Origin of the sequence: Gulosibacter sp. (assembly GCF_052090685.1) — a bacterium.
In the GTDB taxonomy this organism is placed as follows: Bacteria; Actinomycetota; Actinomycetes; order Actinomycetales; family Microbacteriaceae; genus Gulosibacter.
Window position 1 is genome coordinate 1 of record NZ_JBQDBE010000026.1, and the last position, 43,360, is coordinate 43,360.

Below are 43,360 nucleotides of genomic sequence, written 5' to 3' on the forward strand. Positions count from 1 at the left end.
CTCCGGCTTATGCGGGACGCCACATTCGTATGTAATGCGCCCACCACCTTAAATTTAAAGCCCCGTGGCGGTTACTGCTTTTACGCATAACCCGCCACGGTCTTCTTAGCGCCTGGATTCAGAGTGCTTCGACCTCCACGAAGACAATGCTGCCCTCGCTATTGCGATTTTCGACCCGGTGTTCGGTACCCTCCGCACGGGCGTAGCTCGATCCCTCGGCAAGGTCGGCAACAATTTCCGTGCCGTCAGCGTTCACGGCATGCATGGTGGCGGTCACGAGCGGCACCACGGTGTATGGATGCTCGTGACGGTGCAGTGGAATATGCCCGCCGGGCTCAATCGTCCACTTGGTGACGCGGAAGTGTTCATTCTCGAGCTGGATCTCGCTCGATGAGCCCTCGTGATCGAAAGCGTTGGTAAGCAATGAAGCTCCTTCCTCGCGAATGGGCACCCTCATTGATTGGGCGCAGCGTGAGCTTACAGTCTGCCCTTGCGCAGAATGACGATGAGGAAAACGGTGCCGCCCACGAGCTCGATGATGATGGAGACGACGCCCTGGGCGTAGAAGACGTGGTTCATGATGAAGTACGCCATCGTGAGCACGAGAAACCCGATACCAACGGCCATGGGGAAGATGTAGCGGTGGTCATAGGTGCTCGCGAACTGGTATGCGAGCGTCGCGGTGAGGAACCCGAGGAAGGTCATTGGCCCCACCAGGGCGGTGGATGTTGCCATGAGGACGGTGATTAGCAGCAGGCTGCGGAACACGGTTGCCTTGTGGTTTACCCCGAGCCCTGTCGCAATATCGTGTCCGAGGGACATGATGTTGAGGCGACGAGAGTCGAAATAAAGCAGGATGCCTGCCGCCAAAACGAGCGGAATCGCGAGCGGGAAGTAGTCGGGATCGGCATTATTGACCGAACCGAATAACCTGGCCGTGAGCAAATCGAATTCGCTGGGCGTGAGCAACCGCTGCATAAATGTCGAAATCGAACCGAGGCCACCACCAATAATGATGCCCACGAGCAACATGATTTGCATGTTCCCGAAGCGTCCGGAAAGCAGCCAGCCATAGAGCAGTGTTGCCAAAGCGATCATCAAAATCAGTTGAATGACGAATTGGTTGAGACCGCTGAACGCAATGAGACCTGCCGCGCCGAAGAAGTAAATGGATCCGGTTTGAATGGCGGTGTAGAGCGACTCAAAACCGAGGAGCGACGGCGTAATAATGCGGTTGTTGGTGATGGTTTGGAAGGCAACCGTGGCGGTGGCGTGACAGAACGCGACAATCGCCATGGTGATCACGCTATTGGCTCGCCGCTCCGCAATGAGCCAAAACTCTCGCGTGCCGACGGGCATCGGGTTACCCCAAGCAAGCAGCAGGAATCCGAATGTAAGTCCGGCGATGACAATCGAGGTGAGGAGGATCCAATAGCGACGTTTGGTCGCAACATTGAGGAAGGGTCCGCGGACTGAAGGAATGAAATTCTGGTTCGGCGCGGTCACTGCAGAAGTAGTTTTAGCCATATCGACGCTGCCTCAGAAGAATGATTACAAATACCGCGGCGCCGACAATTCCGAGCACGAGGGATACTGGAATCTCGAATGGCATGATGATGACCCGGCCAATGAGGTCACAGATCGTGACGATTGCGATTCCCAGAAGGCACACCCACGGCAGGTTGCTGCGAAGGTTGTCGCCGCGGAACATAGAGATGATATTGGGAACGATGAGCCCGAGGAATGGCAAATTACCCACGATTACCGTAACGACACCCGTCGCGATAGCAACCAATCCGGTGCCGACGAGAATGATGCGGTTGTAGTTGACACCAATGTTGGTGGCCACGTCCTCACCGAGACCCGCGACCGTGAGTCGGTCCGCAAGAATGAAAACGGCAATGACGACAATTGCCACGATGTAGAGAGCTTCGTACTGTCCGCGCAGCACCGAGGTGAAGCTGCCCGCAAACCAAATGCCGAGGTTTTGCAGGAGGTCGGTTTGGAGCGCAAAGAACGTTGAGATCGAACTCACGACCGCACCGAGCATGATGCCAACGATTGGCACAATCAATGAAGATCGCAGCGTGACCTGACGAAGGAACGCAAAGAAGATCATGGTGCCGACGAAGGCAAAAACGATTGCCCCGGTTGTCCGGGCGAACAGGCTTGGATCCGGCAGGAGAATCATCACGGTGAGGAGCCCAAGCCCGGCCCACTCGGTGGTTCCCGTGGTGGTTGGCTCGACAAACTTATTCTGCGTGAGCAGCTGCATCACGAGGCCGCACATCGCCATGGCGGCCCCGGCCAGTACGAGCGCCACGGTGCGAGGGATTCGAGTGATTGCGAACATGGCCGCGCCGTCCTCACCGTCGGTCACGTCGTAGACGCCGGTGAAGAGTGAAAGCACGAGGAGGGCGAGTACGGCGAGGGCTCCAAGCAGGAGCTTCCAGTCAAAGAGCCGATTTTTTGGCGGCTTCTTCGTGGGCTTTGTTGCGAGGACTGAAGTCATGACACCAGTTGAGGTTGAGTAAGGCCAACGACAAGTGGTGGGTACTGGCTATAAGCCGGTACCCACCACTGAGGAGAACCGAGGTCGAGAATTAGTTCGCAGCCTCGAATGCGTCTGCCATACCGTTGTAGATTTCGGTGTAGGTCTGGATGCCTTCGTTCGTGTAGGTGTCCGCGGGAACGTAGTACACGTTGCCTTCCTGAATTGCGGTCACGTTTGCGAGTGCCTCGGAACCTTCAAGGATCTCTTCGGCTGGCTGGTAGCCCTCTTCTTCAGCGCCGGTACCAGCATCGCGGTCCATTACGAAGAGCCAGTCTGGGTTGGAGTCGGCAATGGCTTCCACGGAGATGTCGTCACCCTGGTGGTCGGTCGAGCTGTCTTCAACTTCGAGCGAAGGGGTGAAACCGAAGATCTCGTAGAGCGGACCGAAGGTACGGCCTTCACCGGGAGCGGAGTAACCGATTTCGCCACCCGAGACGATTACCGACATCACGGTCTGCTCAGGGTCGTAGGCGGCGGTGACGCGTTCCTTTGCGGCCTGGAAATCAGCAACGAGCTGTTCCGCTTCGGTCTGCTTGCCGAAGATTTCGCCGAGTGCGAGCGTCTGACGCTCGAGTTCGGTGTCGAAGGGTTCACCCTCGCGTGGGTCGAGGTTGATGATGGTCGCATCTGGAACCAATGCGGCAATTTCCTCGTCGTACTGGCTGAAGCGCTGACCACTGATTACGACGTCAGGCTGTGCCGCAACAATGAGCTCGAGGTTCGGCTCGCGGTGGTTACCGATGTTCTCGATGCTTTCATCGCTCGAGTACGGGATCGTCTCTGGGATGAGGTCGACCGGCGCTGCTGCGAGTTCGACGCCCCAGTCGCTCAGGGTTTCAAATGTACGGTTGTCGAGCGCCACTACCGATTCGAGGGGGAGCTGAATTTCCTTGGAACCCGTGTTGTCTTCAATCGTGACGGTGCCGGATGCCTGTTCGCTGCCGCCGTTGCTGGCCGAGGTTTCCGCAGCGGTGTCGGTAGCTCCGGGTTCGCCCGAGGTGGCGCAACCCGCCAGCGCAAGAGCGGAAACTGCGGCGATTGCGAGAAGCCGAAAACGTGGAGACTTCATGGTGCCCTTCTGTAGAAACTGTGGCCGTGAAAAGGCCTTTAACCCGTTTAGGTAACCCTTACCTTAGAGCATCCTTTAGGCTTGGGCACAATCTACCTTGCATTTTTGGCGCGTGAAACGTGACCTTGGGATCATGTTCCGGCGCTAATTTGGGTAAGTTTTGCGGCACAAAATTCACCGGCTTTGACTCGCCAAAAAGAACCACTGGAGGCACAAAAACTCGTGATCACGCTCGATTCGGTCGCCAAGCGATACGGGGACACCGTTGTCGTAGACGATGTGACCCTGCAGATCCCTGCCGGCGGAATTACGTCGATTATTGGGCCAAACGGTGCCGGAAAATCCACTTTGCTGTCCCTGGTGAGTCGGCTGGAACCGATGAGCGCCGGTGTCGTCACGGTTGATGGGCTGAACGTTTCGGAGACGAAGTCGCCTACCCTGGCGAAGCGGCTTGCGATCCTGCGTCAGGAGAATCACCTCACGGTGAGGTTGAGCGTTCGCGACCTTGTTGCCTTCGGTCGTTTCCCACACTCTCAGGGTCGGCTAACCAAAGAAGATCACGCCCATGTTGATACCGCGTTGGAATACATGGGAATGACCGAATTAGCGGATCGATATATCGACGAGCTTTCCGGTGGCCAGCGGCAGCGGGCGTATGTCGCCATGGTGATTTGCCAAGACACCGACTATGTCCTGCTTGATGAACCGCTCAATAACCTGGACATGAAGCACTCGGTCCACATGATGCAGCACCTGCGTCGGATCGCGACAGAACTGGGAAAGACGATCGTGTTCGTCGTCCACGACATCAATTTCGCTTCGGTGTATTCCGACCGAATGATTGCGATGCGTGATGGTCGAGTGATCGTCCAAGGTGATTCCCGCGAAGTCATGGATTCGCGCAAGCTCGCGGAAATCTACGACCTGTACATCCCCATCCACGAAATAGAAGGACAACGGCTCGGAATCTATTTCTGGTCGCCACAGCTGCCACCGGCGACACCACTTCCGGACACCTATTCCAACCGGGTGCAAGTGCACCTTCCGCCGCCTGACACGGCGACCGAACCGGATGCTCAAGCCTCGGATAACTAGGAAAGGCAATGCCCCGTCTCCCCAGAGTTCACAGGGGAGACGGGGTTTTTCAGAGTGCCGGCTGTGGGACTCGAACCCACACACCCTTTCGGACAACGCATTTTGAGTGCGTCGCGTCTACCATTCCGCCAAGCCGGCCAGCACAATGAGATTACAGTACAGTAATCTCTTACCGTGACTGAAAACGAATCATCTACTGCACCCCGTCGGGTAGTCGTCGCTGAAGACGAGTCCCTGATCCGCATCGACATTGTCGAAACTTTGCGTGACAACGGCTTTGAAGTCGTTGGCGAGGCGGGCGACGGCGAAACCGCTGTTGCGCTCGCACGCGAGTTGCGACCGGATTTGGTGGTGATGGACGTCAAGATGCCAAAGCTCGACGGCATCTCCGCTGCCGCAAAGCTGACCGAGGAAAACATCGCACCGGTGGTGCTGTTGACCGCGTTTAGCCAGAAGGAACTCGTTGAGCGAGCTACCGAGGCCGGTGCGTTGGCCTATGTGGTCAAGCCTTTCAACCAAAATGACTTGCTGCCTGCAATCGAGATTGCGCTTGCACGCCACCAGCAAATCATTGCGCTCGAGAACGAGGTCGCCGACCTCAGCGAACGTTTTGAGACACGCAAGCTCGTGGACCGTGCCAAGGGGCTACTCACCGACAAGATGGGACTGAGCGAGCCGGAGGCCTTCCGCTGGATCCAGAAGGCATCGATGAACCGCCGTCTGACCATGCACGAAGTCGCACAGGCAGTGATTGATCAGCTTGCGCCGGCGAAGAAAAAGCCGGCCAAGGAAGAAAGCGAGTAGCGAGCCTTGGCACGCTGCGCTGGCTGCTAGCGACGGGTGCGGATCATGTTCGTGATCCGCACCGTCGAGCAGCGGTGCCCTCGCGCATCCGTGACGATGATCTCGTGCACGGTAGTGCTTGACCCGAGGTGAATCGCCTCGCAGACTCCGGTCACCCATCCCTCGGTCGCCGAACCGGTGTGTGTGGCATTGATATCAACTCCCACGGCATATTTGCCCTCACCCGCGTGAACATTCGCGGCGATCGAGCCCATGCTCTCGCCCAGCACGCAGTGCGCACCGCCGTGGAGCAGACCGTACGGCTGTTCATTACCCGACACCGGCATGACCGCTACGGAGCGTTTCGCCGAAACCTCTACGAAGAGAATGCCCATTTTTTCGGCCAGATTCCCTCGGCCGGCGCCAAAGGTAATCGTGTCCTGGTCGGGGATGCTTAGACCATTGATTTCGGTGGGCACTTCGGTGATCGACATTGAGACTCCTTAGTCACTCAGCAGCACCGCGACAAGCCGATGCTCACGTATCGCACGATCACCCGGCGTAGGCTGTCGGGGTGACTGCGAATCAGCCAAAGCCTACCCTCATGGTCATTGATGGCCACTCCCTTGCGTTCCGTGCATTCTTCGCACTGCCGACGGACAGTTTTGTGAACTCCGAAGGCCAGCACACCAACGCCATTCACGGATTCATCTCCATGCTGTTGAGCCTGCTGCGCGACCACAACCCGAGCCACATCGCCGTGGCGTTCGATGCCGGGTCAAAGTCATTCCGTAACCGTGAGTTCGAAGAGTACAAGGGCGGACGCGATGAGACTCCGCCCGAGTTCAAGGGACAGATTGGGCTCCTGCAAGAGTCGCTCGATGCGATGGGCATCACTTGGATGCAGAAAGAGGACTTCGAGGCAGACGATATTCTTGCCACGCTCGCGCACGAGGGTGAACGGGACGGATATGACGTGCTTGTCGTTTCGGGGGACCGGGATGCGATCCAACTCGTCAATGAGGAGACCACGCTGCTCTATCCATCCGTGCAGGGAGTATCGAAACTCACTCGCTACACACCCGAAGCCGTCTTTGAAAAATACGGTGTCTATCCGCAGCAGTATCCGGAACTTGCTGCCATGGTGGGGGAGAAGGCCGATAACCTTCCCGGCATTCCGAAGGTTGGACCGAAGACGGCAGCCAAATGGATTGCGCAGTTTGGTTCTCTTGACGAGATTCTCGAGCGGCAGGATGAACTCACCGGGAAGGTGGGTGAGTCTTTCCGCGAACACCGCGAGAACGCGATTCGAAACCGGAAACTCAATCGCCTCCTCACCGATGTTGAGCTGGAACACGAGCCCAATGACCTCACCATTCGGCCAATCAATGTGGACGATGTGCGGGAGGTATTTACCCGCCTCCAGTTCCGCACGCTGCAGGACCGCGTGCTGAAGCTCGCGACGGAGCGCGACGGTGCGGTGGTGACCGCCGACACCACGAGTGTCCTCGACTCACTCTCCATCCATGACGGTCTTGAAGGTAAAGAACTCGAATCCTGGCTGAGTAAAGCGACCGGCGATGCTCCCGAAGGACTCGGGCTCGTCCTTGAATTCACGGAAGGACAGCTCTCCGAGGCTGGCGTGGCTAGCAAGACCGAGGCGGTTCGAATCCTTGCGAGCGGGGATATCGCATCCTTCACCGAATGGCTCGCGAGCGACTCACCGAAAATCATGTTTGACGGCAAAGCTGTGTTTCGCACGGCGCTGACTGCCGGACTCACGCTCGGTGGTCCGATCATCGACGCGAAGCTGGCGGCATTTCTCGTCAACCCCACCGGGGTGCCGAAGCGGCTCGCAGAAATTGCGCAGCAGTACTTGGGGGAGACGCTGCCGGAAGCGGACCCCAATCAGCTGGTCTCCCTCGAAGGCGAAGAAACTAACTTCATCGCTTCGGATGCGTGGTTCGTGAAGCGCTCGGCACAGGCGGCCATTGATCGCCTTCCCGAGGTGACGAAGCCCGTGCTGTTCGATATCGAGATTCCGCTGCTTTCTATTCTCGGTGACATGGAGCACGCGGGCATCGCGATGGATCGTGCGCTCCTGCAAGAGCTTTCTGCGGCGCAGGGCGAACTCATCGCGAAGTATGAAAAGGAAGCCTTTGACGCCGTTGGCGGCGAGAAGTTCAATCTTGGTTCGCCAAAACAATTGCAGACCGTACTGTTCGAACAGCTCGACATGCCGAAAACGCGACGGACCAAGACGGGTTACTCCACTGACGCGCAGGCGCTCGAAGACCTCGAACTCAAGAATCCCCACCCCTTCCTCGGTGCGCTGCGGCACCACCGCGATGCCACGAAGCTCAAGCAAATGATGGAGTCGCTCCTCAAAGCAATCACCGAGGACGAGCGCATCCACACCACCTATCAACAGACTGCGGCAGCCACCGGTCGGCTCGCATCCACAGACCCGAACCTGCAGAACATCCCAATTCGTTCCCCCGAGGGGCAGCGCATTCGCGAGGCGTTCATTACCCGTGGCGAATACGTTGAGCTGCTTACCGCTGACTATTCGCAGATTGAAATGCGCATTATGGCGCACCTCTCGGGTGACGATTCGCTGATTGATGCCTTCAACCGCGGCGAAGACACGCACCGCTATGTCGGCTCGCAAGTGTTCGGCGTCGACCCCGAGGATGTCAGTCCAGAAATGCGAACCAAGGTCAAGGCGATGTCCTACGGCCTCGTGTACGGCTTGTCGGCGTTCGGGCTCTCGAAGCAGCTCGGTATTTCGCAGGGTGAAGCGAAAGATCTCATGACGGGCTACTTCGAGCGATTCGGTAAAGTGCGCGACTACCTTCGCGATTCCGTCGCGAAGGCCAAAGAAGACGGGTACACCGAAACCATTTTCGGGCGTCGTCGGCCCTTCCCGGACCTCAACTCCACGAACCGTGTTGCGCGCCAGAATGCCGAACGCGCTGCGCTCAACGCGCCAATTCAAGGTTCGGCAGCGGACATCATCAAGATCGCAATGATCAAGGTTGACGAACGGATGCGCGAAGCGGCAATGCAATCGCGGATGCTCTTGCAGGTACACGATGAGCTTGTGTTCGAGGTGGTCGACGGGGAGTTCGACGATCTCGAGTCACTCGTTCGTGCGGAAATGGCGAATGCCGCCGACCTGCGAGTCCCACTCGATGTCTCGGTCGGCCGGGGTGGGAACTGGCAGACGGCCGGTCATTAGACCCGGTTAATATCCGAGCAGGCGAGAGGAAAGCCATGCCAGCGCAGTCAATACTCGACACCGAGGTGGCGTTCCTGGCGGCGGGCGAGGCATTTGTTGAACTTGTCGACCGAATCCCTGTGACCTCGTTCGGTGACCCGGGCCTCGGGGAATGGGATCTTCGCGGACTGACCGGACATACCTGCCGGTCACTGCTGACGGTTCCGATCTATCTCGGCCGCCCTTCGACGGAAGCCAGATGTGAATCTGCGGCTGAGTACTTCGCGGCAATGCGTGACAGGAGCGACCACACCGCGATCGCCCAGCGCGGCGTGGAGACGGGACAGACACTTGGCTCCGACCCGGCCGTAGCGGTGCAAAAGGCGCTTGGGCAGGCCCGTGCGGCACTGGCAGAAGTCCGTGGGACCGACCCGATCATAGACACGGCTGCCGGTGGCATGCGGCTCCACGCGTACCTGCCGACACGCACTTTCGAGCTTGTGGTGCACTCGAGTGACCTCGCGGTCGCGAGCGGTCAGCCATACACGGCTCCGGCCAATGCGCTGTCGCAGACACTTTCGATCGTGACGAGCCTCGCGAGCATTAGGGGAGTTGGGCTCGATCTCGTCCGTCAACTCACCGGTCGCGTACCCATGCAGGGGCTGCCGAGCACGCTCCTTTGAATCGCAGCCCATTTGGAAGGTTTTGGCGTTAGATGTGTGACACGCGTTAATTCGCGTCGTCGAGTCGCCAGGAATACCGTTCCGGCCGACCACACCGAACATGACAACGAAGTCAAGGGGAGCAGAATGACTGTCTACGCCAATCCCGGTACCGAAGGTGCCGTCATGAACTACCGCAGCCGCTACGACCACTACATCGGTGGCGAGTGGGTGGCTCCGGTCAAGGGCGAATACTTTGAGAATGTGACGCCGATTACCGGGCAGGTTTATTGCGAGGTCGGTCGCGGTACCGAAGAGGATATCGAAGCCGCACTCGACGCAGCGCATGCGGCAAAGGGTGCTTGGGGCAAGACGTCGGTTGCCGAGCGTGCTGTGATTCTGAACAAGATCGCAGACCGGATGGAAGAAAACCTCGAGAAGATCGCAGTTGCGGAGACCTGGGAAAACGGAAAGGCGGTCCGCGAGACTCTCGCCGCCGACATCCCACTCGCCATCGATCACTTCCGCTACTTCGCCGGCGTGATTCGTGCCCAGGAAGGCACACTCTCGCAGTTGGATGACAACACGACGGCCTACCACTTCCACGAGCCACTCGGCGTCGTCGGTCAGATCATTCCGTGGAACTTCCCGATCCTGATGGCCACGTGGAAGATCGCCCCCGCGCTTGCTGCGGGAAACTGCATTGTCTTGAAGCCTGCGGAACAGACACCCGCATCCATCCTCTATCTCATGGAAGTCATTGGCGATTTGCTCCCGGCAGGCGTGCTGAATATCGTCAACGGCTTTGGTGTGGAGTGCGGCAAGCCACTTGCATCGAATCCACGCATCTCAAAGGTGGCATTCACGGGTGAGACGACCACCGGCCGACTCATCATGCAGTACGCCTCGCAGAACATCATCCCGGTGACGCTTGAGCTGGGCGGAAAATCGCCGAACATTTTCTTTGAGGACGTCATGATGCACGATGACGCCTATTGGAATAAAACCCAGGAAGGGTTCACAATGTTCGCCCTCAACCAGGGCGAAGTTTGCACTTGTCCTTCCCGCGCGCTCGTACAGGAGTCGATCTACGACGATTTTATGGATGCAGTGACCGAACGCACCAAGCGAGTCACCCAGGGCAACCCACTGGACACGAACACGATGATCGGTGCGCAAGCATCCAACGACCAGCTCGAGAAGATCCTGAGCTACATCGACATCGGAAAACAGGAGGGCGCCAATGTTCGTCTCGGTGGCTCGCGCGCAGAACTCGGCGGCGACCTCGAGGGCGGCTACTACGTGAATCCCACGATCTTCGAGGGTCAGAACAAGATGCGCATCTTCCAGGAGGAGATCTTCGGACCGGTTGTTTCGGTCGGTAAATTCTCGGACTTCGACGATGCGATCGGGCAAGCAAACGACACGCTATACGGGCTCGGCGCTGGCGTCTGGTCGCGCCTGCAGAACACCGCCTACCGCGCAGGTCGGGCCATTCAGACCGGTCGCGTGTGGGTGAATCAATACCACACGTACCCCGCGCACTCGGCGTTTGGTGGCTATAAGTCCTCCGGTATCGGTCGTGAAAACCACCTCATGATGCTCGAGCACTACCAGAACACAAAGAACCTGCTCGTCAGCTACGACGAGAACCCCGCAGGTTTCTACCTCTAGCAAGATGGCTGCGCTGGGTTGCGGCGGGCTGTACCTCGCCGCGACCCAGCGTACTCGGGTGGTGTGATCGAGCACCACCGCATATAGGAAAGGGAATGATCATGGCTGATGTTGAGGAAGTGATCCCCGAGGCAGCCTTGCAATCTCGCCCCGAAATTGCGGGCGAAACCGAGCCGCGAGTCGCGATGACCGCAGCGGCAGTAGAACTCCTGCAGGACCTCGCCGACCGCAATGGTCCGCTCATGTTTCACCAGTCTGGCGGCTGCTGCGACGGATCATCGCCAATGTGTTATCCGGCTGGAGAATTCATGACTGGTGGCGCCGATGTTCTGCTGGGCACATTTGAGTTGCCGGCAAGAGGCGAGACGGCCGCAAGCGAACTAGAATTCTGGATGTCGAAGGAACAGTTTGAATATTGGCGCCATACTCGACTCCTCGTTGACGTGGTCAAAGGACGCGGATCGGGCTTTTCGCTCGAGGGCCCAACGGGTAAGCGATTCTTGATTCGTTCGACGCTGATGTCGGACTAAGCAGCACCGTCGGCCCGCGTGGGGCCTCGGTGGAGATTAGGGAATTCTTCAGGTAGGCTAAACGAGCACTTTTGTGCGCTATACCTATCCGTATTCCCGGACGGTGTGCTCTGTCGTTATTCGCTTCGAGCCTCTGGCCGGGCCGATATCCCAATCCAGCTGGAGCACTACCTACATGACGAACACCACGACCGAATCGGCAACAAAGCAGATCGCCGTCAACGACATTGGCACTGCAGAGGACTTCCTCGCCGCGGTCGAAGAGACGATGAAGTACTTCAACGACGGTGACCTGATCACCGGTACCGTCGTTCGCATCGACCGCGACGAGGTACTCCTCGACGTTGGTTACAAGACTGAGGGTGTTGTACCCTCTCGCGAACTTTCCATTAAGCACGACGTCGACCCCAACGAGGTGGTTGAGCTCGGCGACGAGGTTGAGGCACTTGTCATCCAGAAGGAAGACAAAGAGGGTCGACTGCTCCTTTCGAAGAAGCGCGCTCAGTACGAGCGTGCCTGGGGCGATGTGGAGAAGGTCAAGGAAGAAGACGGCGTGGTTACCGGTACGGTGATCGAGGTCGTCAAGGGCGGTCTGATCGTCGACATCGGACTGCGCGGATTCCTTCCTGCTTCGCTTATTGAGCTTCGTCGCGTCCGCGACCTCACCCCGTACCTCGGTCAGGAGATCGAGGCGAAGATTCTCGAACTCGACAAGAACCGCAACAACGTGGTGCTTTCGCGTCGTGCACTCCTCGAGCAGACGCAGTCCGAGACTCGCGCCAACTTCCTCGCAGACCTCCAGAAGGGACAGGTCCGCAAGGGTGTCGTTTCCTCGATCGTCAACTTCGGTGCGTTCGTTGATCTCGGCGGCGTTGACGGCCTCGTCCACGTTTCGGAGCTCAGCTGGAAGCACATCGACCACGCCTCCGAGGTTGTCGAAGTTGGCCAGGAAGTCACCGTTGAGGTACTCGAGGTAGACCTCGACCGCGAGCGGGTTTCGCTCTCGCTCAAGGCAACGCAGGAAGACCCCTGGCAGGTGCTTGCTCGTACCCACGCGATCGGTCAGATCGTTCTCGGCAAGGTCACCAAGCTCGTTCCGTTCGGTGCCTTTGTTCGCGTCGTCGATGGCATCGAAGGTCTCGTGCACATCTCGGAGCTCTCGCACCAGCACATCGAGACCGCCGACCAGGTCGTTTCGGTCGGCCAGGAGCTCTTCGTCAAGATCATCGACATCGACCTCGAGCGTCGCCGCATCTCGCTTTCGCTCAAGCAGGGTAACGAGGGCGTCGACCCCGACGGTACCGAGTTCGATCCCGCAACCTATGGGATGCTCGCCGAGTACGACGAGCAGGGCAATTACAAGTACCCCGAGGGCTTCAACCCAGACACCAACGAGTGGATGGAAGGCTTCGAAGCACAGCGCGAGGCATGGGAGCAGGAGTACGCCCAGGCTCAGACGCGTTGGGAAGCACACAAGGAACAGGTCCGCACCATCCTCGAAGCCGAAGCAAACGCTCCGGTCGAGGAAGCTCAGGCTCCTTCCGCATCCTCGAGCTTCTCGAGCGAATCGACCGACGGTGGCGGTACTCTCGCCGACGACGAGTGGCTTGCAGCACTGCGCGCAAAGCTCTCCGGCAACTAAGCCACAGGGTAGTTAGACGCACTCAAGGCGATGGCTGCTCCGGGATCTTCCCGGAGCAGCCATCGCCTTTTGCTGCCATTTCACGAATTACCGGGACTTGCAGCAAATTGTGCCTCGGACCTGGGTAGTCTTGGGTGATAGGCACACGCACTTCCGCACTGCTGCGGGAGTCCCGGATTGGAGGTACCGAAAGTGATCACGATCGCTTTGACCGGAGGTATTGCTTCGGGAAAAACCACCATTTCAAACCGACTGCGCGAACTTGGCGCGGTCATTATCGATGCGGATGAGCTCGCGCGAAAAGTGGTCGAACCGGGACAGCAGGCGCTGCTCCAGATTGCGCAGCGATTCGGTGACGGGGTCATGAACGAAGATGGCACTCTGAATCGGAAAGCGCTCGCCGAGATTGTCTTCAATGATGACGACGAACTGCACGCGCTCAACGACATTACGCACCCGGCGATCCGAGAGATGACTCAACAGATCATCGCCGAAGTGAGCGCGGAAGAGCCGAACACGATTTTTGTGCACGATATTCCACTGCTGGCCGAGAACCGTTCAAACTACGATTACGACTTCATCTGGGTTGCCGATTCACCCGCGGAGACTCGCAAGGAACGACTCATGGAGGATCGAGGCATGAGCGCTGAGGAAGCTCAGGCTCGCATCGATGCACAGGTGAGTGATGAAGAGCGTCGAATGATTGCCGATGTGGTGATTGACACCACCAGAGCGATCCCAGAAACGCTGGATGAAGTCGACCAACTGTTCATGCGGCTTGACCTCAGCGAAGTGGACTCGGGGGAGCAGGTTCGGTACGACACGGCTCCCGTAACAATTCCGGTTGAAGAGCGCAGCACTGAAACATAGGTGGCGCGAACTACTGCAGGTCGACCCATGACACCCCGGCATCAGTCGCTTGCGCTGCTCCCTGCGTGAGTGCCGCGATACGCCGCTGTGCTCCAGTTACCGTTTCTGGACGGTCCTGAACGGCGAGCCGAATGGCCGCGTGGTCCGTTTCATACGCGGTTCCGAGCACTTCAATGCCCGCGGCACGAATCTCGTTCTCCCAACGTCCCGCAGCGGCATGCGGTGCTGGCAAGGTGAGCAACCGCATCCGCTGACGCGTATAGAACCGCGCTTGCGTGAGTGCCTGGGAAACTGAATCTGAATATGCGCGCACGAGCCCACCGGCGCCGAGGAGGACCCCACCAAAATAGCGAACAACGACGGCAATCGTGTCCGACAAATCCGCGGTAGATCCGGCGGGGCGGGTGAAGAGCGTCAACGCTTCCAGCATCGGTAAGCCAGCGGTACCCGAGGGCTCACCATCGTCATTCGAACGGCGGACCATCCGATCAGCACCCAGCACAAACGCCGTGCAGTGGTGACGCGCAAGGCGGTGCTCGGCACGAATTAGATCGACGAACTCGCGCGCCTGAGTCTCGGTCTCCACGCGTGACAGATAGCAAATGAATCGTGAGCGTTTGATCTCGATTTCATGCTCAATGTCTCGTTGCAAGACCCCGTATCGCGTGGCTTGCGTGAGATCTGACATGGTGTCGAGTCTATGCAAAATTTTGAGAAAGCCGTTACGAACGGGCATAAAACGGCGGCGAACTGTGTTGCCTTAATTGATGACCGGTTAGGGTGCGGATTTTTTTCCATCAGCAGATCTACAAGCTAACCAGTCAGAGTGGTAAGCAAACCGACGAGAGGACAATCGCAATGACCGTTACTCACAATGTTGATTTTCGTGCAGGCCAGAACGCCAAGGACTACACCGTCCCCGGCCTCGAAGTGTCGACTGGGCACAAGATTGCTGAGCAGCTTCAGAAGCAGCTGCATGACCTCAACGAGCTGCACCTGACACTGAAGCACGCTCACTGGAATGTTGAAGGCCCCAACTTCATCGGCGTACACGAGATGCTTGACCCGCAGATCGAGCTCGTTCGCGGGTACGCAGACGAGATCGCTGAGCGAATTGTTGCGCTCGGTGTTGCGGCAGTCGGTGTTCCCGGTGCAATCGTGAAGAACCGCAACCACGAGGACTACGCACTTGGTTTCGCCTCCACGATCGACCACCTTTCCGCACTCGACGACGTGTATACGCGAGTCATTGAGAGCTACCGCGAGTCGATTGCAATGACGGGCGAGGTAGACCCGATTAGTGAAGACATCCTGATTGGCCACACCGCGGAACTCGAGAAGTTCCAGTGGTTCATGCGCGCACACCTCGAACGCTAAACGCTTCACCGGAATACGGGGCGATAGGCCGGGAACGGTCTGCCGCCCCGTTTTCGCGTCTACATTGTTTTTGCGTCCGTGTTAGTTTCTTTTGCGTTCACACGCATTACAAAGGAGGCCAGTACGCAATGACTCGGACACTGTCGTCGAAGTTGAAACTTGTCGTATCAGCTGCCGCACTGGCATCGGTTGTAGCGCTCTCCGGCTGCAGCGTCGTTGAAGATCTGACTGGGAATGGCAGCGAAGTAGATTCCTGCGACACCAGCCAGGATGGCTGCATCGAAGTGTTCGGTCACGCAGATACTTGGCTGCAACCCGAGTATGCGAACGGCATCGCTGCCGCTTGGAGCCCAGGTTCGGAGGATAGCGATATTTGCGGCATCTCCGGATCAATCGCGGTGGTCGGCTTCATGCAGGGCAACAAGGTCTATGAAATCTCCGGCATTGATATGCGGACAGATGAGACGCTGTGGACTATCGACGAAGGCTCTTGCAGTTATTTTGCTGGTATCGGTGGCTCGGTGTTTATCGAGGTCGAAGGCGAGGATTCGGAATATACGCTGACCCAAGTCGATATCGAATCGGGTGAACAACAGGACGTGCACACGGCCGACGAGAATCTTCACGTCGAAGAGGCGTTCGGTGAGCTGGATGACACCTTCTTCCTCACGGTGAACGAAGGCGACGGTAGCGAGGTGTTCGCCATTCACGATGGCGAAGTGCTTTGGCAGGAACCGGTCGGCAGCGATGGCGCGACCCCGACCGTATGCGAATTGCTCGGTGAGCAAATCGGTTGCAACACCACCAGCACCGAGGGTGCAGTCGTTACGGTTCTTGACGCAGAAACCGGCGAGCCCACGCTTGAGTCAATGATGCTTCCGGACAGCGCACTCCAGGTGGCCTGGGCGACTGACGGATTTGTCGCACTCACGAACTTTACGGAACCTCTGCCTGCCTTCGACTTTGACGGGAACGAACTCGACCCCATCGAATTCGGTGGCGTGCCGAACTCGTCCCAACTGTTGCCAACCTCGTTCGTGTCGCTTTCGCAACTTGATGGCAATTCAGTGTTCGCGACGGATGCCGCAGGAAACACCGTGGCGACCGTGGATGAGGATGGCACGGTGGTGCTTGCTGGTGCAGATGACTCAAGGACCCTTGATATCCGAGCATCTTTTGACGCGACAAGCGCCGCAACTGCTGATGGCACGGCCGTACTCGTCAAGGGAACCACCACCACCGCGCAACTTTTCGATCAGGAGGGAAACGAACTCGCTATCGGTGGTCTGTCGACGAGCAACTCCCCGTTCGTAGTGGGCGGAATGCTCGTAGCAGCAACCAGCAGCAAATCGCCCGCTGTTGTTTACCCACCCGTCTGGGAGGAATAAGCAGTCTCGGATGCGCGGCCGGAGCATCCGTGCCTAGGCTAGTGGAATGGAACCAACACGAATCGTCCGACCGTTTGAGGTCGTCAGTGAGTATCAGCCCGCCGGTGATCAGCCGAAGGCGATTGCCGAACTCACACAGCGAATCAACGCCGGTGAAACGGACGTCGTGTTGCTGGGTGCGACCGGTACCGGTAAGTCCGCAACCACCGCGTGGTTGATCGAACAGGTGCAACGGCCCACGCTGGTGATGGCACACAATAAGACGCTTGCAGCGCAACTGGCCAACGAGTTCCGGCAACTGCTGCCAAATAATGCCGTCGAGTACTTCGTCTCCTATTACGACTACTACCAGCCCGAAGCGTATGTCCCGCAGACCGATACGTTCATTGAGAAAGACTCCTCGATCAACGATGAGGTGGAGCGACTGCGGTATTCCACGACGAATTCCCTGCTGTCGCGTCGGGACGTAGTGGTGGTTTCGACAGTGTCCTGCATTTACGGCCTGGGTAAGCCCGAGGAATACTACGACTCCATGCTGGGCCTGCATGTCGGCGACATTATTTCGCGGCAGGATCTGATTCGAAAATTTGTAGCCATGCAATATAAACGCAATGACGTGGCATTTGAGCGCGGCACCTTTCGCGTCAAAGGGGACACGATTGAGATTATCCCCGTATACGAAGAACTCTCGGTCCGAATCGAACTCTTCGGTGATGAGGTGGATGCGATCAGCATGCTCAACCCACTCACGGGTGATGTGGTGCGGGAAGCGGACGCCGTGAGTGTGTTTCCCGCGTCCCACTACGTCGCGAGCGATGATGTGATGCAACGTTCAATGCGCGATATCCGCGATGAGCTGCAGTGGCGGCTGCAACAACTCAAGAGCGAGAACAAGCTGCTTGAGGCGCAGCGTCTCGAAATGCGTACGACCTTCGACCTAGAAATGATGGAACAGCTCGGCTTCTGCTCGGGGATCGAAAACTATTCCCGGCACATGGATGGTCGAAAGCAGGGGGAGCCACCGCACTGCCTATTGGATTACTTCCCCGATGACTTTCTCCTGGTCATTGACGAGTCGCACGTGACGGTGCCCCAGATCGGTGCGATGTACGAAGGGGATGCGTCGAGGAAGCGCACGCTGGTGGACTTCGGCTTCCGCCTTCCCTCGGCATTGGACAACCGGCCACTGACTTGGGACGAGTTCCGCGAACGAATAGGTCAGACCGTGTATCTCTCGGCGACTCCGGCGAAATATGAGTTGTCGCAAGCTGACGGTGTCGTGGAACAGATCATTCGTCCGACGGGACTTGTCGATCCAAGAGTGATCGTCAAACCGTCGAAGGGACAGATCGACGACCTCCTCGAAGAGGTACGCACGCGCGTGGACAAGAATGAGCGCATCCTGGTCACGACGCTGACGAAGCGGATGGCCGAGGACCTTACTGACTTCCTTGGGGAGCACGGCGTGCGCGTACGCTATCTCCATTCGGACGTGGACACGCTCAAACGGGTGGAGCTGCTCAGCGAACTTCGTGCTGGCGCTTACGATGTGCTGGTCGGTATCAACTTGCTTCGCGAGGGACTCGACTTGCCAGAGGTATCGCTCGTGGCGATATTGGATGCGGACAAGGAGGGTTTCCTGCGCTCCTCAACTTCGCTGATTCAGACCATCGGTCGAGCCGCGCGAAATGTATCGGGTGAGGTGCACATGTACGCCGATAAGGTGACAGCGGCAATGAAGCAGGCGATCGACGAAACGGATCGGCGTCGCGAAAAGCAAATCGCGTACAACACGGAGCACGGCATTGATCCGCAACCGCTGCGGAAGAAAATCAACGACATCACGGCAGTGCTCATCCGCGAAGGCCAGGACACCGAAGCACTCTTGTCCGACTCGGGCAATAAGCGGACACCCACACCACGCCTTCAGCGTGAAGGTATCGGCGCGGAAGGTGCTGAAACGCTTGAAGCGCTCATCGCGGACCTTAACGAGCAAATGCTTGCCGCGGCTGGAGAACTCAAATTCGAGCTCGCAGCGCGTCTTCGCGATGAACTGGGGGACCTCAAGAAAGACCTCCGTGCCATCACAACCGCCGGTCACGCAGGGAAGTAGGGATGCAGGACCAATTATTCGGACGAATCAATATCGAATCGCTGCACGGTGGCGGGAATGTTTTCCGCGCAATTCGTGACGAGCCGGGGAGCGCACTCTTTCGAAGCGTTATCGGAGGACTGCTGCTGCTGATCGGCGGTGCTCTTCTATTCGGTTCGGTGTACAACTGGATTACTTTTTTCGGTGGCTCAACCTCGGGAAATGCTGCTGCTTCGGTTCAGGTGCTGGGGAATTTGGTCGCCGGGATTGGCCTCGGCATCATGGGCGCGATCGTATTCAGTCTCGGAATATACATCTTTGTGTCGTACTTTCGCGGTCAATTCGAGACTCAGCGGATGCAAGAGTTTGCCAAGAAGAATGGCTTTCGTTTTATTGGTGCGAGCAGTGGTGCGCGTTATCAAGCGCGGGTATTTCTCCCGAGCGCCGATTCTCGCCGACACTTGAATGTGGTGACCGGATCTATCGGCGACCATAAAGTTGAATTTGGTGACTTCAAGGCCACAGTGGAGAGCCGGGGACGCAATCGCCGCAAGAGCCAGCACACGGTATCGGAATTCGCCTATGTGGCAATCAACCTGGGCGCGAGAGCCCCGAAGCTCGTTCTTGATGCTCAGCGTGACGGCCGCCGAATAAATATCAACGGGATGGTGCGGTATGAACTCGAGGGTGATTTTCCTTCGCATTTCACCACCTGGGTACCGGCAGATACTGAGCGGGACATGCTGGAATTCATGACCCCCGACGTCATGCAGGTGTTCTCCGATTATGGGCAAGACCATGACTTTGAGCTTCTTGGTACGCTCTTGGTCATTATCGCGAATAAGAATCGCATCGGTCGGGTACCGACGATGGCCGGCCTCTTGCAAACCGCGGATCACCTCATTCCGGTGCTCAGACACAAGGCAACTCAGGGGAGCTGGTGATCGGCGAACGGACCCGATCATGGCTGTTCGCTGCTTGAGAGATTGGGCGAACCTGTCGGTGGCTCGGAGTACCCTAGCGGAGTGAACCCACAAGCTTCGAACCAAGATATCGCCAAGTCCATGCTGCGTGTGCAACATGCGCGCGTCCACAATCTCAAGAACGTTGATCTTGAGATTCCGCGAGACAAGTTAGTGGTGTTTACGGGGCTTTCCGGGTCGGGCAAATCATCCTTGGCGTTCGACACAATTTTCGCCGAAGGCCAGCGCCGCTACGTTGAGTCACTTTCCTCATACGCACGGCAGTTCCTCGGCCAGGTCGACCGGCCCGACGTTGATTTCATTGAGGGCCTGAGCCCGGCGGTTTCAATCGATCAGAAATCCACGAACCGCAACCCGCGCTCCACGGTCGGCACCATCACCGAGATCTACGACTACATGCGTTTGCTGTGGGCTCGCATCGGTATTGCACATTGCCCGACCTGTGGTGAGCGAATCACAGCATCGACTGTGCAACAGATTGCTGATGAGCTCATGGAGCTTCCAGAAGGCACTCGCTATCAGCTGCTGGCTCCGGTGGTGCAGCAGAAGAAGGGTGAGTTTGTTGACCTCTTCTCCTCACTGTCACAGCAGGGCTTTTCGCGTGCACTCGTCGATGGCGAACGCATCCAGCTGAGCAATCCGCCGAAACTCAAGAAGTCCTATAAGCACGATATTTCCGTAATCGTCGACCGTCTTGTCGCGAGTGAGGATCTGCTCGGTCGGCTCACCGACTCGGCAGAGACAGCGCTCGGCCTCGCAAACGGTCGGATGCTGGTCCAGTTTGTGGATCGCGAAGGCGATGACGAGTATCGCGGGTTCTCAGAGCAGCTGTCCTGCCCCAACGGTCACCAGCTTGAACTGAGCGAAATTGAACCGCGCACCTTCTCCTTTAACGCGCCTTTCGGAGCCTGCCCCACTTGCGATGGTCTCGGCATCCGGATGGCGGTTGACGAGGACCTCATGATTGGCGACCCCGACGCGTCGATCGCGGAAGGGGCCATTCTGCCGTGGTCGACCCAGGGCAAATCGCTTTACCAGTATTACGAACGCTTGCTCTCGGGTCTCGCAGACGAACTCGGCTTTGACCTCAATACACCCTGGCGAAAACTCCCGAAGCAAGTCCAGCAAACGCTGCTCCACGGCAAGGACTACAAGGTTCGCGTCCGGTATCGGAACCGTTTTGGTCGTCAGGTTACCTACGCATCGGGTTTTGAAGGCGTCGTTCCCTATATCGAACGCCAGCACGCGGAAGCGGAGAGTGATGCGAAGCGCGAACGCTGGGTGCAGTATCTTCGCGAGATTCCGTGTAAGAGCTGTGGTGGGGCGCGGTTGCGCCCCGAAGTGCTCTCCGTCACGGTGAAGGGCAAGTCCATCGCGGACGTCACCTTCATGTCACTGCAGGACAGCCAGACCTTCTTTGAAGACATCGACCTCACCGAGCGTGAAGCCACAGTGGCGGCACAGGTACTTCGCGAGCTTCGCTCGCGACTCAGCTTCCTTACCCAGGTCGGTTTGAGCTACCTCACCCTTGCCCGTGCCGCGGGAAGTCTCTCCGGCGGCGAGGCGCAGCGCATTCGGCTCGCCACACAGATCGGTGCCGGGCTCACGGGAGTGCTCTACGTGCTGGATGAGCCGTCGATTGGACTCCATCAGCGTGATAACCGACGACTTATCGCCACCCTCGAAAACCTTCGGGATCTTGGCAACACACTCATCGTGGTGGAACACGACGAGGACACCATTCGTACGGCGGACTGGATCGTCGACATTGGTCCGGGAGCGGGGGAGCACGGCGGCGAAGTCGTCCATTCAGGAAGCTATGAAGGGCTGCTTGACAACGAGCGCTCAATCACGGGCGACTACCTCGCTGGCCGGCGGACAATTCCAATGCCGAGCAAGCGGCGGAAGATCGATAAGAAACGCAAGCTCACTGTGGTCGGTGCCCGTGAAAACAACCTGCAGAACGTGACCGTTGATTTCCCCCTCGGTGTCCTCACCGTCGTCACCGGAATCTCAGGGTCGGGGAAATCATCGCTCGTCAACGACGTGCTCGAGCGAACGCTCGCTAACCAACTCAACGGGGCACGGGGAGTAGCGGGCAAGCACACGCGGATTACCGGCATCGATCAGCTCGACAAGGTGGTCCACGTCGACCAGGCTCCGATTGGTCGAACGCCGCGGTCAAACCCGGCCACATATACCGGCGTCTTTGACCGCATCCGTAATCTCTTTGCCGAAACACCGGAAGCGAAAGTTCGCGGATATCAGGCTGGACGATTTTCCTTCAACGTCAAGGGCGGACGGTGCGAGGAATGCCGCGGTGATGGCACGATCAAGATTGAGATGAACTTCCTTCCCGACGTGTATGTGAAGTGTGAAACCTGTGACGGCCAGCGGTACAACCGCGACACTCTGCAGGTGCACTACAAGGGCAAGACCATTGCGGATGTGCTGAATATGCCGATTTCCGAGGCGGCAGAGTTTTTTGAGCCGATCACCGCAATTCACCGATACCTCGCAACACTCGTGGATGTTGGGCTCGGGTATGTTCGATTGGGCCAGTCTGCAACGACGCTCTCGGGTGGTGAGGCGCAACGCGTGAAGCTTGCCACCGAGCTGCAACGGCGAACGAATGGGCGGACAGTTTATGTTCTTGATGAGCCCACCACGGGGCTGCACTTTGAAGACGTGCGCAAGCTCATGCTCGTGCTGGATGGCCTGGTTGACAAGGGCAATACCGTGATCGTCATCGAGCACAACCTCGAGGTAATCAAGAACGCAGACTGGATCATTGACATGGGCCCGGAGGGCGGTTCTGGCGGCGGCACGGTAGTGGCCACCGGTAGGCCGGAAGACGTCGCGAAGGTTGTGGAGAGCGCCACCGGTGAATTTCTTGCGGAAGCCCTACTGCCGAAGGAGCTTGCGAGCACATCGTGAGGACCTATCTGGAATGGCGGCCGAAAGCGAGCGACATTCCAACCAGCCCCGGAGTGTATCGGTGGCTCGGTGAGAACGGTCGACTCCTCTACGTAGGTAAAGCGAAAAACCTTCGCGCTCGGCTCACGAATTATTTCGCACCGCTCGAGACCCTGAACGAGCGAACGCGTCGAATGGTCACGAGCGCCGTCGACGTGACGTGGACGGTTGTCAATACGGAGCGCGAGGCGCTGCAACTGGAATACACCTGGATTCAGGAGTATTCACCCCCGTATAACGTGCGCCTCAAGGACGATAAGTCCTATCCATACATGGTGGTCACGCTTGGCGATGAATCACCAAGAGTGATGATGACTCGGAATCGGAAAATCAAGGGTGCGCGTTATTTCGGTCCGTTTCCGAAGGTGTATGCCGTCACCGAAGCCATGAATCTCATGCTGCAGATTTTCCCAATCCGCACGTGCAACAACACAAACTATCGACGTGCCATGCAAACGGGTAAGCCCTGCTTCGCGGGGCAAATCGGGAAGTGTGGTGGGCCCTGTTCGCAAAAAGTCACGATTGCTGAACATCGAAAAGTCGTCGATAAGTTTGTCCATTTTATGGAGACATACGACCGCTCGGTTGCCGATCAACTCACCCGTGAAATGAATGAGGCCGCAGCCGAGTTTCGATATGAAGATGCGGCCAATCTTCGCGACCGTGTGCAAGCGCTCGATACCCTGCTGGAGAAATCCGTTGTCGTCCTCCCTGACTCCGCAGATGCGGATGTCTACGGAATCATTCAGGACGAACTCTCCGCCGCGGTGCAGTTATTCGCGGTTCGACACGGTCGAGTTCGCGGGGTTCGCGGCTGGGTACTCGATAAAGAAATTGATGTCGCCAAGGGAACACTGGTACAGCAAATTCTGCAGGATGTGTACGGCGAACAGAATCAGCGACCCGCGCGCGAGATTATCGTGCCCACGCTGCCCGAAGATGCCGAGGCACTTGCAGAAGTTCTCTCGGAAATCCGCGGGAGCAAGGTGCAACTCCGCACGGCACAGCGTGGCCCGAAAGCGGAGCTGCTCCGTACCGCCGGTATCAACGCAATGGAGGCGCTCAAACAGTACAAGTTACGACGCACGGCTGACTTTGTGGCTCGTACCGATGCCCTCAATGATCTTCGGGATGCGCTCGGAATGACTGAGGCACCGCTTCGGATCGAGTGCTATGACGTCTCCCACCTGCAGGGCACGGGCATCGTCGCATCCATGGTGGTTTTTGACGATGGCCTGCCGAAGAAGCGTGATTATCGGCGTTTCAATATTGCGGACTCGAGGGATGACACCGACTCCATTTATCAAACACTTATGCGGCGCCTCGCGCGCCTCGATGAGGAGGAGGAAGTCCTCGAGGACACACAAGAGGCCATTGAGACGGCCGACACTCCGGTGGTGCAAACGCGTAAATTTGCCTATCGACCGCAACTGCTGCTGATCGATGGCGGGCAGCCGCAGGTGGCGGCAGCAGCGAGAGCTCTTCGCGATAGCGGGGTGCGGGATCAGATTTCGATCGTGGGTATTGCGAAGCGACTTGAAGAGCTGTGGCTCCCGGATGACCCGTACCCGGTGATTTTGCCGCGCTCTTCGGAAGCGCTTTTCCTCGTACAACGCATCCGTGATGAAGCACACCGGTTTGCGATTCAAGCGCAACGAAAGTCACGAAAGACCGACATTCGTACGCAATTGGGCGAGATCCCTGGCATCGGACCTTCGCGAACCAAAGCACTCCTGCGTCATTTCGGCTCGGTGAAGCGGTTGCGTGAGGCCACCGCCGAGGAAATAATGGCGGTACCTGGCATTGGGCTGGAGACTGCGAAAGTCATAGTGCGTACCATCGAAAAGAAGAGTGACTAGGCTATGGTCGTTGCGCGAAGTCAGGGGTGGGGATGTACTCAACGGATGAAACAACTCCGACACTGGAAGAAGGAGAGCGTCAGCAACTCGTCATCGTGACGGGGATGTCAGGCGCTGGGCGATCGACCGCATGTAAGGCTTTTGAGGATCTGGACTGGTTTGTTGTCGATAACCTGCCACCGCAAATGATCCGACCGCTCATTGACGTTGCGAGTAAGGCTCGGGATTCGCTGCCCAAGCTCGCAGTGGCGATCGACATCCGCGGCGGCAGGCTCCTCGAACACTTCAACGCCCTCATCGAAGAACTGCGACACACCTACGACGTGCAAGTGCTGTTCCTCGACGCGAGTGACGAATCACTCGTCCGCCGGTACGAACAGTCCCGCCGACCGCACCCGCTCCAACAAGATGGCACCGTGGTGGACGCCATCGCTACCGAGAGAAATCGCGTGCGTGAACTGCGCAGCCTTGCGGACGTCGTATTCGACACCTCGGAATTGAACGTTCACCAACTCAGTCAGCGAGTGACTGAACGATTCGGCGAACCCGACCACCAGCGAGTCCAAATCACGGTGATGAGCTTCGGATTCAAATACGGCACTCCGACGGACGCTGACATGGTGCTGGACATGCGATTCTTGCCGAACCCGTTTTGGAACCCCGAGCTGCGTCCCTTCAACGGCCGCGATAAGCGCGTGAGTGAATATGTGCTTGAGCAAGAGGGCGCTGACGAGTTTATTAAGCACTTCGACGGACTGATTGCGCCGGTCGTGGAAGGGTATCTCCGCGAAAACAAGCGCCATGCGCTGATTGCGATTGGTTGCACGGGCGGAAAACACCGTTCGGTAGCAATGACCGAGCGATTGGCCAATGAACTCCGTGGCCGCGAGGACGTGACGGTGTCGGTGCGACACCGAGACCTCGGACGCGAGTAGAATCGAAGGCTTGACCCTGAGAAATTCAGCTCGGGAGAATTTAGGTCGCTCGAACGAGAGCACCCCGATGTGGAGGAAAATTGTCGCTTACGGCGCAGGTGAAACAGGAAATCGCGGGAGTGAGTCCGGGGACAAATCAGGCTCGTGCTGCTCAGGTCACGAGCATCCTTCGATTCACCGGCGCCTTGCAGATGATCTCGCATCGCTACATCATTGAAGCGGAACTGGAATCGGAAGAACTCGCGCTTCGACTCGGTCGTGAGATCGGGGCCCTTTACGGCATCCGTGCACGGCTTGGCCGCTCTTCGGGAGGCGCCCAGGGGCAAGCAAGTTACTTCGTTCGCGTCATCGAACAGGGCGACACCCTCGCACGCCAAACCGGGCTCATGGATGGTCGGGGACGCATTGTTCGTGGCTTACCGAATCGACTCACCCTCGGAACCGCAGATCTGCTCGCAGCCACGTGGCGCGGCGCATTCATCGGCGCCGGAACGCTCTCGGAGCCGGGTCGATCGGCTTCGCTTGAGATCACCTGCCCTAACCGAGAGACGGCGATGGCCCTGGTCGGCGCTGCCGGACGCTTGACCATTAGCGCGAAAGCGCGTGAGGTGCGCGGTGTAAACCGCGTGGTGCTTCGTGACGTTGAGGCCATCAACGAGATGCTTTCGACGATTGGTGCCAAGCAAGTTCTGGGTGAATGGGAGAAACTGCGCCAGCGGCGCGAGACGCGTGCCACGGCGAATCGTCTTGTCAACTTTGATGACGCCAACCTGCGCCGCTCGGCGCGCGCGGCGGTCACCGCCTGTGCCCGAGTTGAACGCGCCTTTGAAATCCTCGGGGACGATGTTCCAGACCACCTGCGGTATGCCGGCGAGCTGCGGCTCCAGTTCCGCGAGGCCTCGCTCGATGAACTGGGTCAGCGCGCTGACCCGCCCATGACGAAGGACGCGGTGGCTGGCCGGGTGCGCCGGTTGCTGTCGCTTGCGGATCGCAGCGCGAGTGAGCGGGGGATTCCCGGCACGATGTCGGGCGTACCTGAAGGTGAAGAAATCGACTAATTCTTGGGGAATCGGCGTCCACGGTGACGGGAAAGGACTTAGTAGTTTCGAGGAATCCCGTAACCGAATGTGAGTACCGTAGGTCTCGGAGGAAACTCCCGCGATTGGTCCATCCTGAACCTTTTCGCAGTCGCACTTCCTAAAAGGAGTACCCCTTGACGAAGATCGCCATTAATGGATTTGGTCGCATCGGACGTAGCTTTGCACGTGCGCTGCTCGACAACAGCCACCCCAACCTCGAATTGGTTGCAATCAATGACCTCACCGACAACCTCACGCTGGCACACCTGCTGAAGTACGACTCGACTTCTGGCGTGCTGCCGAATCGAATCACCCACGACGATGACAACATCTACGTGGATGAGCGACAGGTGCACGCGCTCGCAGAGCCCGACCCGGCCAAGCTCCCCTGGGCAGACCTCGGTGTGGAACTTGTACTTGAGTGCACGGGGCGGTTCAACGACCCCAGCAAGGCGCAGGCCCACATCTCGGCCGGCGCGAAGAAGGTGCTCCTGTCTGCGCCTGCGAAGGGACCGGCTCCGACGTTTGTCTACGGTGTCAATCACACGGACTACAACCCCGACACCGATCACGTCATCTCCAACGCATCCTGCACCACGAACTGCCTCGCGCCGCTCGCAAAGGTATTCCAGGACCGGTTCGGCATCAACTCCGGACTCATGACAACGATTCACGCCTACACCTCCGACCAGCGTCTGCAGGATTCTCCGCACAAGGACCTTCGTCGTGCTCGTGCGGCAGCGCTGAGCATTATTCCGACCACCACCGGTGCAGCAAAGGCCGTCTCGCTGGTGATGCCGGAACTCGCTGGCAAGCTTGACGGTTTTGCGCTTCGCGTACCGGTAGAGACCGGCTCGATCACCGACCTCACGGTGCACACCGACCGCGAGCTTACGGTTGATGAGATCAACGAGGCGTACAAGGAAGCGGCCGAGGGTGAGTTCAAGGGAATCCTCAAGTACAACGAGGACCCGATTGTCTCGCGCGACATCATCGGTGAACACCACTCCTCGATTTTTGACGCACCACTGACGCGCGTCCAGGGCAAGCTCGTAAAGCTCTCGGCTTGGTATGACAATGAGTGGGGCTACACCGAGCGACTCATGGACTTTTCCGCATACGTCGCGGACCGCATCTAGATCCACACCAACCACGATTGATACAACACACACGGTAGGAGCAACGAATGGCACTGCGTACGCTTGAGTCTCTTGATGAGCTTTCTGGAAAGCGCGTGATCGTACGATGCGATCTGAACATGCCCCTCAATGATGGGGAAATCACTGACGACGGTCGTGCGCGGGCCTCGTTGCCTACTCTGAGCGCACTGATTGAACAAAACGCCAAGGTGATTGTGATCTCCCACCTTGGTCGTCCTAAGGGCGAACCTAACCCTGAATTCTCACTCGCTCCTGCGGCGGCTCGTCTCGGGCAGCTGCTTGATCAGGACGTCGCGCTGGCCGCGGATACCGTTGGAGAAAGCGCGCGTCAGCTCGTTTCAGGGCTGCAGGATGGCGAGGTCGTCGTACTCGAGAACCTTCGCTTCAACCCCGGTGAGACCAGCAAGGATGAGGCCGAACGAGCGGCATTCGCCCAGCAGCTGGCCGAGTTTGGTGATGCCTATGTCTCGGATGGATTCGGTGTCGTACATCGCAAACAGGCCTCGGTCTACGAGCTCGCGAAGCTCCTGCCTTCTGCCGCTGGCACGCTCGTCGCGAACGAGGTTGAGAAGCTCGACCGCGTGGTCACCAACCCCGAAAAGCCGTTCACGGTGGTTCTTGGTGGTTCCAAGGTGTCCGACAAGCTCGGTGTAATCCAGAATCTGCTTCCCCGCGTTGACCGTCTCATTATTGGCGGCGGAATGCTCTTCACCTTCCTCGCCGCCAAGGGACACAAAGTCGCGAAATCGCTGCTGGAGACTGAGCAGCTCGAGACCGTGAAGGGCTACATTTCGGAAGCCGAGGAGCGCGGCGTCGAGCTGCTTCTTCCTACGGACATCGTTGTGGCGGAGCGATTCGCCGCCGACGCGGCGCATGAAGTCGTGGCCGCCGACAATATCGAAGGCTCATCATTCGGTTCCGAGGGGATCGGTCTCGACATCGGTCCAGAAACTGAAAAGGCATACGCCGAAGCAATTCGTTCCTCCAAGACGGTATTCTGGAACGGTCCAATGGGTGTGTTTGAGTTCCCCGAGTTCGCTTCGGGAACCGCAGAAGTCGCCCAGGCACTCACCGCAGTGGACGGTCTTTCGGTCGTTGGCGGTGGCGACTCCGCGGCGGCGATCCGCACGCTTGGATTTGCCGATGACGAATTCGGCCACGTTTCAACTGGTGGCGGTGCGAGCCTCGAACTCATCGAGGGCAAGCGTCTGCCGGGACTGGAGGTCCTTGGATGGTAACCACACGTACCCCGCTCATGGCGGGAAACTGGAAGATGAACTTCAATCATCTTCAGGCGATCGCATTCGTGCAGAAGCTCGCTTGGACCTTGAAAGACGCGAAGCACGAGTATGAGCAGGTTGAAGTCGCGGTGTTCCCGCCGTTCACTGATCTCCGCAGCGTCCAGACCATCGTGCAAGCCGACAAGCTCGACATCGAATACGGTGCACAGGATCTTTCCGAGCATGACTCCGGCGCCTATACCGGCGATATTTCTGGAGAGTTCATCGCCCAACTCGGAGCACGCTACGTGCTGGTCGGCCACTCCGAACGCCGAACCATCCACGGCGAGAGCGACGAGGTGTGCAAGGCCAAGGTGGATGCGGCCATCCGTCATGGCCTGGTGCCGGTGCTGTGTGTTGGCGAGAGCCTTGAAGAGCGTGAAAGCTCTGATAACCCAGCGGATGTTTCGATCGCTCAGCTCAAAGCGGCACTTGCCGATGTGAAGCCGGGTACGGACATCGTCATCGCCTATGAGCCCGTGTGGGCAATCGGTACCGGGAAGGTCGCCACAGCTGAGCAAGCACAGGAAGTGTGTGCGGCCATCCGGGGTGCCCTAGGCGAACTGCTCGGTGAAGAGTCAGCCGCGCAGACCAGGATTCTCTACGGCGGTTCGGTGAAGCCGGCAAATGTTGCCAGCATCATGCGCGAGCCGGATATTGACGGTGCTCTCGTCGGTGGCGCAAGCCTCAGCATTGATGACTTCGCGTCAATCATTCGCTACCACTCGCACGTCGGCACGTAGATTCAGCAATATCGCCTATACTCGGACGGGGTCGAAAGGCCCCGTCCTCTTGTTTTCCCGCTGAAAGGCCCTCGTGGATATTCTCCTCGTCATCCTGCAGGTGGTGCTCGCAATCACCAGCGTGCTCCTCATTCTGTTCATCCTGCTGCACCGTGGTAAGGGCGGTGGCTTGAGTGACATGTTCGGCGGTGGGGTGACCTCCAGTGCTTCCTCCTCGGGTGTCGCGGAAAAGAACCTCAACAGAATGACAACGTGGACTCTCGTGATCTGGGTCCTCGCTATCGTCCTTATGGGCGTACTGAGCCGTTTTGCCACGCCTGGGATGTACTAGTCCGAAAAGCTAGGCGGGTTTGATCGCACTAGATCGCACCGCGCTGGCAAGAACAAAGCCCCGACTCGAATAATTCCATTCGAGTCGGGGCTTTGTATCGTCTAGAAGCGGATACCTATCCGAACGAGACTTGTCTGCGGGAGCTAGCCCAGCGCATCCGCGTCTGCGAAGAGGGCGACCTCGTCTGTCGCACTCACGTGAGCCACCGGGGAATCCGTGCGTGAAGCTGAGCCGCTGCGCGCAAGTGCAAGCGCATCCCGCTTGCTTGCACCGGTTGCATACACCCAGCAGCGTCGCGCTGACGCGAGCATTGGGAACGAGAGCGAGATGCGTTCGGGCGGCGGCTTCGGGGAGTTGCGCACCGAAATCACCGGCTCATCCGCGACTTCCACGCCCTCGTGTCCGGGGAACAGGGATGCAGTGTGACCGTCTGGTCCCATACCAAGCAGCACCAGGTCGATAATCGGGAAGCGATTGCGGCTCGAGATACCAATGACCCGATTGAGTACCTCGCCGTATTCAACTGCCGCGTCATCGAGAGAGATTCCCGAATCACTCGAAGCTGGAATGTGCAGGTTTTCTGCCTGAAAGCCGTTCGCTTCGCGCAGTGCGGCGACAATCTGGGTCGCATTTCGCTCATCGCTGCCGCGTGGCACGAAGCGTTCGTCAGCAAACCAAATGTGAACATTGGACCAGTCCAGTCCGTGCTCATTCGCCACTCGAATTATCTGGGGGAGAGCCCGATCGGCGAGTGAACCTCCCGAGAGTGCGAGGTGAACCTGGTTTGCCTCCCGAACCCGTTCCCGGAGGTACGCGGTCGTCTCTTCGGCCAGGACAGAATCGAGCTGTTCAGCTGAATCGCCGTGCACGAGACGGGCAGTGGTGAAATCCATTGGACTCCTCTCAATCACTTCAGCTTGTCGAGTTGGAGCTCGGCGGAACCTTCCAAGAGTGCAGCCTCATAGACCGGATCGTGAGCGAGCGAGCGAAGCTCCTCGGCAAGTACATCAAATCGATCACGCAGCCGGAGCGGTACGATCTGATCTGGCTGACCAGATTGCCGCAGACGTGCATTCTCAAGAGCGAGTCGCTCAAGTTCAATAGTGCCAGATTCTCGGATCAATCGAACGGTGCGGAGGTTACCCGGGAGGTTGTCCTCCTCGATGGTGATCTCCACCGGCACCTGCAGATAGTGTTTGAGCCAACCGGCCATGAGCAGGACACCACTCGACACTCGGCCACCGACGAGCTCAACGGAGAGCACTGGCTCGTATGGCGGTTGGTCGAGGACCGCGGCAAGCTGTGCGCGCCAGCGAGTGAGGCGAGTCCACGCGAGATTCGTGTCGCCTTCGTGATAGCCATCGCGAAGGCGGCGAATCGACTCGATGCCGTCAGGGTCGTCGTGGGTGTCGACAATCCGCAACTGAGCAATCCGCCCCAGCGGCGACTGTGAAGGCGACTCGCAGTCCGAACCGGGCCACCATGCCACCACTGGAGCATCCGGGAGCAGCAGCGCTTGCACAAGCGTCTCCGGGTCATTCGCGGCATCACCGGTCGCGTGCAGGATGACGACTTCGCTTGCGCCAGCGTCCGAACCCACACGAATCTCCGCATCCACTCGGGCTTCGCCACCGTTTGGGTAGGTGTGCAGCACGATCACACGCATCGGGTGTTCGCCCGAGGCACGGTTTGCGGCACGGATGCCTTCTTCGTTGACGCGTTCGCCCGAAACCAGGATCAGCGTGAGCACCCGGCCGAGGGCAACTGCGCCACCTTCCTCACGGATGCGAACGAGCTCGCGGGCGACCTCGGAGGTGGTGGTGTTGTGTAGTTTCGTGATCACGGGCGCCTCCAGGTTCGGCCATCGCGGTGAAGCAGTTCATTTGCGGAATCGGGACCCCAGGAACCGGGCTTGTACTGTTCCGGCGCGCCGTGACTTGCCCAGTATTCTTCGACCGGGTCGAGGATGCGCCAAGACAGTTCGACCTCCTCGTGACGGGGGAAGAGCGGCGGATCTCCGAGCAAGACGTCGAGGATCAGTCGTTCGTAGGCCTCGGGGCTGTCTTCGGTGAAGGCATGACCGTAGCCCATGTCCATGGTGACGTCGCGCACCTGCATTCCGACACCCGGAACCTTGGAACCGAAACGAATCGTGACACCCTCATCCGGCTGGACACGAATGACGAGTGCGTTCGGGCCGAGCGAGGCACGCTCAGCCGGAGCGAAAAGGTACTCGGGTGCGTCCTTGAAGGTGATCGCAATTTCTGTAACTCGACGGCCGAGGCGCTTGCCGGCACGGAGATAGAAGGGCACACCCATCCACCGGCGGTTATCAATTTCGAGCCGGAGTGCGGCGTAGGTTTCCGTTGTGGAATTCGGATTCATGCCGTCTTCATCAAGGAAACCGCGAACGTACTCACCACCTTGCCAGCCACTCGAATACTGACCGCGTGCGGTAGAGGCGCCGAGATCATCGCCGAGGCGGACGGCTGCAAGGACCTTCTCTTTCTCGGTGCGGAGATCCTTCGCGCCAAAGGTGAGCGGCTCTTCCATTGCGGTGAGCGCGAGCAGCTGGAGCAGGTGGTTCTGAATGACGTCCCGCGCGGCGCCGACACCGTCGTAGTATCCCGCGCGGCCGGAGACACCAATGTCTTCTGCCATGGTGATCTGAACGTGGTCAACCCAGTTTGCATTCCACAGCGGCTCGTACATGGTGTTGGCAAATCGCAACGCCAAAATGTTCTGCACGGTTTCTTTACCGAGATAGTGGTCGATTCTAAAGATCGCGTCGCTGGGGAAAACCGACTCGACGATGTCGTTCAGCTCACGAGCAGACTCGAGATCGTGCCCAAATGGCTTTTCAATAATGACTCGACGCCAGGAATCATTCGTGTCGTTCGCGAGTCCTGAGCGGCGCAGCTGATCGGTGACGATCGCGAAATCGCGAGGAGGGATCGAGAGATAGAACGCGTGGTTGCCGCGTGTTCCGTGGCTCTCCTTTAATTCCCGAAGCGTTTCGCTGAGTGTGTCGAAGGCGGCATCGTCATCGAACTCACCCTGAACGAACCGCAGGCCCGCGGAAAGCTGTTTCCACGCATCCTCGCTCCATTCGGTACGCGCGTGCTTGCGCGCATTCTCGCGGACAAACTCGCGGAAGTCATCGTCGGACCAGTCACGTCGTCCGAAGCCAACGATTCCAAAGGATGGGGAGAGTAAGCCTCGGTTGCCGAGGTCGTAGATGGCGGGGAGGAGTTTCTTGCGGCTGAGGTCGCCGGTTACACCGAAAAGGACAACGCTTGAGGGACCGGCAATGCGGTCGAGGCGACGCTCGCCTCGAGGACGAAGTGGGTTGATCCCGGGGGCAATGTTCACTGACACTGATTCACCTTTACTGCCTGCGGGGTGGAAGCCACCGGCTCCCACCCCGCAGCGGGTCAGATTCTGGAATTGAGTTAGATGGAACGGAGCGTTGAGATCAACTGCTCCGCACCGGAAATCGGGTCCTTGAGCTCCAGACGAAGCACCGGCATCCCGTGACCTTCGAGCACGGATGCGTCTCCGGCGGCCTGCGCTTGAATAAGCTCACCAAAGGTGAAGGGCCGTTCAGAAATCTCAAGGTCGACATCCTCAGCGGTCGTGATCTGCAGGAATACGCCTACCCGAGGTCCACCCTTGTGGAACTGGCCGGTGGAGTGCAGGAACCGCGGTGCCCAACCGAAAGTGACCGGGCGACGTGCACGGTGCGCGACGAGGTCGCGGATCTCTGCCAGTTCCGGCTGACCGATGCGGTCGGCATAAGCCTGGATGGCCACGTAGCCGCGCTCCGGCAATTTCGAAAGCAAGGATTCGATGGCGCCAGCCAACGCATCCTGACCCTCAACCACCGAAGCAGTGCCGCGAACGGCGATATTGCCGTCCTCAAAGACGGCCGCTTCGGGTTCTGGGGTGGCGTCGAGAAGCTCGCGCGCAGCGGCCTTGGCCGACTCAACGTCAGGCTGATCGAAGGGGTTAATGCCAAGCACCTTACCGGCGACTGAGACGGCAACTTCCCACAGCATCATTTGCTCGGCAAGGCCACCTGAGACAGTGATCTCATTGCCGACGGCGGGCGTGTCCGCCGCATCCGCAACGAGCCGCACAACCTGCAGGTCGGGAATCGGCAGCCCGACTTCGGGGGCTTCCTTGTCGAGCACGACCGGGAGCAGACCCTTGCCCTCTTTACCGGTGGATTCCGCAATGAGCTGTTCAGCCCAGTCACCGAAACCGACGATGTTGGTGCCATCGGCAATCACACCGAGGTAGGTATTCACCGGCTCGGCCCCGGAGATTGCCGCGCCGAGTAGCAGGCCCGGGTTGCTCGCGGAGTCCTGCGCCAATTCAGCCGTAACCGATGCTGCCTCGTTCAGGAACGCGGCAATGTCGAGACCAGCGAGGCCGGCTGGTACCAGTCCGAAGGCGGTCAGTGCCGAGAAGCGGCCACCCACCGTGGGGTCGGCGAGGAAGACCGAGTAGCCCGCCTCACGTGATGCCTTTTCGAGCGGTGAACCCGGGTCGGTGACGATGATGATGCGCTCAGCTGGGTCAATTCCGGCCTTTTCAAACTCGGCCACGAATGCGCGTCGCTGGGAGTCAGTCTCGACGGTAGACCCTGATTTCGAGGACACCACGACCGCAGTGCGCTCAATGTCCTGTCCAACAGTGTTGCGCACCTGGGTGGGGTTCGTCGAGTCGAGCACCTCCAGTGCGATGCCGGCGGTCCGCGTCATCACTTCAGGAGCCAAGGAGGAACCACCCATACCGCATAGCACGATGCGGTCAACGCCCTTGGCGTTGAGGGTGTCCTTGAGTGCGAGGATTTCGGGGACCAGCGGTTCCGAGACCGCGGCGGCCTTGGTCCAGCCGAGTCGCTTCGAGGACTCCTCTTCGGCAGCTGGGCCCCAGAGGGTACCGTCTTCGGCAAAGAGGCGACTCGCGAATTGCTCTTCGACGAGTCGATCGAGGTGTCGTTGCGCGGCTTCTGTGGCGTTCCCCGATGTGGAGACTTTGATGCCCATAATGTCTGCTTTCTCGATTATTTCGTTAGCGGGACTGCTCGAGCTGACCGGACACGGCCTCTTTGAGCTCGCTCCAAGCGGAGATGAACTTCTCGACGCCCTCATCCTCAAGCTGCTGGGTTACCTCGGAGTACGAGATGCCCTGCTTGTCGATGGCGTCGAGCAGTTTATTGGCGTCGTGGTAGGAATCCGAGACGACATCACCGCGGATTTCTCCATGGTCGGCAACCGCTTCCAACGTCTTCTCGGGCATGGTGTTCACGACGTCAGCAACGGCGAGTTCAACCACGTAGAGGGTGTCGGGCAGGGACGGGTCCTTCACCCCGGTAGATGCCCAAAGCGGACGCTGGAGCTGCGCACCCGAAGTGCGCAGAGTCTTTGCTCGCTCTGACTGGAATGCCTCTTCAAAGACCTGGTACGCGAGTCGAGCATTTGCCACACCCGCGCGACCCTTGAGTGCCTTTGCTTCGTCAGTCCCGATCGCATCCAGGCGCTTGTCAATCTCCACGTCAACACGCGACACGAAGAATGACGCGACGGAGTGAATGTTCGAGATATCAACGCCGCGTTCGAGCGCCTGCTCGAGACCGGTCAGGTAGGCGTTGATCACCTCGCGGTAGCGGGGGAGCGAGAAGATCAGGGTCACGTTCACCGAAATACCGGATGCGATTGCTTCGGTAATTGCGGGCAGGCCTGCCTCGGTTGCGGGGATCTTGATCATGACGTTCTCGCGGTCGACCTTGTCCCACAGCAGCTTCGCCTCGGCGATGGTGCCCTCGGTGTCATTCGCGAGCAGCGGCGACACCTCGATCGAAACGCGACCGTCGACACCGTCAGTCGCGTCGTACTGGGGACGGAAGACATCGCAGGCACGACGTACGTCTTCGGTGGTGATTTCGATGATGGCGTCGTCCACGCTCGTGTTTGCCCCGGCGAGCTCCTTGACCTGGCCCGCGTACGCTTCGCCCTTCGCAAGCGCATTGGAGAAGATGGAAGGGTTCGTGGTCACCCCAACAACATTGCGATCAGCGATGAGGTTGGTGAGTGAGTCACCATCAAGGCGCTCACGGGAAAGGTCGTCCAGCCAAATGCTGACGCCGACGCCAGCAAGCGCGGCGGTGTTTTCGTTGGTCATAGTGTCTCCTCGAAAAGTTGATGTGGGCCAGGCCCGAAAGAGTGCTTAGTGTGCTGCGAGGGATTCGCGGGCTGCTGCGATGACCGCATCAGTGGTGATGCCGTAACGCTCGAGCAACTCCATGCCGTCTGCCGACGCGCCAAAGTCTTCGACCGATACCGAACGACCACGAGCACCAAGATACGGCGCCCATGTCAATGCAAGCCCAGCTTCCACCGAGACGCGTGCGGTCACTGCGGCAGGCAGAACCTGTTCGCGGTATTCCTCGGACTGCTCGGCGAACCATTCCTGGCTCGGCATAGATACGACGCGAGTGGCCACACCCTCCGATTCCAGGGTTTCGCGTGCGGCGAGAGCAAGCTGCACTTCCGAGCCGGTTGCGATCAGAATGAGTTCGGGTGCACCGTTGCGTGCTTCGGCGAGGACGTAGCCACCGCGGCTGGTGAGCGTTGCGGAAGCAAGCTCGTCACCGGATGCGTCACCAGTACCGCGCTGCAGCACTGGGAGGTCCTGGCGAGAGAAGACGAGTCCGACCGGGCCGTTGTGACGGCGGAGTGTCTCGAGCCAAGCCTGCGTGGTTTCGTTAGCGTCCGCCGGGCGAACAATCGTGAAGTTTGGAATCGCGCGGAGCGTGGTGAGCGTTTCCACGGGCTGGTGCGTCGGGCCGTCACCGCCGAGTGCGAGCGAGTCGTGCGTCCACACGAACAGGCTCGGGATGTTCATCAGGGCAGCGAGTCGGAGCGATGGCCGCATGTAGTCGCTGAAGATAAGGAACGTGCCGCCGAACGCGCGTGTGCGACCCGAGAGAGTAATGCCGTTGATGATGGCCGCCATGGCGTGCTCGCGGATACCGAAGTGCAAGACACGGCCGTGCTTGTCCGCAGTCCAGCTCTTGGTCGAGAACTCTGCCGGAGCGAAGGAGTTTGCGTTCTCAATGGTCGTGTTGTTCGAACCGGCGAGGTCTGCCGATCCACCCCAGAGCTCCGGCAGCTGCTGAGCGAGAGCGTTGATGGTTTTTCCCGAAGCCTTGCGTGTCGACACCTTCTCGACACCCTCGAAGCTCGGCAGCGCATCCTCAATACCCTCGGGCAGCTCGCCTGCCTCGAGTCGGTCAAAGAGCGCCTTACGCTCGGGCTCACGAGCGGCCCACGCATCGAAGGCTGCTTGCCAGGTTTCCCGAACTGGACGCACGCGGTCGGCGAGACCGCGGGTGTACTCGAGCACGTTGTCCTCAACGATGAAGTCCTCGTCAGGGTTGAAACCGAGGATCTCCTTGGTCGCACGGATTTCCTCGGCGCCGAGTGCGGCACCGTGCGATGCGCCTGTGTTCTGCGCGGTCGGTGCGGGGTAGCCGATGAAGTTCTTCAGGATGATGAGCGAAGGCTTGGTGGTTTCGGCCTTTGCCGCTGCAATCGCCTCGGCGAGCGCGGGGACATCTTCCTGCACTTCGGTGTTGCCCTGGGTCCAGTCCACGGTGCTGACATCCCAGCCGTAGGACTCGTAGCGCTTGGCCACATCCTCGGTGAAGGCAATGTCGGTGTCATCTTCGATCGAGATCTGGTTCGAGTCGTAGATCACGACGAGATTGCCGAGCTGCTGGTGACCGGCGAGCGATGATGCTTCGGAGGTGATGCCCTCCTGCAGGCACCCGTCTCCCGCGAGGACATAGACGTGGTGGTCGAAGGGGCTTTCCCCCTCCGGAGCTTCCGGGTCGAAGAGTCCGCGCTCAAAGCGCTGCGAGTAGGCGAAACCGACGGCGGATGCGAGACCCTGGCCGAGCGGTCCGGTGGTCATTTCGACGTGCTTGACGTGGCCATATTCTGGGTGGCCAGCAGTCGGAGAACCCCAGGAACGGATGTTCTTGATGTCGTCGATTTCCAGACCGAAACCGCCGAGGAAAAGCTGCGTGTACTGAGTGAGCGAGGTGTGACCGTTGGAAAGAATGAAGCGGTCCCGACCGAGCCAGTCCGGATCGCTGGGGTCGACGCGCATAATGTGCTGGTACAGCAATGTGGCAACTGGCGCCAGGCTCATAGCCGTTCCCGGGTGACCACCCTTGGCCTTTTCCACGGCATCTGCGGCCAGGAGGCGAGCCGTGTCGGCTGCTCGCTGGTCGAGTTCGGTCCATTCAATACTTGTCACATCGACTCCTTTGAGGGGGATGGGCGTGCGTGCTCAGGTAGCACCGCCGATTAGCCTACAACGCTCTAGTCTGCTGTCGACGGTGAGCTGACTAAACAGATCTGTTGAAGGACGGTAGGCTAGTGGGGATACGGGTTATAAGGAATGGTGACAGTGTCGATCCACGAAATTACGGGTGCTTCGCAGCAAACCAGCGCTGCAACGACCGATGCGCAAACTGGTGTTCCGGAACGCTCGAACTTTAAGCGGAAGCTCGCGGCATACATTTCGCTGACCAAGCCGCGCATTATTGAGTTGCTGCTAGTTACGACGCTGCCCACCATGTTCCTTGCGGCAGGCGGATTCTTCTCACCGTGGCTCGGGCTGGGCGTGTTGCTCGGTGGCACGATGTCGGCGGCAAGCGCGAACGTGTTCAACTGCTACCTCGACCGTGACATTGATCGGCTGATGCGTCGCACCGAAAAGCGCCCGCTCGTCACCGGTGAAGTCTCTGAACGTGAATCGCTTGTGTTCGCGTGGCTACTGGGGATTGCATCCACTGTGGTGTTGTGGCTCGTTGCTAACCCGCTCACCGCGGCGCTCAGCGTCGGGGCAATCCTGCTCTACGTGGTGCTCTACACCATGATCCTCAAGCGCCGGACCGACCAGAACATTGTCTGGGGCGGCGTTGCGGGCTGCATGCCGGTGCTGATCGGTTGGGCTTCAGTCACCAACAGTCTTTCGTGGGAACCGCTGATTCTGTTCCTCATCATCTTCCTGTGGACTCCGGCGCACTACTGGCCGTTGAGCGTGAAGTACGCGGATGACTACGAGAACGCGGATGTGCCGATGCTTTCGGTCACGATGGGTGAGGGCGCGGTTGCGCTCCAGTCAGTAATCTATGCATGGGCAACCATGATCGCGAGTTTGCTGCTCATCCCGGTCGCACCAATGGGATGGCTCTACACGATTGCCGCAGTGGGGGCGGGCGCCTGGTTCGTCGCAGAAGCACACCGGCTCTACTACAACGTGGTCAAGGGCAATGGCGAAGCGAAACCCATGCGCGTGTTCCACCTTTCGATCACGTATCTCACGCTCGTGTTCGTGGCAGTCGGGCTCGACCCGATCCTGTACCTGCCACTCATGCCGTTCGGTGGTTAGCGTTCAGTTCGCCTAACGACCTGCCCAGCGGCCACTCATTGGGATGCTGGGCAGGGACTCAGTCTGCGCGTTCGGTGTGTGTCTAGCGGGCCCGAGCCGGGTGGAGATCCTCGAGGTCAAAGGATTCGAGCGGTCGAAGCAGTGAGCGCTTCTTCGACACGTGCCCACCCATCCGGTCCAGGATGGAGGTGAGTGCCTCGATCGCCTCGACTATGAACGGTCCCTTATTGAGCATGACCGCTTCAGCGCGCCGACCCATCGCGGCATCCGTGACTTCCGCACGAGAAGGCAGCCCCGTGCGCGCTAGTGTGTCGAGCACCTGAGTGGCCCAAATGACAGGCACGTGCGCGGCCTCACAGAGCCACAGAATCTCTTCTTGCACTTCCGCAAGGCGTTCAAAGCCGAGTTCCACAGCGAGATCACCGCGGGCAATCATCACGCCCACACCGCCCCAGCGCATCGCTTCAAGCAGCATGCGGGGGAGGGAGCGAAAGGCCTGCTGCGTTTCAATCTTGAGCGTGATGCCAATTTCACGAGCATCAAGCGCCTCGAGCTCGTGGATGAGGTCGGCAACGTCCTCGTGCGAGCGCACGAAGGAGAGATTCACTGTGTCCGCATGCTTTGCGACGAACGGCAGGTGTGATCGATCCTCTTCGGTGAGCGCCGGAATTCGCAGCGTGGTATCGGGAAGATTAATTCCCTTCTCCGCGCGGAGCTTCACACCGTCGACGCCGGCACGGGTCACCTCGACGATAATTTCCTCATCGGTCACGTCGAGGACGACGCCACCAATTTTGCCATCGTCAAAGAGGATGCGTTGTCCCGCTTTTGCGTCTGAGAAGGCATTCTCGAGGGAGCAGCCAATTCGGTGCGGGCTCACGAGCGTCGCCGGTTGTGGCGCCATATCGCGCTGGAGTCGGATCTCATCGCCGACACGGACGAAGAGGTGCTGACGAACTGGCGGTAGCTCACCGACAGTAATCGTATTGCCCGACTTCGTGTCGAGCTCCATGCCGGTGACAAAGTACGTCGTGCGCTTGCAGGAGACTTCTACGCGACCGGGGGAAAGATCGGTCACGGTGAACTTCCGCCAGCGCCCGCGAGCATCCTCACCCTTGAGCTTGTCACCGATACGCAATCCCAATGTTGCCAATCCGGTCACCGGAATCGGAGTTGGCTCGGCATCAAAGTCGAGCTCGGTCGGCAGTTCACTTGCCTCGATAAAAATAATCCGTGCGAGTTCACTCACTTCACCCGAATCATTTCGAAGCGGTTTGACCTTGATCACCTGCGGACCGGGCTCCAGCGGACCGGTGCGTAGCTTGGGACCGCCGAGATCCATGGCTACTAGGACACCGTCTTGCAGTCCGCGCACCGATTCGATCATCGACGCCCACTCTGTCTCTGAGTCGTGTGCGCAATTGACACGGGCGATATCCATGCCTGCGGCGCCCATCCGTTTCACCAGGGCCGGTTCATGGGCCGCCTCCGAAGGCATCGTCACCATTACCCGAGTGGTTCGGCCACCTCCGTGCACCGAGCCCAAGACCTCATCCCGATTGCGTCGCAGAACGTCTCGTCCCTCATCGAGTGGACCCCAGATCTCACGCCGGCGACGCCCCTCAACCAGCGAATTTACGGTTTCAAGCACCGTGAGGAGCCAAGACCGAACGATTGACTCCATTCGCCCGAGACTCGACAACCCATACGCCGAAAGCGAGCGCTGGATGGGTCGCAGATCATGTTGACGTACTGCGACATAGTGGACGAGGTTTCGCGCTGATTCACGGTGCTCTTCGAGCACAGCCGCGATGAGTTCAGCGGCCGCAAGTTCCGCAGCTTCGACTTCGCGCAGCAGTTTGCGAAGCTGCGCGTCAAGTTCGGGAAGGCTCAGGATGTGTGAGTCAAAGTTCGCCATAGCCTCAGAGGATCTCAGGCCGAAGCAACCGGAATATGAACGTCGGGCTTCTTTTCACCCGGTGCCTTGCCCTGGAGTCGATCGGCACCATCGCGGCGAACATTGACGAGCACCGCAGTGAGAATTGCGAGCGCAACAACGGCGAGCGCCATGTGGATGACCACCGACCAAATCGGAAGCCCGGTACGTGCCTGGTACACGCCGAAGCCAATCTGCACCACTACCGAGATAAAGAGCGCGACTGCCACTGGCCTGGTGCGAGGGTAGTTGCCCCGATAGGCAAGGAACAAGAACACCACGAGCGCGACGGCGAGTGCGTAGCCGGGCCATGCGTGCACGTGCTGCATGATAGCCGGGTCCAAACCGTTTCTTGCGGCGGCCGAGTCACCCGCGTGCGGGCCAGCTCCCGTGGTGAGGACGCCCACGATTTCCGTGATCCAGGTCAGGACGGCAACCGTCACGGCTGTGATCCACAGCGCGGGAGCGCCCTTGGTGGCCCCCGCGTCTGGCAGGGGCTCGGCGAGTCGCACGCGCTGCAGTAGGAGTGCGGCAATCGCAACATTGAGGGCGGATAAGAGGAAGTGCAGGCCAACCACTCGCGGATCGAGCTCGACCAGCACGGTGATGCCACCAACCCCTGCTTGCACAATGACAAGTACGCCAACCCACACCGATGGCGCGACTAGCCCCATTCGGCTGTGCCGGGTATTGAGTACGGCGAGGAAGGCGAGCAGCGCCGCAATTGCGACCACACCTGTGAGGGTGCGGTTACCAAACTCGATAATCCCGTGGATGCCCATTTCCTGTGTCGGTACGAGTGAATCATCCGTGCACAAGGGCCATGTCGGGCAGCCGAGCCCGGAGCCGGTGAGCCGCACGAGGCCACCGGTGGCGACGATGCCGATATTGACCACAAGATTCACCCAGGCGATGAGCCGAGTCCAGCGCGTGACGTGGTCGGGCATCAGGGTTTTGGCGACGGACACAGGTACCTCTCAATGACATTTAGCTCATCCTGGTAGGTGGCTTAGACTAGAGAACGCTGTTCATTGCCAGCGGGCCACAACCAGAACCGCGAGTGGTTGGGAACAAACCAATGCTCGTGGTCGTTCCATTCTATGTGCGCTTTCCGCGTGATGGTGGCAACGAACCATCGAGACGAAGAAGAGAGGTAGCGATGTCAGACGTGCTCATCGACCGCCCCGAGCTAAATGACCTCGGTCATTACGAGTTTGGTTGGTCAGACCCAGACGAAGCGGGAGCCGTTGCGAAACGCGGCCTAAGTGAAGAGGTCGTTCGCGATATCTCGCGGATCAAGAATGAACCGGAATGGATGCTTGAGCGTCGCCTCAAGGGTCTGCAGATGTTCGACCGCAAGCCCATGCCCACGTGGGGTGCGGACCTGTCGGGAATTGACTTCGACAACATTAAGTACTTTGTCCGTGCCTCGGAGAAGCAGGCCCAGACTTGGGAAGATCTCCCGGACGACATCCGGAACACCTACGAGAAGCTCGGTATCCCCGAGGCTGAACGTCAGCGTCTCGTTGCTGGTGTCGCTGCCCAGTACGAATCTGAGGTGGTGTACCACCAGATCAACGAGGAACTCGAAAAACAGGGTGTCATCTTCATGGACACCGACACGGCGCTGCGCGAGCACCCCGAGTTCTTC

35 protein-coding genes, 1 tRNA gene and 1 pseudogene are annotated in these 43,360 nt (G+C 58.9%); 22 read left to right on the plus strand and 15 right to left on the minus strand.

All coding sequences use genetic code 11. The features are described from left to right. Nucleotides 1-118: 118 nt before the first annotated feature. The 4 genes from ACTHXA_RS13715 to ACTHXA_RS13730 all read right to left on the minus strand — a co-directional run bounded on the left by ACTHXA_RS13715 (nucleotide 119) and on the right by ACTHXA_RS13730 (nucleotide 3,623). Nucleotides 119-424 carry a cupin gene (locus ACTHXA_RS13715; protein ID WP_441673326.1) on the minus strand — a complete coding sequence of 102 codons (306 nt, stop codon included), beginning with the start codon at nucleotides 422-424 and terminating at the stop codon, nucleotides 119-121. Nucleotides 425-477: 53 nt separating this feature from the next. Next, entirely contained in the window at nucleotides 478-1,527 is a 1,050-nt protein-coding gene (locus ACTHXA_RS13720) for an iron chelate uptake ABC transporter family permease subunit (RefSeq protein WP_441673328.1), read from the minus strand. Beyond that, nucleotides 1,520-2,512: an ABC transporter permease gene (locus tag ACTHXA_RS13725; RefSeq protein WP_441673330.1), complete on the minus strand. Its 993-nt coding sequence runs from the start codon at nucleotides 2,510-2,512 to the stop codon at nucleotides 1,520-1,522. Before ACTHXA_RS13725 ends, ACTHXA_RS13720 begins: the two co-directional genes overlap by 8 nt. A 91-nt stretch (nucleotides 2,513-2,603) precedes the next feature. Further along, on the minus strand, nucleotides 2,604-3,623 hold the full coding sequence (locus ACTHXA_RS13730) for a siderophore ABC transporter substrate-binding protein (RefSeq protein ID WP_441673332.1): 1,020 nt from the start codon (nucleotides 3,621-3,623) through the stop codon (nucleotides 2,604-2,606). A gap of 183 nt (nucleotides 3,624-3,806) precedes the next feature. On the opposite strand from ACTHXA_RS13730, the gene ACTHXA_RS13735 reads away from it, so the two are divergent. Further along, on the plus strand, nucleotides 3,807-4,718 hold the full coding sequence (locus tag ACTHXA_RS13735; protein WP_441673334.1) for an iron ABC transporter ATP-binding protein: 912 nt from the start codon (nucleotides 3,807-3,809) through the stop codon (nucleotides 4,716-4,718). A gap of 55 nt (nucleotides 4,719-4,773) precedes the next feature. On the opposite strand, the gene ACTHXA_RS13740 is transcribed toward ACTHXA_RS13735, so the two are convergent. Beyond that, a tRNA-Leu gene (locus ACTHXA_RS13740) sits at nucleotides 4,774-4,856 on the minus strand. Between the two features lie 36 nt (nucleotides 4,857-4,892). Between ACTHXA_RS13740 and ACTHXA_RS13745 the strand changes: the two genes are divergently transcribed. Beyond that, on the plus strand, nucleotides 4,893-5,522 hold the full coding sequence (locus ACTHXA_RS13745; RefSeq protein ID WP_441673336.1) for an ANTAR domain-containing response regulator: 630 nt from the start codon (nucleotides 4,893-4,895) through the stop codon (nucleotides 5,520-5,522). Between the two features lie 26 nt (nucleotides 5,523-5,548). Here ACTHXA_RS13745 and ACTHXA_RS13750 read toward each other — a convergent pair whose 3' ends face one another. Continuing rightward, nucleotides 5,549-5,896 (minus strand): hotdog fold thioesterase, encoded by a 348-nt coding sequence (locus ACTHXA_RS13750; RefSeq protein WP_441673387.1) that lies wholly within the window; start codon nucleotides 5,894-5,896, stop codon nucleotides 5,549-5,551. Between the two features lie 209 nt (nucleotides 5,897-6,105). On the opposite strand from ACTHXA_RS13750, the gene polA reads away from it, so the two are divergent. From polA to coaE, 6 genes are all read left to right on the plus strand, one after another. Then, nucleotides 6,106-8,742: a DNA polymerase I gene (gene polA / locus ACTHXA_RS13755; RefSeq protein ID WP_441673389.1), complete on the plus strand. Its 2,637-nt coding sequence runs from the start codon at nucleotides 6,106-6,108 to the stop codon at nucleotides 8,740-8,742. Between the two features lie 35 nt (nucleotides 8,743-8,777). Next, nucleotides 8,778-9,404 carry a maleylpyruvate isomerase N-terminal domain-containing protein gene (locus ACTHXA_RS13760; protein WP_441673338.1) on the plus strand — a complete coding sequence of 209 codons (627 nt, stop codon included), beginning with the start codon at nucleotides 8,778-8,780 and terminating at the stop codon, nucleotides 9,402-9,404. A 126-nt stretch (nucleotides 9,405-9,530) separates the two neighbouring features. Continuing rightward, nucleotides 9,531-11,057, plus strand: a complete 1,527-nt coding sequence (gene exaC / locus ACTHXA_RS13765) for an acetaldehyde dehydrogenase ExaC (protein WP_441673340.1) — start codon at nucleotides 9,531-9,533, stop codon at nucleotides 11,055-11,057. A gap of 101 nt (nucleotides 11,058-11,158) precedes the next feature. Further along, on the plus strand, nucleotides 11,159-11,587 hold the full coding sequence (locus ACTHXA_RS13770; protein WP_441673342.1) for a DUF779 domain-containing protein: 429 nt from the start codon (nucleotides 11,159-11,161) through the stop codon (nucleotides 11,585-11,587). Between the two features lie 175 nt (nucleotides 11,588-11,762). Further along, nucleotides 11,763-13,229, plus strand: a complete 1,467-nt coding sequence (gene rpsA, locus ACTHXA_RS13775) for a 30S ribosomal protein S1 (RefSeq protein WP_441673344.1) — start codon at nucleotides 11,763-11,765, stop codon at nucleotides 13,227-13,229. A 192-nt stretch (nucleotides 13,230-13,421) separates the two neighbouring features. After that, nucleotides 13,422-14,099, plus strand: coding sequence for a dephospho-CoA kinase (gene coaE / locus ACTHXA_RS13780; protein ID WP_441673346.1), 678 nt, complete (start codon nucleotides 13,422-13,424; stop codon nucleotides 14,097-14,099). Nucleotides 14,100-14,109: 10 nt separating this feature from the next. Here the strand turns inward: coaE and ACTHXA_RS13785 are convergent, their stop codons facing one another. Next, the gene (locus tag ACTHXA_RS13785) at nucleotides 14,110-14,787 is read right to left on the minus strand and encodes a YigZ family protein (protein WP_441673348.1); all 678 of its coding nucleotides are present in this window, start codon (nucleotides 14,785-14,787) and stop codon (nucleotides 14,110-14,112) included. A gap of 170 nt (nucleotides 14,788-14,957) precedes the next feature. Here ACTHXA_RS13785 and dps point away from each other — a divergent pair, with 170 nt between their 5' ends. The 12 genes from dps to secG all read left to right on the plus strand — a co-directional run bounded on the left by dps (nucleotide 14,958) and on the right by secG (nucleotide 30,302). Then, nucleotides 14,958-15,476 (plus strand): DNA starvation/stationary phase protection protein Dps, encoded by a 519-nt coding sequence (gene dps, locus ACTHXA_RS13790; protein WP_441673350.1) that lies wholly within the window; start codon nucleotides 14,958-14,960, stop codon nucleotides 15,474-15,476. A 128-nt stretch (nucleotides 15,477-15,604) separates the two neighbouring features. Next, entirely contained in the window at nucleotides 15,605-16,864 is a 1,260-nt protein-coding gene (locus ACTHXA_RS13795) for a hypothetical protein (protein ID WP_441673352.1), read from the plus strand. Nucleotides 16,865-16,910: 46 nt separating this feature from the next. After that, nucleotides 16,911-18,977: an excinuclease ABC subunit UvrB gene (gene uvrB / locus ACTHXA_RS13800; protein ID WP_441673354.1), complete on the plus strand. Its 2,067-nt coding sequence runs from the start codon at nucleotides 16,911-16,913 to the stop codon at nucleotides 18,975-18,977. Nucleotides 18,978-18,979: 2 nt separating this feature from the next. Next, nucleotides 18,980-19,900 carry a hypothetical protein gene (locus ACTHXA_RS13805; protein ID WP_441673356.1) on the plus strand — a complete coding sequence of 307 codons (921 nt, stop codon included), beginning with the start codon at nucleotides 18,980-18,982 and terminating at the stop codon, nucleotides 19,898-19,900. A gap of 120 nt (nucleotides 19,901-20,020) precedes the next feature. Next, a complete protein-coding gene (gene uvrA / locus ACTHXA_RS13810) occupies nucleotides 20,021-22,876 on the plus strand; it encodes an excinuclease ABC subunit UvrA (protein ID WP_441673390.1) in 2,856 nt (951 codons plus the stop codon). Next, entirely contained in the window at nucleotides 22,873-24,774 is a 1,902-nt protein-coding gene (gene uvrC / locus ACTHXA_RS13815) for an excinuclease ABC subunit UvrC (RefSeq protein ID WP_441673358.1), read from the plus strand. Before uvrA ends, uvrC begins: the two co-directional genes overlap by 4 nt. Before the next feature lie 32 nt (nucleotides 24,775-24,806). Next, nucleotides 24,807-25,709, plus strand: a complete 903-nt coding sequence (gene rapZ / locus ACTHXA_RS13820; RefSeq protein ID WP_441673360.1) for an RNase adapter RapZ — start codon at nucleotides 24,807-24,809, stop codon at nucleotides 25,707-25,709. 80 nt (nucleotides 25,710-25,789) lie between these two features. Continuing rightward, nucleotides 25,790-26,767: a DNA-binding protein WhiA gene (gene whiA / locus ACTHXA_RS13825; RefSeq protein WP_441673362.1), complete on the plus strand. Its 978-nt coding sequence runs from the start codon at nucleotides 25,790-25,792 to the stop codon at nucleotides 26,765-26,767. Between the two features lie 155 nt (nucleotides 26,768-26,922). After that, on the plus strand, nucleotides 26,923-27,927 hold the full coding sequence (gene gap / locus ACTHXA_RS13830; RefSeq protein WP_441673364.1) for a type I glyceraldehyde-3-phosphate dehydrogenase: 1,005 nt from the start codon (nucleotides 26,923-26,925) through the stop codon (nucleotides 27,925-27,927). A 47-nt stretch (nucleotides 27,928-27,974) separates the two neighbouring features. Beyond that, nucleotides 27,975-29,186 (plus strand): phosphoglycerate kinase, encoded by a 1,212-nt coding sequence (locus ACTHXA_RS13835; protein WP_441673366.1) that lies wholly within the window; start codon nucleotides 27,975-27,977, stop codon nucleotides 29,184-29,186. Continuing rightward, the gene (gene tpiA, locus ACTHXA_RS13840; protein ID WP_441673368.1) at nucleotides 29,180-29,971 is read left to right on the plus strand and encodes a triose-phosphate isomerase; all 792 of its coding nucleotides are present in this window, start codon (nucleotides 29,180-29,182) and stop codon (nucleotides 29,969-29,971) included. The genes ACTHXA_RS13835 and tpiA overlap by 7 nt, the downstream gene beginning before the upstream one ends. 73 nt (nucleotides 29,972-30,044) lie before the next feature. Beyond that, on the plus strand, nucleotides 30,045-30,302 hold the full coding sequence (gene secG / locus ACTHXA_RS13845; protein ID WP_441673370.1) for a preprotein translocase subunit SecG: 258 nt from the start codon (nucleotides 30,045-30,047) through the stop codon (nucleotides 30,300-30,302). A gap of 143 nt (nucleotides 30,303-30,445) precedes the next feature. On the opposite strand, the gene pgl is transcribed toward secG, so the two are convergent. From pgl to tkt, 6 genes are all read right to left on the minus strand, one after another. After that, a complete protein-coding gene (gene pgl, locus ACTHXA_RS13850) occupies nucleotides 30,446-31,195 on the minus strand; it encodes a 6-phosphogluconolactonase (RefSeq protein WP_441673372.1) in 750 nt (249 codons plus the stop codon). 14 nt (nucleotides 31,196-31,209) lie between these two features. Further along, a complete protein-coding gene (locus ACTHXA_RS13855; protein ID WP_441673374.1) occupies nucleotides 31,210-32,145 on the minus strand; it encodes a glucose-6-phosphate dehydrogenase assembly protein OpcA in 936 nt (311 codons plus the stop codon). Then, nucleotides 32,142-33,680: a glucose-6-phosphate dehydrogenase gene (zwf, locus tag ACTHXA_RS13860; RefSeq protein WP_441673376.1), complete on the minus strand. Its 1,539-nt coding sequence runs from the start codon at nucleotides 33,678-33,680 to the stop codon at nucleotides 32,142-32,144. The genes ACTHXA_RS13855 and zwf overlap by 4 nt, the downstream gene beginning before the upstream one ends. A 74-nt stretch (nucleotides 33,681-33,754) precedes the next feature. After that, entirely contained in the window at nucleotides 33,755-35,356 is a 1,602-nt protein-coding gene (locus ACTHXA_RS13865) for a glucose-6-phosphate isomerase (protein ID WP_441673378.1), read from the minus strand. A 25-nt stretch (nucleotides 35,357-35,381) separates the two neighbouring features. Next, nucleotides 35,382-36,491, minus strand: coding sequence for a transaldolase (gene tal, locus ACTHXA_RS13870; protein ID WP_441673379.1), 1,110 nt, complete (start codon nucleotides 36,489-36,491; stop codon nucleotides 35,382-35,384). A 45-nt stretch (nucleotides 36,492-36,536) separates the two neighbouring features. Then, the gene (gene tkt / locus ACTHXA_RS13875; protein WP_441673381.1) at nucleotides 36,537-38,633 is read right to left on the minus strand and encodes a transketolase; all 2,097 of its coding nucleotides are present in this window, start codon (nucleotides 38,631-38,633) and stop codon (nucleotides 36,537-36,539) included. Between the two features lie 168 nt (nucleotides 38,634-38,801). Here tkt and ACTHXA_RS13880 point away from each other — a divergent pair, with 168 nt between their 5' ends. Further along, the gene (locus ACTHXA_RS13880) at nucleotides 38,802-39,773 is read left to right on the plus strand and encodes a heme o synthase (protein WP_441673392.1); all 972 of its coding nucleotides are present in this window, start codon (nucleotides 38,802-38,804) and stop codon (nucleotides 39,771-39,773) included. A gap of 82 nt (nucleotides 39,774-39,855) precedes the next feature. Here ACTHXA_RS13880 and ACTHXA_RS13885 read toward each other — a convergent pair whose 3' ends face one another. Continuing rightward, complete coding sequence (locus ACTHXA_RS13885; protein ID WP_441673383.1) at nucleotides 39,856-41,691, minus strand: pyruvate kinase; 1,836 nt, start codon at nucleotides 41,689-41,691, stop codon at nucleotides 39,856-39,858. A gap of 14 nt (nucleotides 41,692-41,705) precedes the next feature. Beyond that, on the minus strand, nucleotides 41,706-42,677 hold the full coding sequence (locus ACTHXA_RS13890) for a COX15/CtaA family protein (RefSeq protein WP_441673385.1): 972 nt from the start codon (nucleotides 42,675-42,677) through the stop codon (nucleotides 41,706-41,708). Nucleotides 42,678-42,868: 191 nt separating this feature from the next. Here ACTHXA_RS13890 and ACTHXA_RS13895 point away from each other — a divergent pair. Then, nucleotides 42,869-43,360: pseudogene (locus ACTHXA_RS13895) on the plus strand (Fe-S cluster assembly protein SufB); the annotation flags it as partial.

Coding starts and splice junctions, on each gene's coding strand:
- ACTHXA_RS13725 (WP_441673330.1), bottom strand. CDS start 2,512: ATGACTTCAGTCCTCGCAACAAAGCCCACGAAGAAGCCGCCAAAAAAT.
- ACTHXA_RS13805 (WP_441673356.1), top strand. CDS start 18,980: ATGCAGGACCAATTATTCGGACGAATCAATATCGAATCGCTGCACGGT.
- dps (WP_441673350.1), top strand. CDS start 14,958: ATGACCGTTACTCACAATGTTGATTTTCGTGCAGGCCAGAACGCCAAG.
- ACTHXA_RS13720 (WP_441673328.1), bottom strand. CDS start 1,527: ATGGCTAAAACTACTTCTGCAGTGACCGCGCCGAACCAGAATTTCATT.
- ACTHXA_RS13750 (WP_441673387.1), bottom strand. CDS start 5,896: ATGGGCATTCTCTTCGTAGAGGTTTCGGCGAAACGCTCCGTAGCGGTC.
- ACTHXA_RS13770 (WP_441673342.1), top strand. CDS start 11,159: ATGGCTGATGTTGAGGAAGTGATCCCCGAGGCAGCCTTGCAATCTCGC.
- ACTHXA_RS13795 (WP_441673352.1), top strand. CDS start 15,605: ATGACTCGGACACTGTCGTCGAAGTTGAAACTTGTCGTATCAGCTGCC.
- pgl (WP_441673372.1), bottom strand. CDS start 31,195: ATGGATTTCACCACTGCCCGTCTCGTGCACGGCGATTCAGCTGAACAG.
- ACTHXA_RS13835 (WP_441673366.1), top strand. CDS start 27,975: ATGGCACTGCGTACGCTTGAGTCTCTTGATGAGCTTTCTGGAAAGCGC.
- ACTHXA_RS13785 (WP_441673348.1), bottom strand. CDS start 14,787: ATGTCAGATCTCACGCAAGCCACGCGATACGGGGTCTTGCAACGAGAC.
- rapZ (WP_441673360.1), top strand. CDS start 24,807: ATGTACTCAACGGATGAAACAACTCCGACACTGGAAGAAGGAGAGCGT.
- ACTHXA_RS13760 (WP_441673338.1), top strand. CDS start 8,778: ATGCCAGCGCAGTCAATACTCGACACCGAGGTGGCGTTCCTGGCGGCG.
- rpsA (WP_441673344.1), top strand. CDS start 11,763: ATGACGAACACCACGACCGAATCGGCAACAAAGCAGATCGCCGTCAAC.
- ACTHXA_RS13730 (WP_441673332.1), bottom strand. CDS start 3,623: ATGAAGTCTCCACGTTTTCGGCTTCTCGCAATCGCCGCAGTTTCCGCT.
- uvrB (WP_441673354.1), top strand. CDS start 16,911: ATGGAACCAACACGAATCGTCCGACCGTTTGAGGTCGTCAGTGAGTAT.
- exaC (WP_441673340.1), top strand. CDS start 9,531: ATGACTGTCTACGCCAATCCCGGTACCGAAGGTGCCGTCATGAACTAC.
- polA (WP_441673389.1), top strand. CDS start 6,106: ATGGTCATTGATGGCCACTCCCTTGCGTTCCGTGCATTCTTCGCACTG.
- ACTHXA_RS13885 (WP_441673383.1), bottom strand. CDS start 41,691: ATGGCGAACTTTGACTCACACATCCTGAGCCTTCCCGAACTTGACGCG.
- tal (WP_441673379.1), bottom strand. CDS start 36,491: ATGACCAACGAAAACACCGCCGCGCTTGCTGGCGTCGGCGTCAGCATT.
- ACTHXA_RS13865 (WP_441673378.1), bottom strand. CDS start 35,356: ATGGGCATCAAAGTCTCCACATCGGGGAACGCCACAGAAGCCGCGCAA.
- uvrA (WP_441673390.1), top strand. CDS start 20,021: ATGCTGCGTGTGCAACATGCGCGCGTCCACAATCTCAAGAACGTTGAT.
- tpiA (WP_441673368.1), top strand. CDS start 29,180: ATGGTAACCACACGTACCCCGCTCATGGCGGGAAACTGGAAGATGAAC.